Origin of the sequence: Micromonospora sp. NPDC000663, from assembly GCF_042898105.1 — a bacterium.
Taxonomy (GTDB): Bacteria; Actinomycetota; Actinomycetes; order Mycobacteriales; family Micromonosporaceae; genus Micromonospora.
This window is the reverse complement of the sequence record NZ_JBIAYR010000002.1, coordinates 540,716-597,036: the sequence shown is the minus strand read 5'-3', so window position 1 is coordinate 597,036 and position 56,321 is coordinate 540,716. Positions and strand designations below refer to the sequence as shown.

General features: G+C 72.2%; 53 protein-coding genes (2 of these 53 running past the window's edge). 23 read left to right on the top strand and 30 right to left on the bottom strand.

The genetic code is table 11. From position 1 onward, the window contains the following. Nucleotides 1-1,326, bottom strand: the 5' portion of a protein-coding gene (locus tag ACFY1S_RS11500; protein WP_387115636.1) for a M1 family metallopeptidase. 99 nt of this gene lie to the left of the window's left edge; only the first 1,326 of its 1,425 coding nucleotides appear in the window; it begins with the start codon at nt 1,324-1,326; the stop codon falls past the left edge of the window. A gap of 285 nt (nt 1,327-1,611) precedes the next feature. Here ACFY1S_RS11500 and ACFY1S_RS11495 point away from each other — a divergent pair, with 285 nt between their 5' ends. Next, entirely contained in the window at nt 1,612-2,733 is a 1,122-nt protein-coding gene (locus ACFY1S_RS11495; RefSeq protein WP_387115633.1) for a sugar phosphate isomerase/epimerase family protein, read from the top strand. A gap of 60 nt (nt 2,734-2,793) precedes the next feature. Here the strand turns inward: ACFY1S_RS11495 and ACFY1S_RS11490 are convergent, their stop codons facing one another. Together ACFY1S_RS11490 and guaB are read right to left on the bottom strand one after the other, a co-directional pair. Beyond that, nucleotides 2,794-3,912: a GuaB3 family IMP dehydrogenase-related protein gene (locus ACFY1S_RS11490; RefSeq protein WP_364375411.1), complete on the bottom strand. Its 1,119-nt coding sequence runs from the start codon at nt 3,910-3,912 to the stop codon at nt 2,794-2,796. 31 nt (nt 3,913-3,943) lie between these two features. After that, nucleotides 3,944-5,506 carry an IMP dehydrogenase gene (gene guaB, locus ACFY1S_RS11485; RefSeq protein ID WP_387115630.1) on the bottom strand — a complete coding sequence of 521 codons (1,563 nt, stop codon included), beginning with the start codon at nt 5,504-5,506 and terminating at the stop codon, nt 3,944-3,946. Nucleotides 5,507-5,691: 185 nt separating this feature from the next. Between guaB and ACFY1S_RS11480 the strand changes: the two genes are divergently transcribed. Then, entirely contained in the window at nt 5,692-6,111 is a 420-nt protein-coding gene (locus ACFY1S_RS11480; RefSeq protein ID WP_387115627.1) for a DUF5319 domain-containing protein, read from the top strand. A 68-nt stretch (nt 6,112-6,179) separates the two neighbouring features. Here ACFY1S_RS11480 and ACFY1S_RS11475 read toward each other — a convergent pair whose 3' ends face one another. Next, nucleotides 6,180-7,001, bottom strand: coding sequence for a response regulator transcription factor (locus ACFY1S_RS11475; protein ID WP_387115624.1), 822 nt, complete (start codon nt 6,999-7,001; stop codon nt 6,180-6,182). A 252-nt stretch (nt 7,002-7,253) separates the two neighbouring features. On the opposite strand from ACFY1S_RS11475, the gene ACFY1S_RS11470 reads away from it, so the two are divergent. Further along, the gene (locus tag ACFY1S_RS11470) at nt 7,254-7,637 is read left to right on the top strand and encodes a WhiB family transcriptional regulator (protein WP_139583648.1); all 384 of its coding nucleotides are present in this window, start codon (nt 7,254-7,256) and stop codon (nt 7,635-7,637) included. 81 nt (nt 7,638-7,718) lie between these two features. On the opposite strand, the gene ACFY1S_RS11465 is transcribed toward ACFY1S_RS11470, so the two are convergent. From ACFY1S_RS11465 to groES, 3 genes are all read right to left on the bottom strand, one after another. Continuing rightward, nucleotides 7,719-9,401 (bottom strand): molybdopterin-dependent oxidoreductase, encoded by a 1,683-nt coding sequence (locus ACFY1S_RS11465; protein ID WP_387115620.1) that lies wholly within the window; start codon nt 9,399-9,401, stop codon nt 7,719-7,721. Nucleotides 9,402-9,506: 105 nt separating this feature from the next. Next, nucleotides 9,507-11,147, bottom strand: a complete 1,641-nt coding sequence (gene groL, locus ACFY1S_RS11460; protein WP_387115618.1) for a chaperonin GroEL — start codon at nt 11,145-11,147, stop codon at nt 9,507-9,509. A gap of 70 nt (nt 11,148-11,217) precedes the next feature. Then, complete coding sequence (groES, locus tag ACFY1S_RS11455) at nt 11,218-11,532, bottom strand: co-chaperone GroES (protein ID WP_030330046.1); 315 nt, start codon at nt 11,530-11,532, stop codon at nt 11,218-11,220. A 259-nt stretch (nt 11,533-11,791) separates the two neighbouring features. On the opposite strand from groES, the gene ACFY1S_RS11450 reads away from it, so the two are divergent. The 8 genes from ACFY1S_RS11450 to ACFY1S_RS11415 all read left to right on the top strand — a co-directional run bounded on the left by ACFY1S_RS11450 (nt 11,792) and on the right by ACFY1S_RS11415 (nt 19,326). Next, nucleotides 11,792-12,988 (top strand): methyltransferase domain-containing protein, encoded by a 1,197-nt coding sequence (locus ACFY1S_RS11450; RefSeq protein WP_387115615.1) that lies wholly within the window; start codon nt 11,792-11,794, stop codon nt 12,986-12,988. A 9-nt stretch (nt 12,989-12,997) separates the two neighbouring features. Beyond that, the gene (gene ybaK, locus ACFY1S_RS11445; protein ID WP_387115612.1) at nt 12,998-13,477 is read left to right on the top strand and encodes a Cys-tRNA(Pro) deacylase; all 480 of its coding nucleotides are present in this window, start codon (nt 12,998-13,000) and stop codon (nt 13,475-13,477) included. Nucleotides 13,478-13,655: 178 nt separating this feature from the next. Continuing rightward, nucleotides 13,656-14,750, top strand: coding sequence for a sugar ABC transporter substrate-binding protein (locus ACFY1S_RS11440; protein ID WP_387115609.1), 1,095 nt, complete (start codon nt 13,656-13,658; stop codon nt 14,748-14,750). 115 nt (nt 14,751-14,865) lie between these two features. Further along, nucleotides 14,866-15,684 (top strand): ATP-binding cassette domain-containing protein, encoded by an 819-nt coding sequence (locus tag ACFY1S_RS11435; protein ID WP_387115606.1) that lies wholly within the window; start codon nt 14,866-14,868, stop codon nt 15,682-15,684. Then, nucleotides 15,681-16,943 (top strand): sugar ABC transporter permease, encoded by a 1,263-nt coding sequence (locus ACFY1S_RS11430; protein ID WP_387115603.1) that lies wholly within the window; start codon nt 15,681-15,683, stop codon nt 16,941-16,943. The genes ACFY1S_RS11435 and ACFY1S_RS11430 overlap by 4 nt, the downstream gene beginning before the upstream one ends. 22 nt (nt 16,944-16,965) lie before the next feature. After that, nucleotides 16,966-18,147: an ROK family protein gene (locus ACFY1S_RS11425; RefSeq protein ID WP_364375445.1), complete on the top strand. Its 1,182-nt coding sequence runs from the start codon at nt 16,966-16,968 to the stop codon at nt 18,145-18,147. 19 nt (nt 18,148-18,166) lie between these two features. Further along, nucleotides 18,167-18,466, top strand: coding sequence for a DUF1707 domain-containing protein (locus ACFY1S_RS11420; protein WP_387115599.1), 300 nt, complete (start codon nt 18,167-18,169; stop codon nt 18,464-18,466). A 122-nt stretch (nt 18,467-18,588) separates the two neighbouring features. Next, nucleotides 18,589-19,326 (top strand): DUF4142 domain-containing protein, encoded by a 738-nt coding sequence (locus ACFY1S_RS11415; RefSeq protein ID WP_387115596.1) that lies wholly within the window; start codon nt 18,589-18,591, stop codon nt 19,324-19,326. Between the two features lie 27 nt (nt 19,327-19,353). Here the strand turns inward: ACFY1S_RS11415 and ACFY1S_RS11410 are convergent, their stop codons facing one another. From ACFY1S_RS11410 to tsaB, 4 genes are read right to left on the bottom strand one after another with little or no spacing between them, the layout of a single operon-like run. Further along, nucleotides 19,354-19,608, bottom strand: coding sequence for a hypothetical protein (locus ACFY1S_RS11410; protein ID WP_030330028.1), 255 nt, complete (start codon nt 19,606-19,608; stop codon nt 19,354-19,356). A gap of 14 nt (nt 19,609-19,622) precedes the next feature. Continuing rightward, nucleotides 19,623-20,669, bottom strand: a complete 1,047-nt coding sequence (gene tsaD, locus ACFY1S_RS11405; RefSeq protein WP_007465128.1) for a tRNA (adenosine(37)-N6)-threonylcarbamoyltransferase complex transferase subunit TsaD — start codon at nt 20,667-20,669, stop codon at nt 19,623-19,625. After that, a complete protein-coding gene (gene rimI, locus ACFY1S_RS11400) occupies nt 20,662-21,144 on the bottom strand; it encodes a ribosomal protein S18-alanine N-acetyltransferase (RefSeq protein WP_244295232.1) in 483 nt (160 codons plus the stop codon). The genes tsaD and rimI overlap by 8 nt, the downstream gene beginning before the upstream one ends. Continuing rightward, complete coding sequence (gene tsaB, locus ACFY1S_RS11395) at nt 21,141-21,818, bottom strand: tRNA (adenosine(37)-N6)-threonylcarbamoyltransferase complex dimerization subunit type 1 TsaB (RefSeq protein WP_387115592.1); 678 nt, start codon at nt 21,816-21,818, stop codon at nt 21,141-21,143. Before tsaB ends, rimI begins: the two co-directional genes overlap by 4 nt. A gap of 354 nt (nt 21,819-22,172) precedes the next feature. Here tsaB and ACFY1S_RS11390 point away from each other — a divergent pair, with 354 nt between their 5' ends. Next, on the top strand, nt 22,173-22,877 hold the full coding sequence (locus tag ACFY1S_RS11390; RefSeq protein WP_387115589.1) for a helix-turn-helix domain-containing protein: 705 nt from the start codon (nt 22,173-22,175) through the stop codon (nt 22,875-22,877). Between the two features lie 33 nt (nt 22,878-22,910). Here the strand turns inward: ACFY1S_RS11390 and ung are convergent, their stop codons facing one another. From ung to ACFY1S_RS11365, 5 genes are all read right to left on the bottom strand, one after another. Further along, entirely contained in the window at nt 22,911-23,612 is a 702-nt protein-coding gene (gene ung / locus ACFY1S_RS11385) for a uracil-DNA glycosylase (protein ID WP_364375461.1), read from the bottom strand. Continuing rightward, on the bottom strand, nt 23,612-24,100 hold the full coding sequence (gene tsaE / locus ACFY1S_RS11380; RefSeq protein ID WP_387115585.1) for a tRNA (adenosine(37)-N6)-threonylcarbamoyltransferase complex ATPase subunit type 1 TsaE: 489 nt from the start codon (nt 24,098-24,100) through the stop codon (nt 23,612-23,614). The genes ung and tsaE overlap by 1 nt, the downstream gene beginning before the upstream one ends. Further along, nucleotides 24,097-25,203 (bottom strand): alpha/beta fold hydrolase, encoded by a 1,107-nt coding sequence (locus tag ACFY1S_RS11375; RefSeq protein WP_387115582.1) that lies wholly within the window; start codon nt 25,201-25,203, stop codon nt 24,097-24,099. The genes tsaE and ACFY1S_RS11375 overlap by 4 nt, the downstream gene beginning before the upstream one ends. Then, nucleotides 25,200-26,318, bottom strand: a complete 1,119-nt coding sequence (gene alr, locus ACFY1S_RS11370; RefSeq protein ID WP_387115579.1) for an alanine racemase — start codon at nt 26,316-26,318, stop codon at nt 25,200-25,202. The genes ACFY1S_RS11375 and alr overlap by 4 nt, the downstream gene beginning before the upstream one ends. A gap of 79 nt (nt 26,319-26,397) precedes the next feature. Further along, nucleotides 26,398-27,867 carry an NAD(P)H-hydrate dehydratase gene (locus ACFY1S_RS11365; protein ID WP_387115576.1) on the bottom strand — a complete coding sequence of 490 codons (1,470 nt, stop codon included), beginning with the start codon at nt 27,865-27,867 and terminating at the stop codon, nt 26,398-26,400. 243 nt (nt 27,868-28,110) lie between these two features. Between ACFY1S_RS11365 and ACFY1S_RS11360 the strand changes: the two genes are divergently transcribed. Both ACFY1S_RS11360 and ACFY1S_RS11355 read left to right on the top strand, forming a co-directional pair. Next, nucleotides 28,111-28,407, top strand: a complete 297-nt coding sequence (locus ACFY1S_RS11360) for a type VII secretion target (protein WP_387115573.1) — start codon at nt 28,111-28,113, stop codon at nt 28,405-28,407. Next, complete coding sequence (locus ACFY1S_RS11355) at nt 28,404-29,981, top strand: alpha/beta hydrolase (protein ID WP_387115570.1); 1,578 nt, start codon at nt 28,404-28,406, stop codon at nt 29,979-29,981. The genes ACFY1S_RS11360 and ACFY1S_RS11355 overlap by 4 nt, the downstream gene beginning before the upstream one ends. A 58-nt stretch (nt 29,982-30,039) precedes the next feature. Here ACFY1S_RS11355 and glmS read toward each other — a convergent pair whose 3' ends face one another. Further along, complete coding sequence (glmS, locus tag ACFY1S_RS11350; RefSeq protein WP_364375482.1) at nt 30,040-31,953, bottom strand: glutamine--fructose-6-phosphate transaminase (isomerizing); 1,914 nt, start codon at nt 31,951-31,953, stop codon at nt 30,040-30,042. Between the two features lie 232 nt (nt 31,954-32,185). Between glmS and ACFY1S_RS11345 the strand changes: the two genes are divergently transcribed. Next, entirely contained in the window at nt 32,186-33,382 is a 1,197-nt protein-coding gene (locus ACFY1S_RS11345; protein WP_387115566.1) for a pyridoxal phosphate-dependent aminotransferase, read from the top strand. Between the two features lie 146 nt (nt 33,383-33,528). On the opposite strand, the gene ACFY1S_RS11340 is transcribed toward ACFY1S_RS11345, so the two are convergent. Both ACFY1S_RS11340 and ACFY1S_RS11335 read right to left on the bottom strand, forming a co-directional pair. Then, nucleotides 33,529-35,202 (bottom strand): MFS transporter, encoded by a 1,674-nt coding sequence (locus tag ACFY1S_RS11340; RefSeq protein WP_387115563.1) that lies wholly within the window; start codon nt 35,200-35,202, stop codon nt 33,529-33,531. 49 nt (nt 35,203-35,251) lie between these two features. Further along, complete coding sequence (locus ACFY1S_RS11335; RefSeq protein ID WP_387115560.1) at nt 35,252-36,259, bottom strand: NAD(P)/FAD-dependent oxidoreductase; 1,008 nt, start codon at nt 36,257-36,259, stop codon at nt 35,252-35,254. Nucleotides 36,260-36,361: 102 nt separating this feature from the next. On the opposite strand from ACFY1S_RS11335, the gene ACFY1S_RS11330 reads away from it, so the two are divergent. Both ACFY1S_RS11330 and ACFY1S_RS11325 read left to right on the top strand, forming a co-directional pair. Next, nucleotides 36,362-36,952, top strand: a complete 591-nt coding sequence (locus tag ACFY1S_RS11330; protein ID WP_387115557.1) for a helix-turn-helix domain-containing protein — start codon at nt 36,362-36,364, stop codon at nt 36,950-36,952. A 119-nt stretch (nt 36,953-37,071) separates the two neighbouring features. After that, nucleotides 37,072-37,944, top strand: a complete 873-nt coding sequence (locus ACFY1S_RS11325; RefSeq protein ID WP_387115554.1) for a class I SAM-dependent methyltransferase — start codon at nt 37,072-37,074, stop codon at nt 37,942-37,944. A gap of 52 nt (nt 37,945-37,996) precedes the next feature. On the opposite strand, the gene glmM is transcribed toward ACFY1S_RS11325, so the two are convergent. The 7 genes from glmM to ACFY1S_RS11290 all read right to left on the bottom strand — a co-directional run bounded on the left by glmM (nt 37,997) and on the right by ACFY1S_RS11290 (nt 43,449). After that, nucleotides 37,997-39,355, bottom strand: a complete 1,359-nt coding sequence (gene glmM, locus ACFY1S_RS11320) for a phosphoglucosamine mutase (RefSeq protein ID WP_387115551.1) — start codon at nt 39,353-39,355, stop codon at nt 37,997-37,999. A gap of 117 nt (nt 39,356-39,472) precedes the next feature. Next, the gene (gene rpsI, locus ACFY1S_RS11315) at nt 39,473-39,937 is read right to left on the bottom strand and encodes a 30S ribosomal protein S9 (protein WP_139582597.1); all 465 of its coding nucleotides are present in this window, start codon (nt 39,935-39,937) and stop codon (nt 39,473-39,475) included. 20 nt (nt 39,938-39,957) lie between these two features. Next, on the bottom strand, nt 39,958-40,401 hold the full coding sequence (gene rplM / locus ACFY1S_RS11310) for a 50S ribosomal protein L13 (RefSeq protein WP_007465158.1): 444 nt from the start codon (nt 40,399-40,401) through the stop codon (nt 39,958-39,960). Between the two features lie 209 nt (nt 40,402-40,610). Then, the gene (locus ACFY1S_RS11305) at nt 40,611-41,993 is read right to left on the bottom strand and encodes an MFS transporter (protein ID WP_387115547.1); all 1,383 of its coding nucleotides are present in this window, start codon (nt 41,991-41,993) and stop codon (nt 40,611-40,613) included. 129 nt (nt 41,994-42,122) lie between these two features. After that, nucleotides 42,123-42,416 (bottom strand): hypothetical protein, encoded by a 294-nt coding sequence (locus tag ACFY1S_RS11300; RefSeq protein WP_139582594.1) that lies wholly within the window; start codon nt 42,414-42,416, stop codon nt 42,123-42,125. After that, entirely contained in the window at nt 42,406-42,693 is a 288-nt protein-coding gene (locus ACFY1S_RS11295) for a DUF6364 family protein (RefSeq protein WP_364375499.1), read from the bottom strand. The genes ACFY1S_RS11300 and ACFY1S_RS11295 overlap by 11 nt, the downstream gene beginning before the upstream one ends. A gap of 60 nt (nt 42,694-42,753) precedes the next feature. Further along, nucleotides 42,754-43,449: a class I SAM-dependent methyltransferase gene (locus tag ACFY1S_RS11290; protein WP_387115543.1), complete on the bottom strand. Its 696-nt coding sequence runs from the start codon at nt 43,447-43,449 to the stop codon at nt 42,754-42,756. A gap of 238 nt (nt 43,450-43,687) precedes the next feature. Here ACFY1S_RS11290 and ACFY1S_RS11285 point away from each other — a divergent pair, with 238 nt between their 5' ends. The 5 genes from ACFY1S_RS11285 to ACFY1S_RS11265 are packed head-to-tail and all read left to right on the top strand — an operon-like array spanning nt 43,688 to nt 51,189. Next, nucleotides 43,688-45,805: a molybdopterin oxidoreductase family protein gene (locus ACFY1S_RS11285; protein WP_387115540.1), complete on the top strand. Its 2,118-nt coding sequence runs from the start codon at nt 43,688-43,690 to the stop codon at nt 45,803-45,805. After that, nucleotides 45,802-47,241 (top strand): FAD-dependent oxidoreductase, encoded by a 1,440-nt coding sequence (locus ACFY1S_RS11280; protein ID WP_387115537.1) that lies wholly within the window; start codon nt 45,802-45,804, stop codon nt 47,239-47,241. The genes ACFY1S_RS11285 and ACFY1S_RS11280 overlap by 4 nt, the downstream gene beginning before the upstream one ends. Next, entirely contained in the window at nt 47,238-49,757 is a 2,520-nt protein-coding gene (nirB, locus tag ACFY1S_RS11275; RefSeq protein ID WP_387115533.1) for a nitrite reductase large subunit NirB, read from the top strand. The genes ACFY1S_RS11280 and nirB overlap by 4 nt, the downstream gene beginning before the upstream one ends. Next, nucleotides 49,754-50,101 carry a nitrite reductase small subunit NirD gene (gene nirD / locus ACFY1S_RS11270; RefSeq protein ID WP_364375512.1) on the top strand — a complete coding sequence of 116 codons (348 nt, stop codon included), beginning with the start codon at nt 49,754-49,756 and terminating at the stop codon, nt 50,099-50,101. The genes nirB and nirD overlap by 4 nt, the downstream gene beginning before the upstream one ends. Continuing rightward, nucleotides 50,101-51,189 (top strand): uroporphyrinogen-III synthase, encoded by a 1,089-nt coding sequence (locus ACFY1S_RS11265; protein WP_364375515.1) that lies wholly within the window; start codon nt 50,101-50,103, stop codon nt 51,187-51,189. The genes nirD and ACFY1S_RS11265 overlap by 1 nt, the downstream gene beginning before the upstream one ends. A gap of 43 nt (nt 51,190-51,232) precedes the next feature. On the opposite strand, the gene ACFY1S_RS11260 is transcribed toward ACFY1S_RS11265, so the two are convergent. The 4 genes from ACFY1S_RS11260 to ACFY1S_RS11245 form a co-directional block, all read right to left on the bottom strand. Continuing rightward, nucleotides 51,233-51,856 carry an ATP/GTP-binding protein gene (locus ACFY1S_RS11260; RefSeq protein ID WP_364375518.1) on the bottom strand — a complete coding sequence of 208 codons (624 nt, stop codon included), beginning with the start codon at nt 51,854-51,856 and terminating at the stop codon, nt 51,233-51,235. Further along, the gene (locus ACFY1S_RS11255; protein ID WP_088950207.1) at nt 51,837-52,202 is read right to left on the bottom strand and encodes a DUF742 domain-containing protein; all 366 of its coding nucleotides are present in this window, start codon (nt 52,200-52,202) and stop codon (nt 51,837-51,839) included. Before ACFY1S_RS11255 ends, ACFY1S_RS11260 begins: the two co-directional genes overlap by 20 nt. Before the next feature lie 89 nt (nt 52,203-52,291). Continuing rightward, nucleotides 52,292-52,699 carry a roadblock/LC7 domain-containing protein gene (locus tag ACFY1S_RS11250; RefSeq protein ID WP_030329975.1) on the bottom strand — a complete coding sequence of 136 codons (408 nt, stop codon included), beginning with the start codon at nt 52,697-52,699 and terminating at the stop codon, nt 52,292-52,294. Continuing rightward, nucleotides 52,696-55,845 carry a nitrate- and nitrite sensing domain-containing protein gene (locus ACFY1S_RS11245; protein WP_387115527.1) on the bottom strand — a complete coding sequence of 1,050 codons (3,150 nt, stop codon included), beginning with the start codon at nt 55,843-55,845 and terminating at the stop codon, nt 52,696-52,698. The genes ACFY1S_RS11250 and ACFY1S_RS11245 overlap by 4 nt, the downstream gene beginning before the upstream one ends. 468 nt (nt 55,846-56,313) lie before the next feature. On the opposite strand from ACFY1S_RS11245, the gene ACFY1S_RS11240 reads away from it, so the two are divergent. After that, on the top strand, nt 56,314-56,321 hold the 5' end (the start) of the coding sequence (locus ACFY1S_RS11240; protein WP_387116046.1) for an ABC transporter substrate-binding protein. It continues 1,150 nt past the right edge of the window; 8 of the gene's 1,158 nt are visible here — the first part of the coding sequence; the start codon lies at nt 56,314-56,316; the stop codon falls past the right edge of the window.

The following is a 56,321-nucleotide window of genomic DNA, read 5'->3' as shown; positions in this document are numbered from 1 at the left end:
CGTCGTGGCGTTGCCGCCCGCCCGCTCGGCGGTCCAGGTACGCAGGATGCGGAAGAACACGTCGTCGCCGACGGTGCGGCGCAGCGCGTGCACGGTCAGCGCGCCGCGCTTGTAGACGGCGGTGCCGAACATGCGCTCCCGGCCCGGCTCGACCGACGGCTGCGTCCAGTCCGTCGCCGCGTACTGGATCTCGAAGTTGCGCTGCGTGGTACGCCCGCCGTCGTGCTCCTCCCACAGCCACTCGGCGTAGCTGGCGAAGCCCTCGTTCAGCCAGATGTCACCCCAGCGGGTCAGCGACACGCTGTCGCCGAACCACTGGTGGGCCAGCTCGTGCGCGACGACTCCCTGGTCGGGTCGGTCGCCGCTGAAGAAGGCTGGTCCGTAGACCGGCCGGGACTGGGTCTCCAGGGCGTAGCCGATCCGGTCGTCGGCGAGGACGATCCCGCCGTACGAGTCGAAGGGGTACGGGCCGAAGCGGCTGGCCAGGAAGTCGACGATCTCCCCAGTGCGGGCCACCGAGCTGGCGGCGCCGCCGGTCGCCGGCAGGCTCGCCGCCACGGCGGTGACCATCGGCCGGCCGGCGTGGGTGCCTGTCGTCACCCGGTAGTTCCCGATCACCAGGGTGCTCAGGTAGCTGGCCATCGGGGCGCGCTCGGCCCAGCGCCAGGTGGTCCAGCCGTCGGCGCTGTTCGTCGGGCCGGGCACCCCGTTGCTCAGCGCCGACAGTCCGTCCGGGACGGTCACCGCGATGTCGTAGGTGGCCTTGTCGGACGGGTGGTCGTTGACCGGGAACCAGGTCGCGGCGGAGTCGGGTTGGCCGAGCGCGACCGCCCCGTCGGCGGTGTGCAGGAAGCCGCCGCTGCCGAGTTCACCGTCGGCGATGGCGTCGGGAACGCCCGCGTAGTCGACGGTCACCGTGAACTGCCGGCCGCGGGGCAGCCCGTCGCGTGGGGTCACCACCAGTTCGTCGTCTCTCCGGCGGTGGTCGGCGGACGCGTCGGCGACGGTGACCGCGTCGACGGTCAGGCCGTGCAGGTCCAGGTTGAACCGGGACAGGTCCTGGGTGGCGGTGGCGGTGATGACGGCGCGGCCGGTCAGCCTGTCGCTCGCCGGGTCGTAGCGGACGTCGAGGCCGTAGTGCGTGACGTCGTAGCCGCCGTTGCCGCGCCCGGGCACGTACGGGTCGCCGGCATCGGCGGCGCCCGGCCGGAACCCGTCGGTGCCGGCGCCCGTGCAGCCGGACGCCAGAAGTGCCACCGCACCTGTCAACGCGATGACGCCGGCGGCCAGGCGTCGGCCGGTAGGTGTCCGTCCGGTGCGGACCATGCGCACTCCTCCTGCCGTGAACCACGGTCAGGACGAGCGTAGTCAGCGCCACGCGGCGCGCGGCCCGTATCGACGATCATCAGTTACTTTCGTTGAATCAAACAAAAGTTGGTGCTGATCAATACTTTCTTTTGGCTTCGACCGTCGTTAGTGTCTGACTCCAAGATGTAACGCGTTCGGAACAATCGGACGCGGACGGGCGCTCGGCGGCGCCCCGCGACCGGACCCTCGTCGCACCTCTGCTGATCGTCATCGACGGCAACCACCGTCGCGAAAGGTGGAACGATGCCAGACCAGACCGCACCCGACGCCTCCCCCGCCGGCCGGCTCAGCCGCCGGTCCCTGCTCGCCGCCTCCGCCGGCGCCGCCGCCGCGATCGGCGCGGCCGGGCTCCCCGTCCTCGCCACCGGCACCCCCGCACTCGCCCACCCCAAGGACAAGGGCCGCAGCAGGCTGCGGGTCGAGCCGCTGATCCCGGCGAAGAACCGCGGCATCATCCTCTACAGCGTCCGGGACCGGATCACCGCCGCACCCGACGACAGCGGCGTGCCGTACGGCTTCGAACGCGTCCTCGCCCGGCTCGCCGAGATCGGCTACAAGGAGATCGAGTTCGCTGGTTACACCCAGAGCACCGAGATCCTGGGCCGGCAGATCACCCCTCGCGAGATCCGCAAGATCCTCGACGACAACGGACTGGTCGCCAACGGCACGCACGCCTCGATCCAGGCGGCCACCTTCCAGGAGCAGCTCGACATCGCCGAGGAACTCGGCATGAAGAACATCGGCACCGGCAGCGACCCGACCAACAGCGCGTACAAGGCCGACTGGGACGCCGCCGCCGACACCTGGAACGAACTGGGCCGGCAGGCCCGCGCCCGGGGCATGCGCCTCTACACGCACAACCACGACGTCGCGTACAGCTTCCTGCTCGACTCCGGGCCCCTCGACGCCCAGGGCCGCCCCACCCGTTCGTCGGGCATCCGCCGGCTTGAGTACTTCTTCGGCAGGACCGACCCCCGGTACGTCTTCTTCGAGTTCGACATCTACTGGGGTTACGTCGCCCGGTACAAGCACCAGAAGTACGTCGACCCGGCCGGCCGGGAACAGACCGACCTGTTCGACCCGATCCTCAACGTGGCCGACCGGACCACCAGGTTCCCGCTCTTCCACGCCAAGGACGGCGACCGGGACCCCAGCGTGCCCAACGGCCACCAGATGACGCCGCTCGGCGAGGGCGACATCAACTTCCAGCAGTTCTTCCAGACCATCGGCGAGCGGGACTTCCACCACGCCAACTGGGAGATGGACACCGCGCCAGGCGGCACCGCCAACCGGGCACAGTCGCTGGACTTCGCGGCGCTCAGCTACCGCAACATGTCCGACCTGACCATCTACCTCAAGAAGTAAGCGGGAAGGCCGGCCCCGCCACGGGGGCGGGGCCGGCCTTCCGGCGTCTGATGGGGCAGGTCAGCGGTCCAGGACCAGGCCCACCTTCTGGAACTCCTTGAGGTCGCGGTAGCCGCACTTGGCCATCGCCCGGCGCAGCCCACCGAACAGGTTGAGCTGGCCGTCGGCCTCGTCGGCCGGCCCGAAGAGCAACTCCTCCATCGACCCGAGCGGCTCACCGGCCACCTCGAACGTGCCCCGGGGCAGCGACGGGTGACTCGCCGCCGAGTGCCACCACGCGCCACCGGCGGGCGCCTCGTCGCAGAGCGACAACGGCTCGCCGAGCATCACCGCGTCCGCGCCGCAGCCGAGCGCCTTGGCGATGTCACCGGAGGTCTGGATGTCACCGTCGGCGATCAGGTGCACGTACCGGCCGCCGGTCTCGTCCAGGTAGTCCCGACGGGCCGCCGCCGCGTCGGCGATCGCGGTGGCCATCGGCACCCGGATCCCCAGCACCGACTCGGTGGTCGACCACCCGTCGCCGCCGATGCCCACGATCACACCTGCCGCGCCGGTACGCATCAGGTGCAGCGCCGTCTTGTAGTCGGTGCAGCCACCCACGATCACCGGCAGGTCCAGGTCGGCGATGAACTCCTTGAGGTTCAGCGGCTCGTCGGTGGTCGACACGTGCTCGGCCGACACGATGGTGCCCTGGATGACCAGGATGTCCACCCCGGCGTCCAGGATCACCGGCGCCAGCGCGAGGGTGTGCTGCGGGGAGACCCGCACCGCCACCGTGCCGCCACCGGCGCGCAGCTCGCTCACCCGCTCGGCGATCAGGTCGGGGCGGATCGGCTCCGCGTACACCTCCTGGAGCCGCTTGGTGGCGCGGGCGTCCTCGTCGAGGCCGGCCAACTCCTCCAGCACCTTCGCCGGGTTCTCGTAGCGGGTCCACAGCCCCTCGACGTTGAGGACGCCGAGGCCGCCGAGCTGACCGAGCCGCACCGCCGACGACGGGCTCATCGTGGCGTCCGAGGGGTGCCCGACGCAGGGGATGCCGAACGGGTACGCGTCGAGCTGCCAGGCGGTGGAGACGTCGTCGACGTCCCGGGTCCGGCGGCTCGGCACGATGGCGATGTCGTCCAGGTGGTAGCCGCGCTGCGCGGTCTTGCCCAGCCCGATCTCGACCACGTCACGCATGGGGGACTCCAGGTGGTTGGGGGTGGTGGGGTCAGCGGGTGTGGTAGTTGGGCGCCTCGACTGTCATCTGGATGTCGTGCGGGTGGCTCTCCTTGAGACCGGCCGCCGTGATCCGGATGAGCTGGCCCCTGTCGTGCAGGTCGGGGATGTTCTCCGCACCGGCGTACCCCATCGCCAGCCGCAACCCGCCGACCAGTTGGTGGGCCACCCGGGACAGCGGCCCCCGGTAGGGCACCTGACCCTCGACGCCCTCGGGGACCAGCTTGTCGTCGCTGAGCACGTCCTGCTGGAAGTAGCGGTCCTTCGAGTACGACTTGGCCTGGCCCCGGGACTGCATCGCGCCGAGCGACCCCATCCCCCGGTACGCCTTGAACTGCTTGCCGTTGACGAAGATCAGCTCGCCGGGGCTCTCCTCGCAGCCGGCCAGCAGGCTGCCGAGCATCACCGTGTCGGCGCCGGCGACGAGCGCCTTGGCGATGTCGCCGGAATACTGGATGCCGCCGTCGCCGATCACCGGTACGCCGGCCGGACGGGCGGCCCGGGCGGCCTCCATGATCGCGGTGATCTGCGGGACGCCGACCCCTGCGACGATCCGGGTGGTGCAGATCGCACCCGGGCCGACACCCACCTTGACCCCGTCGGCGCCGGCGTCGACAAGCGCCTTCGCACCGGCGTACGTGGCCACGTTGCCGCCCACGATGTCGATGCTCACGTCCTTCTTGAGCCGGCGGACCATGTCCAGCACGGCCCGCTGGTGGCCGTGCGCGGTGTCCACGATCAGCACGTCCACGCCCGCGTCGACGAGCGTGCGGGCCCGCTTGTACGAGTCCTCGCCGACGCCGATCGCGGCGGCCACCCGGAGCCGACCGGCGCCGTCCTTGGTGGCCTCCGGGTACTGCTCGCTCTTGGTGAAGTCCTTGACGGTGATCAGCCCACGCAGCCGACCCGAGTCGTCAACGATCGGCAGCTTCTCGACCTTGTGCTGGCGCAGCAGCGCGAGCGCGTCGTCCTTGCTCACCCCGACCCGGGCGGTGATCAGCGGGGTACGGGTCATGATCTCGCGGACCGGAGTGTCCGGCTCGGAGACGAACCGCATGTCCCGGTTGGTGACGATGCCGACCAGCTGGCCGTCGCCGTCCACCACCGGCACACCGGAGATCCGGTACCTGCCGCACAGCTCGTCGACCTCGCGCAGCGTGTCGCCGGGGCTGGCCGTCACCGGATTGGTGATCATGCCGGACTCGGAGCGCTTGACCAGGTCGACCTGGAGCGCCTGGTCGTCCACCGAGAGGTTGCGGTGCAGCACACCGATGCCACCCTGACGGGCCATGGCGATCGCCATCCGCGCCTCGGTGACGGTGTCCATCGCGCTGGACAGCAGCGGGATGGTCAGTTCGATGTTGCGGGTGAGCTTCGTACGGGTGTTGACCCGGCTGGGCACCACGTCCGACTCGCCCGGCTGCAACAGCACGTCGTCGAAGGTGAGCCCGAGCGGAACGACCCGGGCCGAGCCGGCCGGCAGCTCGGGCAGGTGGCCGCCCAGGTCGGCGCGCTCGGCGCCGGCCGGAAGATCAGTGCTGGGCGAATTTTCCACGATTGCTCCCCTGAGCTGCTCGGATGGGCTTCAGCGAGGTGGCGCGGGCGGGCACCGGAGCACGCCACGGTGCCGGCACGTTGTCCCATCGTACCCAGTGAGCTGGGCGGCTCCTCCGGTGGCGGGCCGGCCCGTCGCGCGCCCGGGGGCGGACGTCCCCGCCGCGTTGGGTCTACGGTTAGGGGGTGCACGACGAGCCCATCGACCCGTTCAACGGCGACCCGGCCGACCCGACTGCGGGGCTGGACGACCCGGGCGACGACGCGACGCCGGATCCGCTCACCGACGTCGAGCGGCAGGATGTGCTGGAGGACCTCGCCGACCTGGAGATCTACCAGGCCCTGCTGGCGCCGATCGGGGTGCGGGGGCTGGTGATCGAATGCGAGGACTGCCGGGAGCCGCACTACTTCGACTGGGACCTGCTGCGGGGCAACCTGCGCCACCTGCTCAACTCGGGCCGGCCGCGCGTGCACGAGCCCGCGTACGACCCGGATCCGGACCACTACGTGACGTGGGACTACGCCCGCGGGTACGCCGACGGGGTGCACGACACCCTGACCGAGGGCACCGAGGACGAGTCGGCCACTCCCACCGCGACGGACTGAGCCCCGCCGCCGCTCTCCGGCGGCCCTGGATGGTCGCCGCTCTCTGACGGCTCCGGGCGCGGGCGGTGTCAGGCGACCAGGCCGGCGCGAAACCCGGCGGCTACCGCGTGCGCGCGGTCCCGGGCACCGAGCTTGCGGAACAGCCTGCGGGCGTGCGTCTTGACGGTGTCCTCCGACACGAACAGCTCCCGGCCGATCTCCGCGTTGCTCTTGCCCTCGGCCATCCCCAGCAGCACCTGGAGTTCCCGTTCGGTGAGCCCGATCGACGCCCGCGCGGGGCGGGCGCCCGGTGCGGGGCGGACCGGCTCGGCCTGCTCGGTCGGCGTCTCGCCGTTCGCCGGCTCGGCTTCGTCGTCACCGCGCTGCACGGGTACCGACGGCACACCCGCCGACCCTTCGCCGGTCGCCGTGGAGGGCCGGCCGGGTTCGCCCGAGCCACGCAGCGACGGCGTGGAACGGCCCGGGCCGCCGACAGCGGCGGTGTCCCGGGCCGGATCGGTGATCCGTTGCCGGTTCGCCCGACCGGGGGCGGTGAGCAGCAGCAGGGCCTTGGCCACCGCGCTTGTCAGATCGTGGTCGGCGTTCTGGATCAGGCCCCGGGCGCCCGCGCTGATGGTGGCCGCCGCGGCCTCCGACTCCTCGGTCCCGAGCAGCACCACCGCGGCCTGCGGCGCGCGGGCCAGCACCCGGCGGACGAACCCCGCGCTGTCCGGCCGGGTGAGGGCCGTGTCGGCGAGCACCACGTCGGCCGGTCGCTCGGCGAGCCGCAGCATCACCTCGGGATCGGAGACGGCGGTACGGACAATCGCGGACAACCCCAGCCGCGCGGCAGCAGATGTCAGATGCTGCGCCGCGAGCGGTGTCCGAACGCACACAAGAACGGTACGCACTGTGGTCTCCTCTCCGCCCACGAGCAGACCATGACGAGGTCGGCTGGGGAGGGGGTTCCCGGCAATCCTTCGAACTTTTCCGACAGATAGGGCAAAAGCCGCAAGTTCCGGGACGTTCTCGATCACACACGTGTGAGTCGGCGGCGACCCGGGTACCGGGAAGTCCAGGCCGGGAACGGTGCGCCTGCGCGGCCCGCCGCCCGGAAGCCGGCCACAAGGACCTCGCGGTGCCGCGCGGGAGGAGGGGTGCTGATGTCGAACGTACGTAGACTGCCCGGACCCATCGTCGATCTCTGGGACTGGCAGCGGCTCGGTGCCTGTCGAGGGCGCGACAGCGCCCAGTTCTTCCACCCCGACGGTGAGCGAGGCTCCTCCCGACTCCGTCGTGAATCCTCCGCCAAGGCCGTCTGCCGGGCCTGCCCGGTCCGCGCCGAGTGCGCCGCGCACGCGCTGTCGGTACGCGAGCCGTACGGCGTGTGGGGCGGCTTCAGCGAGTCGGAGCGGCTGCGGCTGCTCGCCGTCGGCTGGGAGGACCTCGCCGACCGCCGGCACGCCCGGGTGGACGTGGCCCGGCTGGAGGCCCGGCTCGGCCGCCCGCACAAGTCCACGGTCCCGGCCCAGCGCAACGTCGCCTGACCGCACACACCCAACACCCACGAAACCGCGCCCCGATCCCGGGGCGCGGTTTCGCGTCCCCTGCCACCCGGGACGTGGGGGTCAGCGGACCGTGACCGTGACCGTGTGCCACCCGGTGGCGCCGTCCGGGACGACGCCCTGCCTCCGCTCGGTCTGCGTCTCACCAGTCGCGTCGGTCGCCCGGACCTGGAGGCGGTGCTCGCCCGGCGTGGCGTCCCAGCGCCACGACCACTGCACCCAGGTGTCCACCGACACCGTCGGGGCCAGTTCCGCCTCCTGCCAGGGCCCGCCGTCGACGCGTACCTCGACCCGACGGATGCCCCGGTGCTGCGCCCACGCCACCCCGGCCACGGTGACCGGGCCGGTGGTCAGCCTGTTGCGCGCCCGGGGAGCGTCGATCCGCGACTGGGTCTTGATCGGCCCCTCGACGGACCAGCCCCGCGGCACCCAGTACGCGTCGAAGTCGGCGAACCGGGTCAGCTCCAGCTCGGTGACCCACTTGCAGGCCGACACGTAGCCGTAGAGGCCGGGCACCACCATCCGGACCGGGAAGCCGTGCTCGACCGGCAACGGCTCGCCGTTCATGCCGATCGCCAGCAGGGCGTCCCGGCCGTCGCGCAGGGCGGCCGTGGGAGTGCCGCAGGTCCAGCCGTCGACCGACCGGCCGACGACCTGGTCGGCGTCGTCCTCCGGGCCGACCTCGTCGAGCAGCTCCCGCAGGGGTACGCCGAGCCAGAGGGCGTTTCCGATCAGGTCCCCACCCACCTCGTTGGAGACGCAGGCCAGCGTGACGTACCGCTCGACCAGCGGCCGGGCCAGCAGGTCGGCGTAGCTGTAGGTGCGCTCGGTACGGACCCGCCCGTGGATCCGCAACCGCCAGGTGTCCGGGTCCACCTGCGGCACCACCAGGGCGGTGTCGATCCGGTAGAACCCGAAGTTCGGGGTGACGTATGGCGCGAGCTGGGCCAGCGAGAGGTCCGCGCCCGCCGGAACGGCAGGTGCGGGGGCGACCGGAGCGGGCAGCCGGATCGCGTCCCGGGCGGCCGACACGCCGCGCCGCCCGGCCAGCCAACGACCGCCGAGACCGGCCACCGTAGCGGTGCCGAGAAGCACCCCGGCGCCGGTGAGGAACCGCCGACGCGACTCCGGGTCGGCTACCTCGCCCGGCGCCCGCCCGCCCGACACGTGCGGCTCCAAAGGCGCGGCCGGAGTAACCGGCACCGGCAGGTCGTCGGACGTCCCCCGGGCGGCCGGCGACACCGGCGCCTGCGACGTGGTAGGTGCCGGCGGGGACCAGGGCCAGGGGTTCAGCTCCAGCGGGCCGGCGATGAACAGCCAGAGCACCACGGCAGCCAGACCACCGCCGACAAGCGACGGCAGCGCGTCGAAGACGTCCGCGCCGGGACGGGTCACCGCGGCGGCCACGCCGACGGCGGCGAACGCCGCGATCCCGGCCAGGCCGAGAGCCAACCGGCGTACCGCAAGCATCCCGAACAGCGCGGCGAACGCGCCGAGCAGCACCGCCGTACCGACCAGCAGGGCGATCTTGTCGGCGGTGCCGAAGAGGTCGATGGCGAACTGCTTCACCGACTCGGGGACGGCGTCGACGACCACCCCGCCGACCGCGACGAGCGGCGCCGACCGGGGGCCGGTCAGCACCGCCACCGGCTCGGCGATCCCGATCGCGACGGCGGCAGCGGTCACTCCGGCCAGCGCGGCGTACCGCCGTGACGTGGTGCTCATCGGCCCAGTGTGCGCGATCATTCCGCCGCGTCGCCAACCACGTCAGCGCTCGGTAATGACCTCGTACGACGAACCGGGGCACACCGTCGTACGACGGTGTGCCCCGGGACGGGTGTCGCTACCGGGTCAGAAGCCCGGGCCGTGCTGGTGGCCGTGACCGTGGCCGTGCCCGCCGGCGGCGGCCGGCTCGGCCTGCTCCGGCTTCTCCACCACGAGGCTCTCCGTGGTGAGCAGCAGGCCGGCGATCGAGGCGGCGTTGGTGACCGCGTTGCGGGTCACCTTCACCGGGTCGATGATGCCTGCCTTGACCAGGTCGACGTACTCGCCGGTGGCGGCGTCGAGGCCGTTGCCCCACTGCATGTCGGCGACCTTCTGGGTCACGACGTAGCCGTCGTGACCGGCGTTCTGCGCGATCCAGCGCAGCGGCTCGACGAGCGACTTGCGCACGATCGAGACACCGACCTTCTCGTCACCGGTGAAGCCCAGGTCGTCGTCGAGCACCGGGAGGATCTGCACCAGAGCGGCGCCGCCGCCGGGCACGGTGCCCTCCTCGACCGCGGCCTTGGTCGCCGCGATGGCGTCCTCGATGCGGTGCTTACGCTCCTTCATCTCGACCTCGGTCGCCGCACCCACCTTGATCACGGCGATGCCGCCGGAGAGCTTCGCCAGCCGCTCGGCCAGCTTCTCCCGGTCCCAGTCGGAGTCGGAGGCCTCGATCTCCTTGCGGATCTGGGCCACCCGGTCGGCGACGTCGGCCTTCTGGCCACCGCCGTCGACGATCGTGGTGTTCTCCTTGTCGACCACGACGCGCCGGGCGGTGCCGAGCACCTCCAGGCCGACCTGGTCGAGCTTGTAGCCCAGTTCCGGGGCGACCAGCTCGGCGCCCGTGGAGATCGCGATGTCCTGGAGCATGGCCTTGCGGCGGTCACCGAAGCCCGGGGCCTTGACCGCGCAGACCTTGAGGGTCTTGCGCAGCGAGTTGACCACCAGGGTGGACAGCGCCTGGCCGTCCACGTCCTCGGCGATGATCAGCAGCGGCTTGCTGTTCTGCAGGACCTTCTCCAGCAGCGGCAGCAGCTCCTCGATCGCCGAGATCTTCTGGGTGGTGACCAGGATGTACGCGTCCTCCAGGACGGACTCCTGACCCTCCAGGTCGGTGACGAAGTTCGGCGAGATGAAGCCCTTGTCGAACTGGAGACCCTCGGTCACGTCCAGTTCGGTGGTGAGCATCGAGCCCTCCTCGACGGTGATGACACCGTCGCGGCCGACCCGCTCCATCGCCTCGGCGATCAGGTCGCCGATGGTGGCGTCCTGCGCGGAGATCGTCGCCACGTTCGAGATCGAGTCCTTGTCGGCGACCTCGACGGCCCGGCCGAGCAGCGCCTCGGAGACCTTGGTGGCCGCCGCGTCGATGCCCCGCTTGAGGCCAGCCGGGTTGGTCCCGGCGGTCACGTTGCGCAGACCCTCGCGAACCATCGCCTGGGCCAGCACGGTGGCGGTGGTGGTCCCGTCGCCGGCGACGTCGTTGGTCTTGGTCGCCACCTCCTTGACCAGCTGCGCGCCGAGGTTCTCGTAGGGGTTGGTGAGCTCGATCTCCTTGGCGATGGTCACACCATCGTTGGTGATCGTCGGCGCACCGAATTTCTTGTCCAGGACGACGTTGCGCCCGCGCGGGCCGAGGGTGACCTTGACCGCGTCCGCGAGGGCGTTGACACCGTGCTCCAGCAGGTGCCGGGCGTCGTCCGAGAAGCTCAGGATCTTCGCCATGAATGTCCCTTCGAAGCGCCATTGCCCCGGCCCGGCGAGCCGGACCGGGGCAGTGGCACTGATCGGTTGCTTACTTCTCGATGACCGCGAGGACGTCGCGGGCGGAGAGCACCAGGTACTCCTCGCCGGCGTACTTGACCTCGGTGCCGCCGTACTTCGAGTAGAGGACGGTGTCGCCGACCTGGACGTCAACCGGAACCCGGTTGCCGTTGTCGTCGACGCGCCCCGGGCCCACAGCGAGGACGGTGCCCTCCTGCGGCTTCTCCTTGGCGGTGTCGGGAATCACGATGCCCGACGCCGTGGTGGTCTCAGCCTCGTTCGCCTGGACCACGATGCGGTCCTCGAGCGGCTTGATCGCAACCTTGGTCGCGGTAGTCACGGGCATACCCTCCTGGGGTACTGGTTTCGTTGCTGGCCAGCGGGGCTGACCAGCGTCAATCTGCCTCATGCCACCGGGCGGGGCCGTCGTCGCGGGTGCCGGTCCGCCTGGCGTGCGCACCCGGGTCGCGAGACCCGGAAGCTGGCACCCTCAGGGTGAGAGTGCTAATCGCAGGTTATTCCGTGGCTAGCACTCCGTCAAGGAGAGTGCCAGCGAGTCGCGCCCCGCCAGCCCGGATTTTCCCCTCGACCGGGAGAATGTCGAGGTGGATCTCGACCAGCTGGCGGCGCTGCGTACCCCCGAGGGGTCGGCCGCGCTCACGGCGGCGGCCAGGCTGGCCGGCGGCGACCCGCTGGCCGCGGCGTCGGCGCTGCGCGCGGCCGGGGTGCCTCCGGCGCTGGCCGCGGCGGCGCTCACTCAGGCCGAGCTGCGCCACCGGGCGGTAGGCAAGTTCGGTCCCGCCGCCGCGGGGATGTTCCTCACCCGCGCCGGGCTGGAGCAGGCCACCCGCCTGGTGGTCGCCGACCGGCGGGCCGCCCGGCTGGCCGCCGGCGGCGTCCACGCCCTGGCCGACCTCGGCTGCGGCCTCGGCGCGGACGCGCTTGCAGCCGCCCGCGCCGGCATCCGGGTGTACGGGGTGGAGGCCGACCCGGTGACCGCCGCGATGGCCGCCGCGAACGCCGAGGCGGCCGGACTGGCCGACCTGTTCACAGTCGAGTGCGGCGACGCCACCGCGTTCGACGTCTCCCGGGTCGACGGCGTCTTCTGCGACCCGGCCCGGCGCACCACCGGGACCGGCCGTCGGATCTTCGACCCGCGCGCCTACTCGCCGCCGTGGGACTTCGTCACCGGGCTGGCGCAGCGGGTGCCGCGCACCGTGGTGAAGGTGGCTCCGGGCCTGGACCACACGCTCATCCCCGCCGGCGCGGAGGCGGAGTGGGTAGGCGTGGACGGCGACCTGGTCGAGGCCGCGCTCTGGTGCGGTGAACTGGCCGAGGTGCAGCGCCGCGCCACCCTGTACCGCCGGGAGGGTGACGAGATCCGCCGTCACCAGCTCACCGGCTCGGGCGCCACCGAGGCCCCGGTCGGGCCGCCGCGCCGCTACCTGTACGACCCGGACCCGGCGGTGGTCCGCGCGCACCTCGTCGCCGAGTTGGCCGGCGAGCTGGACGCCACGCTGGCCGACCCGAGCATCGCCTACCTCTACGCGGACCACCCGATCCGCACCCCGTACGCCCGCTGCCTGGAGATCACCGACGTGCTGCCGTTCTCGCTCAAGCGACTGCGCGCACTGCTACGGGATCGCCGGGTGGGCCGGGTGGAGATCCTCAAGCGGGGTTCGGCGCTCACCCCGGAGCAGCTGCGGCGGGACCTGCGGCTGGCCGGCGACCAGGCGGCGAGTCTGGTGCTCACCCGCATCGCCGGGGCACCGACGGTGCTGATCGGCCGACCTGTCGATTAGGTTCGGGGTGTGGCGGGACATGGGACTCCGGCAACGGCACTACTGGTCAAGCGTGGGATCACGCACCGCACCCACCCCTACCGGGTGGCCCCTGACGCACCGAACTACGGCGCACTGGTGGCGGCGGCGCTCGACGTTGCACCAGAGCGGGTGTTCAAGTCGCTGGTGACAGACGTGGACGGCGCCCTCACCGTGGCGGTCGTACCGGTCACCGGCGAACTGGACCTCAAGGCGCTCGCCGCGGCGGTCGGCGGCAAGCGCGCGGCGCTGGCCGACCGGACGGTCGCCGAGCGGGCCACCGGCTATGTACGGGGCGGGATCAGCCCGCTCGGGCAGCGGCGGCGACTGCCCACTGTGCTCGACGACTCCGCACTGGACCTGCCGACGATCTACGTCTCCGCAGGCCGGCGCGGTCTTCAACTCGAACTGTCGGCGGCCGATCTGGTGGCGCTGACCGACGCCCGTACCGCGCCGTTGCAGGCCCGCTGACCGCTGCCGTTACATCCGCCTTCCGCGGGATGTTCGGGGAGTAACAGTTGCGTTGCTGAATTGTTATCGCTCCCAACAAACTTGGCACCTACGCGGTCTTGTGGACCCGGTGTGACGCGAAATACGTTGCCGGACACAACAAAACAACACCTCCCCCACCTCCGAAAGGACCCTGCACATGCGTAAGGGGATCCTCACCATCGCCGCCGTGGGCCTGCTCGCGACCGGCGGCCTGACTGCTTGCAACGACGACTCCAGCCCGGAAGCGGGCAGCTCCGCCAAGACCCCCAAGATCGGCGTGATCCTTCCGGACAGCAAGTCCTCGGCCCGCTGGGAGACCGCGGACCGACGCTTCCTTGAGGAGGCGTTCAAGTCCGCCGGTGTGCAGTACGACATCCAGAACGCCCAGAACGACAAGACCGCCTTCCAGACCATCGCCGACCAGATGATCACCAGCGGCGTCACCGCTCTCATGATCGTCAACCTGGACTCCGGCACCGGCAAGGCCGTGCTCGACAAGGCCAAGTCGCAGGGCGTCGCCACCATCGACTACGACCGCCTCACGCTGGGCGGCTCGGCCCAGTACTACGTCAGCTTCGACAACGAGACCGTCGGCAAGCTCCAGGGCGAGGGTCTGTCGAAGTGCCTGACCGAGAAGGGCGTCAAGAACCCGGTCGTGGCGTACCTGAACGGTTCCCCCACCGACAACAACGCCACCCTGTTCAAGGCCGGCTACGACTCGGTGCTCAAGCCGAAGTTCGAGAGCAAGGAATACACCAAGGGCCCTGAGGACTCCGTGCCCGCGTGGGACAACGCGCAGGCCACGACGATCTTCGAGCAGCAGCTCACCACGGCCAAGGGCAAGATCGACGGCGTGCTGGCCGCCAACGACGGCCTCGGCAACGCGGCCATCTCGATCCTGAAGAAGAACAACCTCAACGGCAAGGTGCCGGTGACCGGGCAGGACGCCAGCACCGAGGGCCTGCAGAACATCCTCGCCGGCGACCAGTGCATGACCGTCTACAAGGCCGTGCGGGAAGAGGCGAAGGCCGCCTCCGACCTGGCCGTCGCCCTCGCCAAGGGCGAGCGGAAGGACACCGGCCAGACGGTGAAGGACCCCGAGGGCGGTCGCGACGTCCCCTCGGTGCTGCTCACCCCGAAGGCCATCTACAAGGACAACATCAAGGACGTCATCGCCGACGGCTACGTGACCAAGGAAGCGGTCTGCACCGCAGCGTTCGCCAAGGCCTGCGCCGACGCCGGCATCAGCTGACCGACGCCGCAGTACCCGCCGGGACGACCATCGCCGCCCGGCACGGGAGGATCCCTCCCGTGCCGGGCGGCGCCCGCCGGACGGGCCCCGACACTCCCTTAAGAAGGAGAACCCCGTGTCCGCGACCCCCCTGCTGGAGCTCCGCGGGATCGACAAGAGCTTCGGTCCCGTCCAGGTACTCCGCGACGTCGCCCTGACCGTGCACCCGGGTGAAGTGACCGCACTGGTCGGCGACAACGGCGCCGGCAAGTCGACCCTGGTGAAGTGCATCAGCGGCATCCACCCCACCGACGCCGGCGAGTTCCTGTTCAACGGTGAACAGGTGCACATCGGCAGCCCCCGCGACGCCGCCACGCTCGGCATCGAGGTCGTCTACCAGGACCTCGCGCTCTGCGACAACCTGGACATCGTGCAGAACATGTTCCTCGGTCGGGAGAAGCGCAGCGGCATCGTCCTCGACGAGCCCACAATGGAACAACTCGCCGCCGAGACGCTGGCCGGGCTCTCCATCCGTACCGTCACCTCGCTGCGCCAGCACGTGTCCAGCCTCTCCGGCGGCCAGCGCCAGACCGTGGCCATCGCCAAGGCGGTGCTGTGGAACAGCAAGCTGGTCATCCTCGACGAGCCGACCGCGGCGCTCGGCGTGGCACAGACCGCGCAGGTGCTCGAACTGGTCCGCCGCCTCGCCGACAACGGTCTGGCAGTGGTGCTCATCTCGCACAACATGAACGACGTCTTCGCCGTCTCCGACCGGATCGCCGCCCTGTACCTCGGCCAGATGGTCGCCCAGGTGAAGACCACCGACATCACCCACGCCCAGGTGGTCGAGCTGATCACCGCCGGGCGCTCGGGCGCGCTCGGCCTCACGACCGAGACTGGCAGCAACGGCGACGGCACGCAGCCGGCCGACTCGATCCCAGGAGGCCTCCGATGACCACCACCGCCGTGCGCAAGGACGGCCCGGCGGCCGTCACACCGCCACCGACCGTCGGAAGCCATGCCCGCACCTACCTGAGCCGGGTACGCGGCGGCGACGTCGGCGCGCTACCGGCCGTGCTCGGTCTGATCGTGCTCTGCACCGTCTTCGCGGTCATGCGGCCGTCGTCGTTCCTGTCGGCAGGCAACTTCGCGAACCTCTTCACCCAGGGCGCGGCGGTCACGCTCATCGCGATGGGCCTGGTCTTCGTGCTGCTGCTCGGCGAGATCGACCTCTCCGCCGGCTTCGCCAGCGGCGTCTGCGCCGCGGTACTGGCCAATGTGGTCACCGTGCTCGGGTACCCCTGGTGGGTGGCCGTGCTCGCCGCGATCGCCACCGGCCTGGTCATCGGCACCACCCTCGGACTGCTCGTCGCGAAGATCGGCATCCCGTCCTTCGTGGTCACCCTCGCCGGCTTCCTCGCCTTCCAGGGCATCGTGCTGCTGCTGGTGAAGGAGGGCACCAACATCTCCGTCCGCGACGACGTGCTTGTCGCCATCTCCAACCGCAACCTCAGCCCCGCCCTGGGCTGGGCGCTCGTCGCCCTCGCGGTCGTCGGCTACGCGGCGGTGCAACTGCTGCGCCACCGCAAGCGGGTGGCCCGCGGTCTCATCTCCGACCCGATCGCCGTGGTCGCGCTCCGGATCATCGGGCTCGCCGTCATCCTCGGCACGGCCGTGTACGTCCTCAACCTGGAACGCAGCCGCAACGTCCTGATCAGCTCGCTCAAGGGCGTGCCGATCGTGGTACCGATCATCGCGGTGCTGCTGGTCATCTGGACCTTCGTGCTCCAACGCACCAGCTACGGCCGGCACATCTACGCCGTGGGCGGCAACCGGGAGGCCGCCCGCCGGGCCGGCATCGGGGTCGACAGGATCCGGATCTCGGTCTTCATGATCTGCTCGTCCATGGCCGCCGTCGGCGGCATCGTGGCGGCCAGCCGGGCCAACTCGGTCGACCCGAACACGGGGGGCAGTAACGTACTGCTCTACGCGGTCGGCGCGGCCGTCATCGGTGGCACCAGCCTCTTCGGAGGAAAGGGCCGCGTCCTCGACGCCGTGCTCGGCGGCGCGGTGGTCGCGGTCATCGAAAACGGAATGGGCCTCATGGGGTACAGCGCGGGAGTCAAGTACGTGGTCACCGGCGTCGTACTGCTGCTCGCCGCCAGCGTCGACGCCCTGTCCCGCCGCCGCGCGGCAGCAACCGGCACCCGTTGACCGCGCGGGAGGTAGCACCACCATGCGCGCAGGACCGAGCCAGGACGACGTCCGACGACAGAACCTCGGTGCCCTGCTACGGCACGTACACGTCCACGGTGCGACCACACGTGCCGAACTGACCACCACGCTGGGCCTCAACCGCAGCACCATCGGAGCGCTCACCGCCGACCTGTCCGCGGTGGGACTGGTCAGCGAGGGGGCACCGAAGGAGACCGGGCGGGCCGGACGACCGTCACTCGTCGTCCGGCCCGAGTCCGCCCGGGTCTACGCGTACGCGTACTCCGTCGAGGTGGACCGGCTGCGCGCGGCCCGGATCGGGCTGGGTGGAGCGGTCCTGGACCGCCGGGATCTGGACCGGCCGCGTGGCCTGGTGGCCGCCGAGGCCGCGCCGCTGCTGGCCGGCGCGGTCAAGGAGATGCAGCAGGCGGTACCTGCCGACGCGATCTGTGTGGGCGCCGGCGTCGCGGTGTGCGGCATGGTCCGCCGCGAGGACGGCCTGGTCCGGCTCGGCCCCACCACCGGCTGGGTGGACGAACCGATCGGCGCCGCCCTCGGCGCCGAACTCGGCCTCGACGTGCCGGTCACGGTCGGCAACGTGGCCGACATGGCCGCTTTCGCCGAACACGCCCGAGGGGTGGCCGCCGGCTGCGACAACGTCATCTACCTGTACGGCGATGTCGGTGTCGGTGCCGGCATCATCGCCGGTGGCCGCCGGCTCACCGGGCACGGCGGGTACGGCGGCGAGGTCGGCCACATGAAGGTGGTCCGCGACGGTATGCCCTGCGAGTGCGGCGCACGGGGCTGCTGGGAGACCGAGATCGGCGAGCACGGACTGCTCCGCGCGGCGGGGCGCTCCGACGCGCGGGGACGCGACGCGCTGCTCGCCGTCTTCGACGCCGCCGACCGGGGTGACGCCCGAGCCCAGACGGCGGTGCGTCAGGCCGGTGACTGGCTCGGTTTCGGGGTGGCCAACCTGGTGAACGTCTTCAACCCGGAGATGGTCATCTTCGGCGGCACCATGCGCGACCTCTACCTGGCCGCCGCCGCCCAGATCCGCAGCCGGCTCAACTCCAACGCGCTCGGCGCCTGCCTGGAACACGTCCGGCTGCGTACCCCCCAACTGGGTGGGGACGCGCCCCTGATCGGCGCCGCCGAACTGGCCTTCGAACGGCTCCTCGCCGACCCCCTCGACGTGGGCTGATCCGCGTACCCTGTCCGGCGTGGATGTCGAGCTGCGCGCCTCCGACGACGACCGTCACCGGGTGGTCGCCGATCTGCACCGGCACACCACCGCCGGCCGGCTCACCCTCGACGAGTTCTCCGAGCGCGTCGGTGCGGTGTGGACGGCCCGTACCCTCGTTGACCTGGCCGCGCTGACCCGTGACCTGCCGGCCCTGCCCGACGACCAGGCAACCGCGGCGACAGGCGTGGGGCACGCCCGCCGGGAGCTGCTGGTGCTCTTCGCCGTCGCCGCGCTCACGCTGCTGCTGCTCGGCGGGTTCCTCGCCGTCACCCGCTGATCCGCGTCGCCGCCGGGTGAACTGATCGCACGATCAGTCCGTATCAGTGGGCGGGCGGGCAGCCGGCACGTACGGCTGCCCGGTCCACGCGTTTCGGTCCGGACCGAGGAGGCACCACAGACATGGCACCGCTCAGATCCGCCCGTCGCTGGCTGGGCAACCGGACCCACCGGACGGCGATGCTGCTCATCGCGATCATCGCCGGGGTCGGCGTCCTGCCCGGCGTGGCTGTCGCCGCCCCCGCCGGGCAGCAGCTCAACGCCGCCGACATGACCCTGCTCAACGGTGTGCGGCTGGCTGGGCTGTGGGAGATGCCAGCCGGTCAGATGGCCGCCGAGAAGGGGCAGTCGGCGAAGGTCCGGGAGATCGGTGCCGGCATCGCCAACGAGCACCAGAAGCTCGACGAGCTCGTCGTGGCGGCGGCCAACAAGCTCGGCGCGACCATTCCCACCGAACCCACGGCCGAGCAGAAGGGCTGGCTGGCGGAGATGCAGAACGCCTCCGGCGCCCGGTTCGACCAGATCTTCGTGACCCGGCTGCGGGTCGCCCACGGCAAGATCTTCCCGGTGATCGGCGCGGTGCGGGCCAGCACCCGGGATGCGACAGTGCGCAAGCTCTGCGACGACGCCAACGGCTTCGTGATGCACCACATGCAGATGCTGGAGAGCACCGGGCTGGTCCGCTGGCCGGAACTGCCGCCTGCGGCGCTGCCCGCCCCCGGCAAGGACGGCCTGCTCGCCGCCGCCGGGGCGAACGCCGGTCCCCAGGTCGGGGTCAGCAGCACCGTCGTCTGGCTGGTGTTCCTCGCCGCGCTGGGCACCGGTGGGATCGCCACCTACCGGATGCTGCGCCGCCACTGACCGTCGCGGCGGTGTCGGTGGCCCGGGTCAGCGGTCGACCTGGGTGAAGTCCCAGGAGTGCGGGGCGCGGGCCACCAGCAGGGCGGGCGGATCGGGCAGCGGGCGCGGGTTGCTGCGCCACTTGGAGATGACCACTACCCGGTGGTCGGTGGAGGAGAAGACCTCACTGGACACGTGCAGCGGGTCGTGTTCCACCTCGGGCAGCGCAGTGTCGCACACCCAGGTGATCAGGTCGGCAACCCCGTACGCCTCGGCCCGCGCCTCCCACATCCGCACGATCATGTCCGTCGCCCCCGTCACACGCTTACCGTTGTCAGCGGCAGCGCCGAGTCGGCCGGCAGATCCAGCCGGCTCGGCGCGACGCCCGCGGCGACCAGGTGCGAACCGAGCGCGGCGACCATCGCCCCGTTGTCGGTGCACAGCTTCGGCCGGGGCACCCGGACCCGGATGCCGTACTTCTCGGCCCGCTGCTCGGCCAGCGCCCGCAGCCGTGAGTTCGCGGCCACTCCCCCGCCGATCACCAGGGTCTCGATGCCCTGCGCACGGCAGGCGGCGAGCGCCTTGCTGGTCAGGACGTCACAGACCGCCTCCTGAAAGGACGCGGCCACGTCGGCCACCGGGACCGGCTCGCCGGCGCGCTGTCGCGCCTCGACCCAGCGGGCCACCGCCGTCTTGAGCCCGGAGAACGAGAAGTCGTACCGGTGCGCCGCGAGGTCCTTGGCGGCGGTCAGACCGCGCGGGAAGGCGATCGAGGCGGCGTCGCCGGCGCGGGCCTCCCGGTCGATGGGCGGGCCACCGGGGAACGGCAGCCCGAGCAGCCGGGCGACCTTGTCGAACGCCTCACCGGCCGCGTCGTCGATGGTGGCGCCCAGCGGGGTGACGCCCCGGGCCAGGTCGTCGACGAGCAGGAGCGACGAGTGGCCGCCGGAGACCAGCAACGCGATGGCGGGCTCCGGCAGCGGGCCGTGTTCCAGGGTGTCCACGGCGACGTGCGCGGCCAGGTGGTTGACGCCGTACACGGGCTTCTCGGCGGCGAGCGCGTACCCCTTGGCGGCGGCGACACCCACCAGCAGCGCGCCGGCCAACCCCGGCCCGGAGGTGACCGCGATCGCGTCGATGTCGGCCAGGGTGACGCCTGCCTCGGTAAGCGCCCGCTGCATGGTCGGCACGATGGCTTCCAGGTGGGCGCGGCTGGCCACCTCGGGCACCACGCCCCCGAACCGGGCGTGCTCCTCGACGCTGGAGGCGAGAGCGTCGGCCAGCAGGGTGTGCCCCCGCACGATGCCGACGCCGGTCTCGTCGCAGGAGGTCTCGATGCCCAGGATCAGCGGTTCGTCAGCCATGGTCGTGTGGTCCGTCCCCGGTCGGCTCGGCGTCGCGCTGCATGACCAGCGCGTCGGTGTTTGTCGCTTGGTAGTAGCCGCGTCGTACCCCGATCGGCTCGAACCCGTAGGTCGCGTAGAGCCGTTGGGCGGCGACGTTGTCCACGGCGACCTCCAGCAGGGTCCTGCGGGCGCCGCGTCGGTCCGCCTCGGCGAGCAGGTCCTCCAGCAGGACGCGCCCGATGCCGCGCCGCTGGACGTCCCGGCGGACGGCGATGACCTGTACCCACACCTCGTCCGGTGGGGCTCCGGCCAGCCCGGCGTAACCGAGGACAGTGCCGTCGTCGTCGGTGGCGACCCGGTAGTGATGCCCGTTGGCCAGCTCGTTCCAGAACATGGCCGGGGACCACTTCCCGGGCCCGAACAGGTCCGCCTCGGTCGGCATCACCTCGTCGATGTGCCACCAGCGGAACGGTTCGAGTCGCACCGCCGTCACGGGAGTACCGGTTTGCGGCCGGTGGCCGCCACGGCGTCCGGACGGCGCAGGTAGAGCGGGGTGAGCCGCTCGCCGGGGGCGCCGGCCCGGATCCGCTCGGCGGCGAGCGACGCCAGGACGGTGGCGTCCGGGTAGCGCGGCTCGACCCGGACCGGAAGATCCAGAACCTCGGCGTACCGGTGCGCGCCGTCGCCGACCGCGACAAGCGCGCCCAGCTCGCGGGCCCGGGCGGCGGCCACGGCGGGCGTGGAGACCTCGGGTCCGACGACGCGCTGGCCAGCACCGTCGTAGACGGCCCAGTAGAGCTCCTTGCGGCGGGCGTCGCTGGCGGCCAGCACCGGCTCGCCGGCCGCCGCCGGGTAGCCGATGGCGTCAAGCGAGCAGACACCGTACGTGGGGATGCTGAGCACCTGACCCATCGTGGCGGCGGTGACCAGGCCGACCCGCAGCCCGGTGAACGGCCCCGGGCCGAGCCCGGCGACGATCGCGGTCAGGTCACGAGGACGCACACCGGCGTCGGCGAGGACCGCGTCGACCTGGGGCGCCAGCAGTTCGCCGTGCGCGCGGGCATCGACAGTGCACCGGTGCGCGCGGGACGCGACACCGTCCGCCGAAACCTCCACGAGCGCCGCGGTCACCGCAGGAGTCGAGCTGTCCACCACGAGTACGAGCACGGTAAGCCAGCCTAGCGGCCCCGCCGGGAACCTCCGGCCACGCCCCGCCCCGCTCCCACGCCCGCCCACGCCGCTCCGCCCGCTGTCGCACTGGTGGGCTCGACCGCCGCCCACGACGACCTTCGGCTGCCTCCCGTCCTCCGTCGCGCCTCGCCGCAGGCAACTCCACGGCCGTCGCTGCGCGAGCGCCCACCCGCCGGACGAATCACGATCCGCCGGCCACCCGGTCGACGCCCGGCCGAGCCGCGAGCGGCACGGCCGCGTTGACCCGAGGCGAGCCCTGCGCCCGACCGTCGAGTCGTACATCCGGCTCAGCGGTGTCCTCCCCGCTCGGGTGTGGGCCATCATGCCGGGATGCCGTCCACGCGCCTCGTCACCCTGCTCGGCAATACCGTTCGACACCAACGGCACCTGCGCCAGCTGACCCAGTGCGAGCTTGCCGAAGCGGCAAAGGTCAGCCAGGCGGCGGTGGCCCGCATCGAGAGCGGCAGCCGCGCGCCGAGCGTCGCCGTCCTCGAGGCGCTGCTCGCCGCCATGGACGTGCAGTTGGTTGTCGACGTGGAGCCGCTGGACGCGCACCTCGACGCCCGGATCGCCGAGCTGGCCGCCCGACCCATCGTCGAGCGGATCGCCGGGCTGGACCTGGATCGGGTGCTGGACCAGCTGCCCGACGTTCCGCAGGTGCTCACCGGCTGCACCGCGGCGCTGCTCCAGGGTGCGCCGGTGCCTGTCGACGCGCCGGAGATCGCCCTGCGGTGGCAGGACTCGAAAGAGTTCACCCGCTGGCTGGAGGCGAACTACGGGCAGCGGTGGAACGCCCGTTGGGGCGAGTTCGGCGGGATCTGGTTGGAGCCCGAGGAGCCGGGCGAGCACAGGTGGTCGACCCGTCACGGGGAGATCAGGGCCGTGATGTGCGACGAGCTTCCCGAAACCATCCAGGTACGCCATGGCGGGCGCGACTACCGGGTGGTGCCCCTGGCCGAGCTGGAACTGACCGAACCGCGCGCCGCCGAACTGCTGCGCCGCCAGCGGGCCCGGCTACCGACCACCGAGGGTTGACCCGCCGGTCGGTAGCCGGGATGGACCTGCCGGTCAGCCGGCGGTGCGTTCCCAGTCGACGGTGGGCAGACCGGCGTCGGCGAGAGCCTTGTTGGCGGCGCTGAACGGGCGGCTGCCCAAAAAGCCGCGCGGATTCATCGGGCTGGGGTGCCCAGCCTCCAACACCACGTGCTGCGGGTTCGTGACCAGGGCGGCCTTCTTGCGGGCGTACCCGCCCCAGAGCAGGAAGACCACCCGCTGCGGCGACGCGTCCAACGCCCGGATGGTGGCGTCGGTGAACTCCTCCCAGCCCGCGTTCGCGTGCGAACCCGGCGTGGCCTGGCGGACGGTCAGCACGGCGTTGAGCAGCAACACGCCCTGAGCGGCCCAACCATCGAGGTTGCCGCTTCGCGGCTTGGGCACGCCCACGTCCTCGCCCAGCTCCTTGAAGACGTTGCGCAACGACGGCGGCACGGCCACCCCGTCGCGGACGCTGAAGCTCAACCCGTGCGCCTGCCCGGCCCGGTGGTACGGATCCTGCCCGAGGATCAGCACCCGGGTGCCCTGCGGCGGGCAGAGCCGGTACGCCGAGAACAGGTCGTCCAGCGGCGGGAAGACGGTCTGTGTCGCGTACTCCCGGGCGACGAACTCGCCGAGCGCGGCCGTGCGCGCCGGGTCGAGGTGCGGGGTGAGCACGGCACGCCACGGCTCCGGCAACAGGGCCAGCAGATCCAGGGCGGGGACGTCGTCGGACATCACAAACCTTTCAGGTCGGCCAATCGCCGCGCCCAGTCTCCACCCACCGGATCCAGCTCCACGACCCGGGTGTCGTCGTCACGGCGGTCGATACGGACCCGCAGATGCGCGTCGACCAACTGCTCCACCAGACCCTCGCCCCACTCCACGACGGTCACCGAATCGTCCACCGAGGCGTCCAGGTCCAGGTCGTCGATCTCGGCGCGCGGGTCGGTGGCGTCCCCCAGCCGGTACGCGTCGGCGTGCACCAACGCCACCCGGCCGCCCCGGGCCGGATCGGGCCGGTGCACCCGGGCGATCACGAACGTCGGCGAGGTGATGTCCCCGACGACAGCGAGCCCGGCGCCGATGCCCTGCGTGAGCGCTGTCTTTCCGGCACCCAGCGGGCCCGTCAGCAGCACGAGATCACCGGCGCGCAGCAGCCCGGCCAGCCGCCGCCCGAAGCCCCGGGTGTCCTCGACGGTCGGCAGCTTGACGACGTGACTCACCGTTCCTCCACGTTCCGCAACGACTCCAGAAACCGCGCCAACGCGGCGTTCACCTCGTCCGCGTGCTCCAACATCACCACGTGGCCGCTGTCCTCGATCTTGACGAACTCGGCGTGCGGCAACCGCCGGACGATCTCCTCGGAGTGGGTCACCGGAGTGATCATGTCCTTGTCGCCGACCACCACCAGCACCGGAGTCGCGGCCAGCGCCGCGAGTGCCGGGAAACGCGAGTGGGTGGCGAGGGTCCGCAGATAGCGGGTCACCGTGTCGGCGGACGTCCGGGAGTTCATCGTCTCCACGTAGGACACCAGCGCCGGGCTCGGTTTGCGGGTGCCGAAGCCGTACTTGCGGGTCAACAGCCAGGCGACGTTCGACGTCGACCTGCGGGCCCTGTCGATCACCGGCCCGCCGTACCGGGTGGCGTTGTTGACCATGTACAGAACCGGGCCGCCGACCCGGCCGAGCAGCGCCGGCGCGACAAGCTTGGTCTCCGCGATCAGACCGCCCGACGTGGCCATCAGGACGGTGCCCACCACCCGGTCACCGAACAGTTCCGGGAACAGCTCGGCGAATGCCATGATCGTCATGCCGCCCATCGAGTGCCCGACCAACACCAACGGCCCCTCAGGGGCGGTCCGGTCGATGACCCGGCGCAGCGTCCGGCCGAGCACCGCGAGGTCGTACTCCCCGGTCTCCAACCGGCCCGAGCGACCGTGCCCGGGCTGGTCGTATGCCACGACCCGGTAGTCGCCCCGCTCGGCCAACATCTGGCGCTGGAAGTGGAACGTGCCCATGTCCAGGCAGAAGCCGTGCACCAGCACCACTGTCGGGTGCCCCGGCACCGGCCGACTCGGCTCGACCACCTCGACGTGGATGTCCGTGCCGTCCGGCAACTCCAGCCGGAACGCCTCGTCGTACCGCTGCTGCCCGAACATCTCGTGCGCGTAGCGGTCGGTCGGGTCGGCCTTGAGACGGCGGACCAGGGTGCGCTCGGTCGCGACACCGGCGGCCAGGCCGGCCGCCGCCACCCCGACGGCCGCGCCGACGATCCCGGCGACCCGGCCGACAGCCGTGCGCGGGCGCGGAACGCGGAACGCGGTCACGGCGTCTCGCCGTCGTAGACGCGCGGCACCCGCGTCCCACCGAACCGGGTGACGATCTCGTAGTTGATCGTGCCGACCGCGTCGGCCCAGTCGTCGGCCGTCGGCTCCCCGTCCGCGCCGCTGCCGAAGAGTGTCGCCACGTCGCCGTCGGCCACCGGGTCGTCGCCGCAGTCGAGCACGAACTGGTCCATGCAGACCCGCCCGGAGATCGTCCGCCGCTTGCCGGCGAGCTGCACCGGACCGCTGTTGGACGCGTGCCGGGGCACCCCGTCGGCGTACCCGAGCGGCACCACGGCCAGGTTCGCGTCCGCCGGGGTGGTGTAGGTGTGACCGTACGACACCCCGGTGCCGGCGGGCACCCGCTTGGTGAGCATCACCCGGGCGCGGGCGGTCATCGCCGGCTTCAGCCCGTACGTCTCGCCTGCCACCGGGGACAGCCCGTAGATGGCCAGCCCGGGACGGACCAGGTCGAAGTGGGTGTCCGGGCGGGTCAGGGTGGCCGCCGAGTTCGCCAGGTGACGCCAGCGGGGGCGCAGGCCGGCCCGCTCGACCATGGCCAGCCCCTCGTGGAAGACGGCCAACTGGCGGTCGGTGGTCGGGTGACCCGGCATGTCCGCGTACACGAAGTGGCTCCACACGCCTACCACCTCGATGACGCCCTCGGCCTGCGCCTTGGCGGCAGCGTCCAGCAGGGCCGGCCAGTCCGCGACCGTCGCCCCACCCCTGGAGAGCCCGGTGTCGATCTTCAGGTGTAGTCGGGCCGGACGCCCGGCCAGCCGACTCGCCTCGATCATCTCGTCCAACTGCGGAAGGCTCGCCGCCGCGAGGTCCACCCCGGCGGTGACCCCCTCGTGCAGCGGCAGCCCGGGGGCGAGCAGCCAGGCGAGCACCGGCGCGGTCACACCGGCCCGTCGCAGCGTGAGCGCCTCCTCGAGGGTGCAGACCCCGAGCCAGTCCGCCCCCGCGTCGAGCGCGGCCCGGGCGGCCGGGAGCATGCCGTGGCCGTACCCGTCGGCCTTCACCACCGCCATCAACTCGGCGTTCGTGCCGGAGCGGAGTCGGCTCACGTTCGCACGGATCGCGTCAAGATCGACACGTACCTCGGCCTGCCACATGCGCCAAGCCTACTTTCCGCTGTGATCACTGTGGGCGGCAGCGCCGTCCCGCCACGCCGCCCCGCCCACGGCGGGACGATCAGCCCAGCCGGGCGAGGACCGGGCGCAGCGCCGTCGCCACGTCGGGCGCGGTCACCGGCCCACTCCGGGCCGCCTCCCGCCCGGCCAGCCCGTGCAGGTACGCGGCCGAGGCCGCCGCCTGATCGGCGGGCAACCCGGACGCCAGCAGCGAGCCGAGCAGGCCGGCCAGCACGTCACCGGTGCCGCCGGTAGCCAGCGCCGGGGTGCCTGTCGGGTTGACGTACGCCCGGCCGTCAGGCGTGCCGATCACCGTGCGGTCGCCCTTGAGCAGCACCACCGCGTTCATCCAGGCGGCCAGCCGCAGCGCCGAGCCGACCCGGTCGGCGCCCGGCTCCTCGCCGCAGAGCCGGGTGAACTCCCGGTCGTGCGGGGTGACGACGATCGGGGCGTCCCGGCCGCGCAGCCGGTCGGCGAGCGACCCGTCCACCAGCAGGGTCAGCGCGTCGGCGTCGAGCACCACCGGCACCGGGGCGGCCAGGACGGCCCGCAGCTCGGCGGCGGCGTCCTCGCCAGTGCCCAGCCCGGAGCCGCACACCCAGGCCTGCACCCGGCCCGCGTCGGCGACCCGGCCGGTGGCGATCACCGACGGGTGCTGGTGCAGCACCTCGGCCCGGGCGCCACCGGCGTAGCGGACCAGGCCGGTCGGCCCGGCGAGCGCCCCGCCGACGGAGAGCACTGCCGCGCCCGGATACGTGGCCGAGCCGGTCGCGACGCCGACCACACCCCTTGTGTACTTCTCCGACGAGGCACCCAGCCGGGGCCACCAGTCGACCAGGTCGGACCACTCGGTGACCCGCAGCGCGGGGGTGCCCCGCAGCCAGGGCCGCAGCCCGATGTCGACAAGCTCCACCTGCCCGGCGAGGGCGGCGGCCGGCCCCACCACAAGTGCGGGTTTCAACGCACCGAAGGCCACCGTCACGTCGGCGCGGACCGCGGTGGGCCGGCCGGACGCGGACAGCGGCACGTGACCGGTGTCCACCGCGACGCCGCTCGGTACGTCCACAGCCAGCACGGTCGCCCGACCGCCGTCGCGTCCGCGCAGGTCGCCGAGGTGCTGGACCAGCTCGTCGGCGCTCGCTCGCAGCCCGCCGGTGCCGCCGATCCCCACGATGCCGTCGACGACCAGGTCGACCAGGCCGGTCGGGCGGTCCACCAGCCGGCCACCGGCAGCGCGTAGCGCCGCCAACCCGGCCGCGTGCGCCCGCCCGGGGGTGAGCAGCAGGGCGGACACCCGCACGCCCCGACGGGCCAGCCGCTCCCCCGCGTACAGCGCGTCGCCGCCGTTGTCGCCGGAGCCGACCAGCAGCAGCACGTGGGCGCCGTACACGCCGCCCCGCTCGGCGAGCAGCAGCGCGGCCCGGCGGGCCAGCCCGGCGGCGGCCCGCTGCATCAGCGTGCCCTGCGGCAGCGTGCCCATCAGCCCTGCCTCGGCCGCCCGCACGTCGGCCACCCGCCACACCGGTCTCATGTCACCGTGCCCCGTTCCGCTCGCGGGTGTGCTGGTCGGCCGGGACGACGTCGCCGCCGACCGTGACGATCACCGCTTCACCCTACCGGCGGGAACGGCCGCAGATTAGCCGTCGGGTCCGCTGTGGGCAACGCCTGTGGACAGCCCCGGCGTACGACAGTCGCCGCTGTCCACAGGGCACGACCGGGGACGGGGAGCGCACCTAGCGTCGGGGCGTCGATGCCGATCTGTGGGGGTGGGTCCATGGCCGAGGAACCGTTGACTGTCCAGCCGGAGGCGCTGCGCTCGGTGGCCGCCGCGCTCGACGGCGCGGCGCACGGGTTGGCGTTGGGCCTGGCCGGGTTGTCCGGGCTGCTGGTGCCGGCGCCCGGCTGGCGGGCCGCCGCGTCCCTGGTGGAGCTGGAGGCCGCCGGGCACGCCTGGTTCTGCCGGCTGGGCGCCCAGGTGGCCGCGACGGCAGGCGGGGTCAGGTCGGCGGCGGAGGCGTACGAGTCGGTGGACGACCGCGCCGCCGGCCGGTTCGCGGCCCTGCCCCGGTGACCGCCGTCGGCTACCGGCTGCTCTGGGCGGCCGACCCGGGCGGCTGGCGGGTGGCCGGGGCGGCCTGGGCGGGGTTGACCGGGTCCGTCGACAGGCGCGCCGGTGAGCTGGCCGGGGCGGCCGGGCGCCTGCGGGGCGACTGGTCCGGCGCGGCGGCCACGGCGGCCGACGTACGGCTGGGCGGCCTGCGCGGTGAGTTGCAATCGGTGGCGCCCGCGCTGATCGAGGCGGATCAGGTGCTTGCCGAGCTGGCCGGGCGCCTCGTGGTGGCGAAGGCGCAGCTCACCGAGGCGGTCGCCCGGGCGGACGCGGCAGGTGTGGTGGTGGACCGGTCCGGCGCTGTGCGGGTCGGTCCGGCGCGACCCGGGTCGGCGGAGGCGGTGGCCGGGGTGGCGGCGGCGCTGCGCGCGGCGCTCGACGGCGCCGACGTGGCGGACCGGGCGGCCGCCGGCCGGTTGGACGAGTTGGCCCGTGCCGCCCGTTCGGGCTGGGTGTCGCCGCCGCCGCCCGGCCGGCCGGCGTCCGGTGCCGCGCCGGCGCTGGTCCGTGCCTGGTGGTCCGGGTTGACCCCGGCACAGCGACGGTGGCTGGTCGGGCACGAACCGGCACTGGTCGGCGTGCTGGACGGGGTGCCGGTGGCCGCCCGTGACCAGGCCAACCGTCTGTTGCTCGGTGCCCGGCGCGGGGAGTTGGTGGCCGAACGCCAGCGGTTGCTGGCCAAGGTGCCGCCGGGGCCTGTCGCGTCGCTGCGGCTGCGGGCGGTTGCGGCGAAGTTGGCCGGCCTGGACGCGCTCACGGAGCGGCTGGCGGCCGGGGAGCCCCGGGCGTACCTGCTGGGGTTGGACCCGGCCGGTGAGGGCCGGGTGGTGGTGGCGCTCGGCGACCCGGACCACGCCGATCGGGTGCTGACCTACGTGCCGGGAATGACCGCCGGCCTGGACGACGCCCCCGGTGAGCTGGGCCGGGCGGCCCGGGTGCTGGAGCGGTGCGCCGCGCTCGCGCCGCAGGAGCGCGGCGCGGCGGTGCTGTGGTTGGACTACGACGCACCGGATTTCCTGACCGAGGCCGCCTCGGCGGGTCAGGCCCGGGACGCGGGCGGGGCGTTGCACCGGTTCCAGGAGGGTCTGCGGGCCAGCCATGAGGGTCCGCCCGCCCGGCAGACGGTGCTCGGGCACAGCTACGGGTCGCTTGTGGTGGGCGTGGCGGCCCGGGAGCACGGTCTGGCCGCCGACGCGCTGATGTTCGTCGGCTCCCCCGGGGTCGGCGCGACGCACGCCGCCGAGTTGGGAGTCCCGCCCGGGCAGGTCTGGGCGAGCAGCGCCCCCGACGACGTGATCCGGCTGGCCCGGCCCGTCGACGAGATGGGCAGGCGTGTCCTGCTCGGCGCGGCCCCACTCGCGGCGGTGCTGGGCTGGCCCGACCGGACGGGGCACGAGCTGTGGTTCGGCCACGACCCGGCCGACCCCGGCTTCGGCGGGCGGGTGTTCCCCAGTGGTCCCGGCGGACACGCCGGCTACTGGGATCCGGGCAATCCGGCGCTGGACGGGATGGCCCGTGTGGTGCTGGGCCGCTGACGGCGGAGCCCCGGCCACCGATGGGTGCGGTGACCGGGGCTCCGGATGCGGGTGGCAGTTACTCGACGGTGACCGACTTGGCCAGGTTGCGGGGCTGGTCCACGTCGTGCCCCCGGGCAGCGGCGATCTCGGCGGCCAGGACCTGCAACGGCACTGTGGTGACCAGCGGGGCCAGCAGGGTGGGCGTACGCGGCACGTAGATCAGGTGGTCGGCGTACCGGACGACTGCCTCGTCGCCCTCCTCGGCGATCACGATGGTGCGTGCGCCGCGCGCCCGTACCTCCTGGATGTTGGAGACGACCTTGTCGTGCAGCATCCCGCGACCCACCGGGGAGGGCACCACGCAGATCACCGGGGTGCCCTTGTCGATCAGAGCGATCGGGCCGTGCTTCAGCTCGCCGGCGGCGAAGCCCTCGGCGTGCATGTACGCCAGTTCCTTGAGCTTGAGCGCGCCCTCCAGGGCCACCGGGTAGCCGACGTGCCGGCCGATGAACAGCACTGTGGGCTCTGACTTCAGCTCCCGGGCCAGCTCACGGACGGGTTCGATGCGGTCCAGCAGCTCGCGCAGCTTGCCCGGCATCTCCTGGAGCTGGGCGACGACCGCGCCGACCTCGTCGGCGAACTTGATGCCGCGGACCTGGGCCAGGTGCAGGCCGATCAGGTAGCAGGCGACGAGCTGGGTGAGGAACGCCTTGGTGGAGGCGACGGCGATCTCGGGACCGCCGTGGGTGTAGAGCACGGCGTCGGACTCACGCGGGATCGTGGAGCCGTTGGTGTTGCAGATGGCAAGCACGCGGGCCTTCTGCTCCTTGGCGTGGCGCAGCGCCATCAGGGTGTCCATCGTCTCGCCGGACTGCGAGATGACCACGATCAGCGTGGACCGGTCGAGGACCGGGTCGCGGTAGCGGAACTCGCTTGCCAGTTCCACCTCGCAGGGGATCCGGGTCCAGTGCTCGATGGCGTACTTGGCGACCATGCCTGAGTGGTACGCCGTGCCGCAGGCCACGATGAAGATCTTGTCGACGTCGCGCAGGTCCTGGTCGCTGAGGCGGACCTCGTCGAGGGCGATCTCACCGGTGTCGGTGAGCCGGCCGAGCAGGGTGTCGGCGATGGCCTGCGGCTGCTCCTCGATCTCCTTGAGCATGAACCAGTCGTAGCCGCCCTTCTCGGCGGCCGAGGAGTCCCAGTCGATGTGGAAGTCCTTGCCGGTGGCGGGCTGGCCGTCGAAGTCGGTGATCTCGATGCTGTCGCCGGTGATGAGGACGATCTGGTCCTGGCCCAGCTCCACCGCGTCGCGGGTGTGCTCGATGAACGCGGCCACGTCGCTGGCCAGGTAGTTCTCCCCGTCGCCGCGCCCGACCACGAGCGGCGAGTTGCGCCGGGCGCCGACGACCGCGCCGGGCACCGCGGCGTCCACGGCGAGGAGGGTGAACGCGCCCTCCAGTCGCTGGCAGACCACCCGCATGCCGGCGGCGAGCAGTTGCGGGCCGTCCGGCTGGCCGGCGGCGCGCAGGTCGGCGAGCGCGGCGGAGAGCAGGTGCGCGGCGCACTCGGTGTCGGTGTCGCTGGTGAACTGGACGCCGTCGGCCTCCAGCTCGGCGCGGAGCTTGGCGAAGTTCTCGATGATGCCGTTGTGGATCACCGCGACCCGGCCGTCGGGGGCGACGTGCGGGTGGGCGTTGCGGTCGGTCGGGCCGCCGTGGGTGGCCCAGCGGGTGTGCCCGATGCCTGTGGTGCCGTCACCGATGCCGAGCGGGCTGGCGGCGCAGTCGGCGGGGTCGTTGGCGGCCCGCTCGGAGAGCACCTTCTCCAGGTTGGCAAGCTTGCCGGCCTTCTTCTCGGTCAGCAGCTGGTCTTCGCAGACGATCGCCACGCCCGCCGAGTCGTAGCCGCGGTACTCCAGTCGCCGCAGCCCGTCGAGCACGATGCCGAGTGCGGGGCGCGCGCCCGCGTATCCCACGATTCCACACATGGCCCGCAGCCTAACCCAGTTTCGCTCATGGTGGGTGCTCGAAAGTCGGCTAATCAATCACCGAATCTGAGCGATCACCTCACAACGGGAGCATCGTCCACCACCTTCCCCGCGATCTTGCGGTTCTGGTGGTCGATTCGAACCAGTGTGCGACTTTGTCGGGACAGCTACCGCACGATCGGCCGCACCTGGGGAGGGGGCGGCGGGCGGCCGGGGTCGTAGGCTGGCACAGGTGACGACGAGCACCGATGTCGACCCGCTGGTGGCCCGCATGCGGCCCTTCGGCACGACGATCTTCGCCGAGATGTCCGCCCTCGCCGTACGCACCGGCGCGGTGAACCTCGGCCAGGGCTTCCCCGACACCGACGGCCCGCCGGAGATGCTCGCCGCCGCCGCCGAGGCACTTCGCGGCGGGCAGAACCAGTACCCGCCCGGCCCGGGGATCCCCGCCCTGCGCGCAGCGGTCGCGGCCCACCAGCGGCGGTTCCACGGTCTGGCGTACGACCCCGACGGCGAGATCGTCATCACCGCGGGCGCGACGGAGGCTGTGGCGGCGAGCATCCTGGCCCTCTGCGAGCCGGGCGACGAGGTGGTCTGCTTCGAGCCGTACTACGACTCGTACGCCGCCTCGATCGCGCTGGCCGGCGCGGTCCGAAGGCCGGTGACGCTGCGTCCCGCGCCCGACGGCAGGTACGCCTTCGACCCGGACGAGTTGCGCTCGGCGTTCGGGCCGCGTACCCGGTTGGTGCTGCTCAACTCGCCGCACAATCCGACAGGCAAGGTGTTCAGCCGGGCCGAGCTGACCCTGGTGGCCGAGTTGTGCCAGGAGTTCGGCGCGTACGCGGTCACCGACGAGGTGTACGAGCACCTGGTCTTCACGGACGCGGCGAGCCCGCACGTGCCGCTGGCCGGCCTGCCCGGGATGCGGGAGCGGACGCTGCGCATCTCGTCGGCGGGCAAGACGTTCTCCTGCACGGGCTGGAAGATCGGCTGGGTGAGTGGCCCGGCGGCGCTGGTGTCGGCGGTACTGCGGGTGAAGCAGTTCCTGACCTACGTCAACGCGGCGCCGCTGCAACCGGCTGTCGCGGTGGCACTGGCCCTGCCGGACGACTACTACACAGGTTTCCGCGACGGCCTCCAGCAGCGCCGCGACCAGCTCGTCGGCGGCCTCACCGACGCCGGGTTCGACGTGCTCACCCCGGAGGGGACGTACTTCGTCACCGCCGACATCACGCCCCTCGGCGGCCGGGACGGCATGGAGTTCTGCCGGGCGCTGCCGGAGCGGTGCGGCGTGGTGGCGGTGCCCACCCAGGTCTTCTACGACGACGTCGACGCGGGCCGGCGGCTTGTCCGGTTCGCCTTCTGTAAGCGCCCGGAGGTGCTGACCGAGGCGGTCAACCGGGTGCGCAACCTGGCTCCGGCGCGCTGACCCGGCACGGGCGCCGTGGAGCTGAGCTGATGTCGTAAACAGCTCAGCCCCACAGAACCCGTCGTGAACGCCCGCCACCAGTGACGCAGCCAGCCAGGCCGTGTCTCGAAAGGTGCACAGCCATTGCACGCCCGGCTCATGCGTGGTCAGCGGACGGCGACGGCCTCGGTGGCTGCTGTCTCGTCCTCGGCGGCGTGGGTCGTGTTTTTCGGGCCGCGGAGGGCGATGTAGAGGAAGAGTGCCCCCATGACGGCGACGCCTGCCCACATGGCCTGCTGCCAGCCGTCGACGAAGGACTGCTGCGCGGCGTGGATCAGGTCCTGCGCGTGGGTGCCCGTGCCGCCTGCCGCCGCCACGGCGTTGGCGATGCCCTCCCGGGCGGTGTCCGCGGCCCCCTGGGGGATGCCGTGGAGCCTGTCGTCGATGGCGCTGCGATAGCCGGCGGACACGAGCGCTCCGAGCAGGGCGACGCCGAGCGCGGTGCCGAACTCGCGGGTGACGTCGTTGAGCGCGGAGGCAACGCCCTGCTTCTCCCGCGACAGGGAGCCGGTGATGGCCTCGGTGGATGGGGTCATCGACAGGCCCATGCCGAGGCCCATGGCGAGCAGGCCGGGCAGGATGGACAGGTATCCGCCATCGACGGAGACGAACAGGGCCATCAGCGCCAAGGCGACGCCGGCCAGTGCGATGCCGGTGGCCATCGTCGAGCGGGCGCCGATTTGGGCGGTGAGCCTGGGGGCCAGGCCGGAGGCAATCATCATCGTGACGGCCATCGGCATCAGCGCGGCCGTGGACAGCAGGCCCGACCAGCCGAGCACGGCCTGGAAGAACGGAAAGAGGACCACCCCGATGCCCGCCTGGACACCGAAGACCACCAGCAGCGTGACCGAGCCGCCGGCCAGGCCGCGCTCACGGAACAGCCGCACGTCCAGCAGCGAGGCGTCGCGGCGGTGCCGCTCCCAGGCCACGAAGCCGACGGTGGCGATGAGGCCGACGGCGAGGCTGGTCAGGGTGGCGGGGGCGGTCCAGCCGCGGTCGGGGCCTTCCTGTAGGACGGAGATGAGGCCGACCACGGCGACGGTGGAGACCAGCGCGCCGACGGTGTCGAAGCGATGGGCCGACTTCTCACGGGAGTTGGGGACCGACTTCAGCGTCATGACCAGGGCCACGAGGACCAGGGCCACCGGCAGGGCGAACAGCCAGCGCCAGTCGGCGACGTCGACGAGGAGGGCGGAGAGGAACATGCCCAGGACGCCGCCGCCCCCGGCGACGCCGGTCCACACGCCGATCGCCTTGCCACGCTGGTCCTCGGGGAAGGTGGAGGTGATGACGGCCAGGGTGATCGGCATGATCATTGCCGCGCCGATACCGCTGGCCACACGCGCGGCGAGCATGACCTCCGCCGTCGGGGCCAGGCCCGCAACGACGTGCGCGGCGCCGAAGACACCGAGCCCGGCGATCAGCATGGGCTTACGGCCCAGGCGGTCGCCGATCGCACCGAGCGGCAACAGGAGCGCGGCCAGGGCGAGGGTGTAGATGTTGATGATCCACAGGATCGTGCTCTGCGAGGCGCCGAATTCCACGGCCATGTGAGTCTGGGCGACGTTCAGCCCGGACACCGATGCGATGACGGCCATGAGCGCGATGGAAACGGCGATCAGGATGGTGCGCAGCTGACGTGCATCAGGCACACCTGCGCCGCCGGCTTCAGCGGCTGGTGCGAGCTGGTTCGTACTCATGGTTGCCTTTCGAAAGAGGACATGTTGAAGGAGCGCCGCAGCAGGGGCTGGTCGCGGAGTCATGGGGGTGGGTCCGGCCACCGCCCGCATCGCTGAGTGCGGTCGATCGGTGGCCAGGGCCGCGGCGATATCAGGGGGCGGGGAACCGCCCCTGGGCTGCGGTGAGGGCCGCGTCGGTGTCCGCGGTGGCCAGCAGGGCGTTGATGTGGGAGCCGGCCAGGGCGCCTGCCGCTGCGGAGGCGCCGACCTGGGCGCTCAGGTCGGTGGCGTTGCCGGCCACCCACACACCCGGCACCTCAGTGGTGCCGGCCATGCCGGAGGCGAAGCGTCGGCCCATGTTGTCGGGCAGGTCCTCCGTCGGGAGCTTGAGATCCTCCAGGCCCTCGGTGCGGGCCTGCATCTGCGTGGTGACCGCGAGCACACGGCGGGCCACGACCTGGCCGTCGGTCAGGCGCACCCCGGCGAGGGTGCCGTCCTCATTTTTGGTGACTTCCCGGACGGGGGTGTCGACGATGCGGATGTCGCGGGCGGCGAAGCGCGCGCGGGCGTTTTCATCCAGGTCAGTGCCGTGGGTGAAGTAGGTAAGGTCCTCGGTCAGTTGGCGGAAGAGAAGTGCGTGGTGGACCGAGGCGGGACCGGTGGCGAGGATGCCGATGGGCTCATCGCGCACCTCCCAGCCATGGCAGTACGGGCAATGCACCACGCCGTGTCCCCAGTGCTCGGCGAGCCCGGGAACCTCGGGCAGCACATCCCGCAGACCGGTTGCCACCAGCACGCGGCGCGCGGTTACGCTCCGGTCGTCGGCCAGGGTGACGGTGAAGCGCAGATCCCCGTCGGCCGCCGGGGCGGCGGGCTCGGTCGAGGCCACGTCGCCGAGGACGATACGGCCGCCATACTGGCGCACCTGCTCCCGGCCTCGCCGATAGATCTCGGAGGGCGGGGTGCCGTCCAGAACGATGAAGCCGTGCATGGCCTCGGCAGGTGCGTTGCGCGGAGTGCCGCTGTCGATCACGAGGACCGAGCGGCGGGAGCGGGCGAGCATCAGCGCACCGTTCAGCCCCGCGGCGCCGCCGCCGATCACCACAATGTCGACGGTCCCGCTGGGCAGTACGTCACTCGCGTACGAAGACGTCGTCACAGCCGTGTCCTCCTATCCTTGGCCTGTGCGTGGTCCCAGACGATGCGGACCAGCTACACCGACGCTAACCTCACCTTGCATCAAGGGCATACCATGTTGCTCATGACGCAAGAAGATGGCGAGCTGGACAGCCTCGTACGCAAACGCCTCCGCGCCCTGCGGGTGGCGCAGGGCTGGTCACTGGAGGAACTGGCCACCCGCGCCCACCTCAGCCAGTCCTCATTGAGCCGCATCGAGAACGGCCAGCGCCGCCTCGCACTGGATCAGCTGGTCACTCTCGCCCGCGCCCTGGACACCACGCTGGACCAGCTCGTGGAGACCGCCACTGACGACGTCGTCACCAGCCCGGTGATCGAGGGCACCCACGGCGGGTTGCGCTGGCCCGTGAAGGGCGACCCCGGCATGAGCGTGGTGCGCCAGCGCATGACCGAACCACCGCCCGAGAACCCGGCTCGCATGCGTGCCCATTCGGGGCGCGAATGGCTTGTCGTCCTGTCCGGCACCGCGATCCTCATGCTGGGCCACCGCCGCTTTCGCCTGGAGACCAACCAGGCCGCCGAGTTCCCCACGATGATGCCGCACGCGATCGGCACTGCGGGTGGCCCCTGCGACATCCTGGGCATCTTCGACCGCGACGCCCGCCGCAGCCACCAGCGCGACGACAGCGGCGACGTGCAGGGCAGTCCCGATTGATGACGCGGAACGCTCCCGAAGTGGTCACCTCTTGCGCGTCAGGCAGCAGAACCGACGATCTTCTTGCGCTAACAGGAAGACGACGTGCCGCATACGCATAACCGTCCTAGTGTGGAGGCATGACCCATGCGCACCCGCACACCTCCCATCACGGCGCTCCACACGGACGCCAGCAGGAACACGGAACCGACCGCCAGGCGGAGATCCTCGACCTGGAGGCCGAGGTCCTCGCCGAGCACATAGCCTCGATCACCGCATGGCTGCCACTGGAGACAAACCCACGGCAGATTGTGGATCTGGGCTGCGGCACGGGTGCGGGCACCCTCGCCCTCCTCGACCGCTTCCCCGACTCGCACGTCACCGCCGTCGACGCGTCCGCCGAACACCTTCGGCGCCTGCGCACAAAGGCTTGCGCCCGCGGCGTGGAGGAACGCGTGAGCAGGGTGCAGGCCAACCTCAATGACGCCGTCTGGCCCGATCTCGGCTCACCGGACCTGGTGTGGGCGTCCGCATCGTTGCACCACATGGCACACCCCGCTCGCGTACTGCGCGCCGTCCACGACCTGCTCACTCCCGGCGGCCTGTTCGCCGTCGTCGAACTGGCCGGCCTCCCCCGGTTCCTCCCGGAAAGCGCCCCCGAGAACCGGCCCGGACTGGAGGAGCGTTGCCACGCCGCAACCGACCGCCTCACTGCCGAGCACCTGCCCCACCGTGGCGCCGACTGGCGCCCGATGCTGACCGCCGCCGGATTCACGATCGAGGGCGAACAGGCGATCGCCATGAACATCGAGGGCTCCCGCAGCGAAGCGATCGGCCGATACGCCCTCGGCGGCCTGCAGGGCATCCGCAGCGCTGTCGCCGACACGCTCGCCCCCGAGGACCTCACCGCCCTCGATCAGCTGCTCGACACCAGCAGCCCGCACAGCATCCTGCGCCGCGACGACCTCACGATGCGAGCCGAGCGCACCGTCTGGGCCGCCCGCCGCACCTGACGCCGAACACCACCCATAACCCCAGGTCGACCAATGTCCCCGGACAACACCCCTAGGACGTGGCGGGGCTCGCGGTGCGGACCAGCTCGGCGATCCGCTCGGCGACCTCGCGGGCCGTGGCCTCGGTGGCCGCCTCGACCATCACCCGGACCAGCGGCTCGGTACCCGAAGGGCGCAGCAGCACCCGCCCGGTCTCCCCCAGCTCCGCCTCGGCCCGCTCGACCTCCGCGCGGACAGCAGGCGCGGCGGCACCGACGGTGCGGTCCCCGACCGGCACGTTGATCAGCACCTGCGGCAGCTTGGTGACCACCGAGGCCAGCTCGGCGAGAGTCCGGCCGGTGGCCGCCATCCGGGCCATCAGGTGCAGGCCGGTGAGCACGCCGTCGCCTGTGGTGGCGTGGGCGGGCATGACGATGTGGCCGCTCTGCTCGCCGCCGAGCGCCAGGCCGGACGCGCGAAGCTCCTCCAGCACGTACCGGTCGCCGACCTTCGTCTCGATCAGCCGGATGCCCTGCGCGGACATGGCCAGACGCAGGCCGAGGTTGCTCATGACCGTGGCGACCAGCGTGTCCTGGGTGAGCGTGCCGGCGTCACGCATGGCGAGCGCGAGGATCGCCATGACCTGGTCGCCGTCCACCTCGTCGCCGTCGGCGGTGACCGCCACGCAGCGGTCGGCGTCGCCGTCGTGGGCGATGCCCAGGTGGGCGCCGTGCTCGACGACGGCCTCGCGCAGCGCGTCGATGTGGTTGGAGCCGCAGTCGTCGTTGATGTTCAGGCCGTCGGGCTCGGCGTGGATCGCGATGACCTCCGCGCCTGCCTCCCGGTACGCGACCGGGGCGACCTCGGCGGCGGCGCCGTTTGCGCAGTCGACCACGATCTTGATCCCGTCGAGCCGGTGCGGAAGGGTCCCGACCAGGTGCTGGACGTAGTGGTCGGCACCGTCGAGCAGGTCGTGCACCCGGCCCACGCCGGCACCTGTCGGCCGGTCCCAGGCGGTGGTGGCGTTCGCCTCGACGGCCGCCTCGATCCGCATTTCGATCTCGTCGGGCAGCTTGTGCCCGCCGGCGGCGAAGAGCTTGATGCCGTTGTCCGGCATCGGGTTGTGCGACGCGGAGAGCATCACCCCGAGGTCGGCCTTCGCCTCGGCGGTGAGGAACGCCACCGCCGGCGTGGGCAGCACGCCGACCCGCACGACGTTCGCGCCAGCGCTTGTCAGGCCGGCCACCACTGCCGCCTCCAGCATCTCGCCGCTGGCGCGGGTGTCCCGGCCGACGACCGCGAGCGGCGGATGACTGCGGTCCGTCTCGGCGAGCGTGTGCGCGGCGGCCACGGCGAGCGCGAGCGCCAATTCGGGTGTGAGATCCGCGTTCGCGCGCCCGCGTACGCCGTCCGTGCCGAACAACCGACCCATACCCGCGAACCTCCGATGAGCACTGCCGATGAGGAGAAAGCGGAACGGCCGGTCCACCTCCCCGGTCGAGGGGAGGCGGACCGGCCGTCCGTCAGAAGTACAACGCGCTGGGAAAGATCAGCGCTTCGAGTACTGGGGAGCCTTACGGGCCTTCTTGAGGCCGTACTTCTTGCTCTCCTTGACCCGGGCGTCCCGGGTGAGGAAGCCGGCCTTCTTGAGGGCCGGGCGGTCGTCCGGCTCGCTGACGATCAGCGCACGGGCGATGGCCAGCCGCAGCGCACCGGCCTGGCCGGTGGTGCCGCCGCCACGCAGGTTGGCGATGACGTCGAACGCCTCGGGCTTCTCGGCGGTGACCAGCGGGTCCTTGATGAGCTGCTGGTGCACCTTGCTCGGGAAGTAGGCCTCGAGGTCGCGGCCGTTGCAGGTGATCTTGCCGGTGCCCGGGACGATACGGACCCGGACGATGGCCTCCTTGCGCCGACCCACGGTCTGGATCGGGCGGTCACCACGCGGCGCGCGGGCGACGGGCGCCGGCGCCTCGGTGGCCTCGGGGGCAACCTCGGTCTCGGTGATGTCGGTCATGCTGCTTCCTTCGCCCGCGCTCACTGCGCGATCTGCTTGATCTCGAACGGCACCGGCTGCTGCGCGAGGTGCGGGTGCTCGGCACCGGCGTAGACCTTCAGCTTCTTGATCAGCTGACGGCCGAGCTTGTTGTGCGGGAGCATCCCCTTCACAGCCAGCTCGATGGCCCGCTCGGGGCGCTTGGTCAGCAGCTCGTCGTAGCCGACCTGCTTCAGACCACCCGGGTAACCCGAGTGGCGGTAAGCGACCTTGGTCTGGCGCTTGTTGCCGGTCAGCGCAACCTTGCCCGCGTTCACGATGACGACGAAGTCGCCCGTGTCGACGTGCGGCGCGAAAGTCGGCTTGTGCTTACCACGCAGCAACGTGGCGGCGTGGGTGGCCAGGCGGCCCAGCACGACATCAGAGGCGTCGATGACGTGCCACTGACGCTCGATCTCACCCGGCTTCGGGCTGTACGTACGCACAGGTCTACCTTGTCTCGTCGTCGGTCTGGGGTCGCGCGCCGAGGTGACCAGATCTTGCAGGCCGGACCAGCGCGCACGAACGACCAAGCGTACCTGATGGGGCACGCCTCTGGATGTCGTACAACAGCAGGCAACGATACCCGGCGCCCCGTCCGCAGGTCAAAACGGGGTCCGCCCCCGCGCGCCTGCGCCCGCCGGGATGGCCCAGCTCACACGCCGGCGAGCCGGCCGGCCCTCGGACGACGGTAGACGACCCAGGTGGCCGCGAAGCACAGCGCGTACCAGCCGATGAACGCCAGGTAGGCGGCGTCGGCGTTGCCGGAGCCGAGGAACGACTGCCGGAACGCGATGTTGACGAGCACCCCGCCCGAGGCTCCCACCGCGCCGGCGATGCCGATCAACGCGCCGGTCATCCGTCGGGCCCACCGTGCCGCCGCCTCCGGGTCGCGCCGGCCGCTGGCCACCGCGTCCGCCGCCCGGGCCCGGAAGATGGCCGGGATCATCTTGTACGTGGAGCCGTTGCCGACGCCGGAGAAGACGAAGAGGGCGAGGAAACCGGTCAGGTAGAGCCCGAAGGAGCGTTCCCGGGCGGCGTGGAGCACGACTGTGGCGCCAGCGGCCATCGCCACGAAGTTCCAGAAGGTGACCCGGGCTCCGCCGAGCCGGTCGGCGAGGTGCCCGCCCAGCGGCCGGATCAGCGAGCCGATCAGCGGACCGAGGAAGGTCAACCAGGCCGCGTCGACGGGGGTGGGGAACCGCTCGGCGAACTGGAGCTGGAGCACCTGACCGAACGCGAACCCGAACCCGATGAACGAGCCGAAGGTGCCGATGTAGAGCAGCGACATGATCCAGGTGTGCGGGTCGCGGGCCGCCTCGCGCAGCGCGCCCGGCTCGTTGCGCGCCCCGGGCACGGTGTCCAGCCAGCGGGCCGCCGCCAGCGCGGCCAGCACGATGAGCGGCAGGTAGACCGCCGGGACCAGTCGGGGGTACGCGGCCCCGGCGGTGGCCAGCACCGCCAGCCCGACCAGTTGCACAGCCGGTACGCCCAGGTTGCCGCCGCCTGCGTTGAGGCCGAGGGCGCGACCCTTGAGTCGCTGTGGGTAGAAGAGGTTGATGTTCGCCATCGAGGAGGCGAAGTTGCCGCCGCCGACGCCGGTGAGGCAGGCGAGCACCATGAGCGTGGAGTAGGACACGCCGGGCTCCAGCAGCACCGTCATCGGGACTGCGGGCACCAGCAGCAGCAGTGCGCTCACGATCGTCCAGCGGCGGCCACCGAAGCGGGCCACGGCAAGCGTGTACGGCAGTCGCAGCACCGCGCCCAGGGCGGCCGGCACGGCGGTGAGCAGGAACTTCCCGGCCGGGTCGATGCCGTACGCGGGGCCGAGGAACAGCACGGTGACCGACCAGAGGCTCCACACCGAGAATCCGACGTGCTCGGCGAAGATCGACACCCAGAGGTTGCGCCTGGCGATCGGCGCTCCAGTCGTCCGCCAGAAGTCGGGGTCCTCGGGACGCCAGTCGTCGAGCGTGTGCCGGCCGCCGGCGACGGTCGGGGGTCCGGCGGTGACTGCGGTGCTGGTGAGCGTGCTCACGGCGGCTCCTCCTCGTCGATGTGACGAGGTGAGACGCTAGGAACGCCCGGTTACCTGGCAGTGCCCGTCGCGGGTCGGGCCGGAAACGGGCAGCGCACCAGGGGCCGGCGGCGATGGTGAGGTCGGCGGTCAGAGCTGCTGGAGGATGCGCAGGGCTCGGCCGACCCGGAGCATGGTGTCGGTGTCGGCGACGTCCACGCAGTCGGTGAACCACTTCTTCATCGGCGACGAGATCCGGTCGGGCATCACCACGTACCGGCCCATCGGGACGGCGAGCGGGGAGTCGCGCAGCAGTGATTCCTCGACGACCTCGACCACGATCACGATGGGTACGTCTGTGGAGTTGTAGACATCCGAGCTGATCACGAGGCCGAGGCGTTCGCGGGCGCCCTCGATGCGCCAGACCTCACCTCTACGCAGCACGCGGCCGTCCGCCGGAGAGCAGGTCGTTGACCATGCCCGCCTCGCGGGCGTCGGCGAGGGCGGCGGACTCCAGGTCGAGGCTGGCGCGGCCCACGGCTGCGGCGTGCGCGGTGAAGACCTCGCGCAGCGCCTTCTCCCGGGCGGCCTGGTCCATCCACGCGGAGAGCGACAGCCCTTCGCGCTTGGCGAACCGCCGCGCCTCCTCGATCGTCTCGTCGGTGAACGAGAGAGTCACCTTGGCAGTCATGTCGAGCAGACTACCCACCGGTATGACCATCAGTCATCCACGTGCGGGCCGGCTCGTCTCCCGCCGTCGAAACGCACATTCCCGTCGACGTCACCGGGCACGACCGCCGAACACCGCGAAACGCCACTCCTTGAAGTAGCAGTCGACATCGACCAGACCGGCCTCGGCGAGCCAGTCGCACTGGTCGGCCACGGTCGAGGGCCGGTCGTGGCGCATCCGCTCCTGGGAGGCCGCGATCTCGGCGGGGGACGCGCCCAGCTCGGTGATCCGCTCCAGCCACATCTCGTCGTAACGCCGGTCCAGCTCCGGCGTCGGGCCGGCGACCTGCTCGGCGTTGACGAACACCCCGCCCGGTGCCAGCACGTCGGCTGCCCGCTGGTAGAGCGCGCGCTTGCCTGCGTCGTCCAGGTGGTGGATCGCGAGTGCGCTGACCACGGCGTCGTACCGGCCCGGCGGCAGTTCGTCGGCCAGGTCGGCCAGGACCGTCCGGTGTGGCACGGACCGCGCGGCCAGCTGGTCGGTGGCCCGGGCGAGCATCGCCGGCGCTCCGTCCACCAGGGTCAGCCGAACTCCGGGCACCGCGGCGGACAGCAGCAGCGAGAGCAGCCCGGTGCCCGCGCCCAGGTCCAGCACCTCGGGGGTACGCCCGGCGGCGAGCGCGGCCCGCAGCGGAGGCGCGGCCACCTGGACGGCGGTGCCGTAGAAGGCGTCGAAGCAGGGCACCAACCGCCGACGGGCCTCGTCGTAGGTGCCGGCCACCGCGTCGAAGACGTCCGTCACGCTCATCGCGATCTCCCATTTAATGAGACATATTTCCCATATGATAGACGCCGTGCCGCATGCGGGCACGTGGTCGACCAGTGACCGGGACGGGCGTGGCGATGACGCCGTCGACGATTCGGCTCGACAGCATCCACCCGACCCTCCACACGCCCGCTGCCCCGGTGCGGTGTGAGCCCCACTTGACAGGACCGAAACAGAAGGGACCCGGACCGGAAACCGCCCGCCGGCACGCTTTCCCGACATGACAGACGGTGCACGGTCGGCGACTCGACCGGGGCGGGCGCCCCGGGAGGTCGCGACGCACTGCCCGTACTGCGCCCTCCAGTGCGGCATGACCCTGCGCACCGACGACGGCGGGGTGACTGTGCTTCCCCGGCAGTTCCCCACCAACCGTGGCGGGCTCTGCCAGAAGGGCTGGACCGCCGCCGACCTGCTCGACCACCCGGACCGGCTGACCACTCCCCTGCTGCGCGACGCCGCCACCGGCGAGCTGCGCCGGGCGAGCTGGGACGCCGCGCTGGACCGGATCGTCTCCGGCATCCGCACCGTCCAGGACACCGCCGGCCGGGACGCCGTCGCCGTGTTCGGCGGCGGCGGCCTGACCAACGAGAAGGCGTACGCGCTGGGGAAGTTCGCCCGGATCGGGCTGCGTACCCGGCACATCGACTACAACGGACGGTTCTGCATGTCCTCGGCGGCGGCGGCCGGGATGCGCGCCTTCGGCATCGACAGAGGGCTGCCGTTCCCGCTCTCCGACCTGGGTCGCGCCGACACCCTGCTGCTGGTCGGCGCCAACCCGGCGGAGACCATGCCGCCGCTGGTGCGCTGGCTCACCGAGCAACGCCAGGCCGGCGGCCGGCTGATCGTCGTCGACCCCCGGGTCACCGCCACCGCCCGCCAGGCCGACCTGTACCTGCAACCGCTGCCCGGCACCGACCTCGCGGTGGCCAACGCGCTGCTGCACATCGCGCTCACCGAGGGTTGGGTCGACCAGGCGTACGTGGCCGGGCGGACCACCGGCTTCGAGGCGGTCCGCCGCAGCGTCGCCGCCTGGTGGCCGGCCCGCGCCGAGCAGCTCTCCGGGGTGCCGGTGGCCGACCTGGAGGCGACCGCCCGGGCGCTGGGCACCGGCGGACGGGTGATCATCCTGACCGCGCGTGGTGCCGAGCAACACGCCAAGGGCGTGGACACCGTCACCGCGTACGTCAATCTGGCCCTGGCCCTCGGGCTGCCCGGCCGGGACGGGTCGGGGTACGGCTGCCTCACCGGCCAGGGCAACGGCCAGGGCGGGCGCGAGCACGGGCAGAAGGCCGACCAGCTCCCCGGGTACCGGCGCATCGACGACCCGGCGGCCCGGGAGCACGTCGCCGGGGTCTGGGGCGTTCCGGCCGACGAGCTGCCCGGCCCGGGTGTGCCGGCGTACCAACTGCTCGACTCGCTCGGCACCCCGGACGGCCCGCGCGCGTTGCTGGTGTTCGGCTCGAACCCGGTGGTCTCCGCGCCCCGGGCGGCCCGGATCGAACGCCGGCTGCGCGACCTCGACCTGCTTGTCGTCGCCGACCTGCTGCTCTCCGAGACGGCGGCGCTCGCCGACGTGGTGCTGCCCACCGCGCAGTGGGCCGAGGAGGACGGCACGATGACCAACCTGGAGGGACGGGTGCTGCGCCGGCGCGCGCTGCGCCCACCCCCGCCCGGCGTCCGGACCGACCTGGCCATCATTTCCGCCCTGGCGGAGAGGCTGACCGTCGACGACGCGGCGACGCGGTTCCCGGCCGACCCGGCTGCCGTCTTCGCCGAGTTGCGTCGTGCCTCCGCCGGCGGCGCCGCCGACTACGCAGGTATCAGCTGGGACCGGATCGACACCGCCGACGGCGTGCACTGGCCCTGCCCCAGCGAGGACGGACCGGACACGCCGCGACTCTTCGCCGACCGCTTCGCCACCCCCGACGGCCGGGCCCGCTTCCACCCCGTCGACCACCGGCCGGCCGCCGAGGAGGTGTGCGCCACGTACCCACTGCACTTCACCACCGGCCGGGTGCTGGCCCAGTACCAGTCGGGCACCCAGACCCGCCGGGTGGCCGCGCTGCGCCGCGCCGCGCCCGAGGCGTTCGTCGAGCTGCATCCCGACCTGGCGGCCCGGCTGGGCATCGACGACGGCGACCAGGTGCTTGTCACGTCCCGTCGGGGTGAACTGCGCGCGCCGGCCCGACTCAGCGCGGGCATCCGACCGGACACCGTCTTCGCTCCGTTCCACTGGGCCGGGGCGGCCCGGGCCAACTCGGTGACCAACGACGCCGTGGACCCGATCTCCGGGATGCCCGAATTCAAGATCTGCGCGGTCCGGGTGGAGAAGGCATGACCACCCGCATCGTGATCGTCGGCAACGGGATGGCGGGCGCCCGCCTCGCCGGCGAGCTGCACGCCCGCGAGGGGGACCGGAAGGTCACGGTCCTCGGCGCCGAACCGCACCGCGCGTACAACCGGATCATGCTGTCCACCCTGCTGGCCGGCCGGATCGGCGAGCCGGACGTGGAGCTGACCGAGGCCGCCGGTCACGGCATCGACGTGCGCACCGGCGTACCGGTGACCACTGTGGACCGGTCCGCCCGCGAGGTTCGCACCGCCGACGGCGAACGCATCGGGTACGACCACCTGGTGCTCGCCACCGGCGCCCGGGCCGTGGTGCCGCCCCTGCCCGGCCTGGACCCCGCCGACCTGCCGCCACGGGTCGTGCCGTTCCGAACCCTTGACGACTGCCGACGGATCATCGCGGCGGCGGACGGCGCCCGCAGCGCGCTCGTGCTCGGCGGCGGACTGCTCGGCCTGGAGGCCGCCCGGGGGCTGACCAACCGGGGGCTGACCACGACAGTGGTGCACCACACCGGGCACCTGATGGAGCGCCAGCTCGACCCGGCGGCCGGCGCCGTGCTCGCCGGTACGCTCGCCGCCCTCGGCGTCACCAGCCAACTCGCCGTACCGGCCACCGGCGTGGTCGCTGACGACGCCGGCGTACGCCTCGACCTGGCCGACGGCCGGTCGCTGCGCGCCGATCTGCTGGTGCTCTCCTGCGGGGTACGCCCGGACACCGCCCTCGCGCGGGCCGCCGGGCTTACCGTGCGACGCGGCGTGGTGGTGGACGACCGGCTGCGCACCGACGACAGGTCCATCTCGGCGATCGGCGACTGCGCCGAACACGACGGGACGCTCACCGGCCTGGTGGCGCCCGCCTGGGCGCAGGCCCGGGTGCTCGCCGACGTGCTGACCGGCACCGACCCGCTGGCCCGCTACCGGCCACGACCGGTGGTGACCCGGCTGAAGGCGGCCGGAATCGACCTGGCCGCCATGGGTGAGGCGGTGGGCGGCGAACCGGGCGAGGAGCTGACGTTCGCCGACCCGGCCCGGGGCACGTACGCCAGGTTGCGGATCCGCGACGAGCGTCTGGTCGGCGCGATCCTGCTCGGCGACAACCCGGCGGTCGGCACGGTGATCCAGCTGTTCGACCGTGGCCATCCGGTGCCGGCCGACCGGCGGGCGTTGCTGCTGGGTCGGGCAGTGGGCACGACCGCCGCCGCGCCGGCCGCCTCACCGGCGCTGATGCCGGACGCGGTCACCGTCTGCCAGTGCAACACGGTGACCAAGGGCACGCTGGTGCGCTGCTGGCGCTCAGGTGCCCGGACGGTCGACGCGGTGGTGGCGGCCACCCGCGCCGGTACGGGCTGCGGCGGCTGCCGCGACGCGGTCGCCGGCATCGTCGACTGGCTGTCCGAAGCGGAATCGGTGGAGGTGACGCGATGAGCGGCGACCTGGTGGTCATCGGCAACGGAATGGTCGGGCAGCGTTTCGTCGACGCGCTGCGCGCCCGGGACCCGCGGGGACGCTGGCGGGTCACAGTGCTGGGCGAGGAGCGGCGGGCGGCGTACGACCGGGTGCGGCTGTCGGCGTTCTTCGACGGGGTGAGCGAGGACGACCTCAACCTGCACACCCCGCACGACGGGGTCCGGCTGCGTCTCGGCGAGCCGGCCACCGCCATCGACAGGGACCGGCGGGTGGTGACCACCGCCGTCGGCGAGTACCCGTACGACGCGCTGGTGCTGGCCACCGGCTCGTACGCGTTCGTGCCGCCGGTGCCCGGCACGGAGCTGCCCGGGGTCTTCGTCTACCGGACCCTTGACGACCTCACGGCCATCCGGGCGTACGCGCGGGGCCGGCGGGCCGGCGCGGTGATCGGCGGCGGGCTGCTCGGGTTGGAGGCGGCGAACGCCCTGCGGCTGCTGGGTCTGCGCACCGAGGTGGTCGAGTTCGCGCCCCGGCTGATGCCTGTGCAGGTGGACCAGGCCGGTGGGGCGATGTTGCGGCGCTACGTCGAGGAGCTGGGCGTCCGTACCCACCTCGGGGTGGCCACCACCGCGATCCGGCCCGGCCCGGACGGCGCGGTCGCCGCCCTGGAACTCTCCGACGGCGGCACAGTCGACGCCGAGCTGGTGGTGGTGGCCGCCGGCATCCGCCCGCGCGACGAGCTGGCGCGTACCGCCGGTCTGCCGGTGGGGCCGCGCGGCGGGGTGCTCGTCGACGAGGCGTGCCGCAGCGCCGACGAGCGGATCTGGGCGGTAGGCGAGTGCGCGGCGGTCGACGGCACCTGCCACGGCCTGGTCGCGCCGGGGTACGCGACGGCCGAGGTGGTGGCCGACCGGCTGGTCGGTGGCGCGGCGACCTTCCCGGGCGCGGACACCGCCACCAAGCTCAAGCTGCTCGGCGTGGACGTGGCCTCGTTCGGTGACGCGCACGGCACCACCGAGGGCTGCTTCGACGTCACGTTCACCGACCCGGCCACCCGGGTGTACGCGAAGCTGGTCCTCTCCGACGACGCGCACACCCTGCTCGGCGGGGTGCTGGTAGGTGACGCCAGCGCGTACCCGACGTTGCGGGCCAGCGTGGGCGGTCCGTTGCCGGCGGCGCCGCTGGCGCTGCTCGCGCCCGACGGCGGCGGCGCGGACGCCGGCGCGCTTCCCGCCACCGCGCAGGTCTGCTCCTGCAACGCGGTGACCCGTGGCGATGTGGACGCCGCGATCGCCGACGGCTGCTCGGATGTGCCGGCGTTGAAGGCATGCACCAGGGCCGGCACGAGCTGCGGGTCCTGTGTGCCGATGCTCAAGCAACTGCTGGACGCGGCAGGGGTGACACAGTCCAGCGCGCTTTGCGAGCACTTCGACGTCAGCCGGCGGGAGCTGTTCGAGATCGTCCGGGTACGCGGCATCCGCACCTTCTCCCGGCTGGTCGCCGAGCACGGCCGGGGGCGCGGCTGCGACATCTGCAAGCCTGTGGTGGCGTCGATCCTCGCCTCGCTGGGCAGCGGGCACGTGCTCGACGGGGAGCAGGCGTCGTTGCAGGACACCAACGACCACTTCCTGGCCAACCTGCAACGCGACGGCAGCTACTCGGTGGTGCCCCGGATCCCCGGCGGCGAGATCACGCCGGAGAAGCTCATCGTGATCGGTGAGGTCGCCAGGGACTTCCAGCTCTACACGAAGATCACCGGTGGGCAGCGGATCGACCTGTTCGGGGCGCGGGTGGAGCAGTTGCCGCAGATCTGGCGGCGGCTCGTGGACGCCGGCTTCGAGTCCGGCCACGCGTACGGCAAGGCGCTGCGCACCGTGAAGTCCTGCGTCGGCGAGACCTGGTGCCGGTACGGCGTACAGGATTCGGTGGGGTTGGCCGTGGCGCTGGAGCTGCGCTACCGGGGGCTACGCGCGCCGCACAAGCTCAAGTCGGCGGTCTCGGGCTGCGCCCGGGAGTGCGCCGAGGCCCGCAGCAAGGACTTCGGCATCATCGCCACGGACAACGGCTGGAACCTGTACGTCGGCGGCAACGGCGGTTTCCGGCCACGGCACGCGGACCTGTTCGCCACCGACCTGACCACCGAGAAGCTGATCACCCTCATCGACAGGTTCCTGATCTACTACATCCGCACCGCGGACCGGCTGCAACGCACCGCCGGCTGGATCGAGGCGCTGGACGGCGGCCTGGACCACCTGCGCGCGGTGATCGTGGACGACTCCCTGGGCCTCTGCGCCGACCTCGACGCGGCGATGGCCCGGCACGTGGAGTCGTACTCCGACGAGTGGCGTGACGTGCTGGAGGACCCGGACCGGCTGCGCCGCTACACCTCGTTCGTCAACGCTCCCGACGTGCCCGACCCGTCGATCACCTTCGCGCTGGAGCGCGGCCAGCGGGTGCCCGCCCGTGGCGGCACCCCGGCCGAAGGTCACCGTCGGCAGCCGGTCGCGCTGGGTCTACCGGAGGTACGGCGATGAACCCCACCATCACAGTGGACTGGACCGCGATCTGCCCCGTCGACCGGCTCGAACCCGATCGGGGGGTCGCTGCCCTGGTCGACGGCGTGCAGGTCGCCCTCTTCCGGACCGTGGACGGGCTGTTCGCGATCGACAACCGCGATCCCGTCTCCGGGGCGTACGTCCTGTCCCGGGGCATCGTGGGCAGTCGAGGCGGTGTCCCCACGGTCGCCTCACCCCTGCACAAGCAGGTGTACGACCTGCGCACCGGGCACTGCCTCGACCTGCCCGGTGTCGCCGTGGCCCGACACGAGGCGCGTTGCCGCGACGGGCTGGTCGAAGTGCGGCTGCGACAGGAGGGTTGATGCGGGACGAACTGGCCGGCTTCACCATCGGGGTGACCGCCGACCGTCGGCGCGACGAACTGGCCGCGCTGCTGGAACGCCGTGGCGCGCGGGTGGTCCTCGCCCCTGCCCTGCGGATCGTGCCGCTCTCCGACGACACCGAGCTGCGCGAGGCGACCCGCGCCTGCCTGGACCAACCGCCCGACATCCTGATGGCCAACACCGGCATCGGTATGCGCGGATGGTTGGAGGCGGCCGAGGGCTGGGGGCTCGCCGAGCCGCTGCGCTCGGTGCTGGCCGGGTCGTACGTGGTGGCCCGGGGTCCCAAGGCACGCGGCGCGATCCGGGCGGCGGGGCTGCACGACCAGTGGTCGCCGGCCTCGGAGAGCTGCGACGAGGTGGTCGACCACCTGCGTCGACGCGGCGTGGCCGGACAGGTGATCGCCATGCAGCTGCACGGTGAACGGCAACCGGAGTGCACACTCGCGCTGGAGGCGGCCGGCGCCACGGTGATCGAGGTGCCGGTCTACAGGTGGGCGCCGCCCACCGACCCGGCGCCGCTGCATCGGCTGATCGACCTGATCGCCGGCCGGCTGGTGGACGCGGTGACGTTCACCTCGGCGCCGGCGGCCGAGGCCCTGCTGAGGGCGGCCGGGGACCGCAGTGAGGCGGTGCTGTCCGCGTTCCGCACCGACGTGCTCGCCAGCTGCGTGGGCGCGGTCACCGCCGAACCGCTGCTGCGGCACGGCGTACCGGTGAGCGCGCCCGGCCGGGCCCGGCTCGGAGCGCTCGTACGCACCATCGTCGACGAACTGCCCCGCCGGACCGTGACGTTGAAGGCCGCCGGGCACCTGCTGACCCTGCGCGGGCACGCCGCCGTGATCGACGGCGAGCTGCGGCCGCTCGCCCCCGCGCCGATGGCGGTGCTGCGGGCGCTGGCCCAGTCCCCCGGCCGGGTGCTGTCGCGTACCGCCCTGCTGCGGACGCTGCCCAGGGGCGCGGACGAGCACGCTGTGGAGATGGCCGTCGCCCGGCTGCGGGCCGGCCTGCGCGCCCCACGTGTGGTGCAGACAGTGGTCAAACGCGGCTACCGGCTCCGGGTGGACTGACGCGTCGCGGTCGGCCGGTACGCACCGACCGACCGCGACGGGCTCAGCCGACGGGCGTGGGGAAACCCCTGCCGTGCTCGGCCTGGAGCCGGAGCATGGCGTGCTCGACCACCGTCACCAGCACCTGCTTGACCGACTCCCGGTGCCGGGCGTCGGTCATCACCAGCGGCACCTGCGGCGAGATGGCCAGCGCCTCGCGGATCTCCTCCGCCTCGTACTGCGGGGCGCCGTCGAAACGGTTGAGCGCCACCACGTACGGCAGGTTGCGGTTCTCGAAGTAGTCCAGGGGGGCGAACGCGTCGGTGATCCGTCGGGTGTCCACCAGCACCGCGGCACCCACCGCACCCCGGATGATCTCGTCCCACATGAACCAGAACCGGGTCTGACCGGGCGTACCGAAGAGGTACAGGATCAGGTCCTGGGCCATCGTGATACGGCCGAAGTCCATGGCGACCGTGGTGGTCTCCTTGCCCGGCACCTTGGACGGATCGTCGATGCCGACACCGGCAGCGGTCATCACCGCCTCGGTGGTCAGCGGCGTGATCTCGGAGATCGAGCCGACAAGCGTCGTCTTACCGACGCCGAAACCGCCCGCGACGACGATCTTCGCGGAGACGATTCCCCGGCTCTGCCGCCCCCCAGCGGGGTCATAGCCTGCGAAGTCCACTTAGCACCCTTCCAAGCAGTTCCATCCGCTCCTCGAACCCCTCGGCGGGAGCAGCAGTGTGTAACGTCAGCAGGCTCTCGGCCACCATGTCGGCGACCAACACCCGGGCAACGCCCAGCGGCATCCGGGTGTACGCGGCGATCTCCGCCAGCGACTGTGCCCGGCCCTCGCAGACCGTGGCGATTCGGTGCTTGTCGTGCCCGGCGAAACGGGACTCGGCGACCTGGGTGAGCGAAGCCGTCAGGACCGCCTCGAGAGCGATGTCCTGCCGGGGCTCCGTACGCCCACGGGTGACCGCGTACGGACGCACCAGCGCACCACGCGGGTCAACGCGCCGTTGGTCCATCCCCGATCACCTCCTCGTCCCCCGCGGAGTCGGCGTACGCCGCCTCCCGTCCCCGACCCGGAACGCGGTTCGCGCGCCGGGTCCCGGTGCTACGAACGCACCGCGTCCCGCGGCAGCGGCACCAGCGCGGCACCGACCCGCTCGACCAGCAACGCCATCTCGTACCCGACCTGGCCCACGTCACAGCTGCGGGCGGCCAGCACGGCCATCGACGAGCCGTCGCTGATCGACATGAGGAAGAGGTATCCGCTGTCCATCTCGATGACTGTCTGCAACACCCCGCCCGCGCTGAACATCCGGGCCGCGCCCTCGGTCAGGCTCACCACGCCGGAGGTGATCGCGGCGAGCTGGTCCGCCCGGTCCGCCGGAAGGTCCCGGGAGGACGCGAGCAGCAGCCCGTCGGCGGACACCGCCACCACGTGGGCGATACCCGCCACGCTGTCGGCGAAGTTGGTGAGCAGCCAACCCATGTCCTGCATGGCAGCTGGCCTGTTCATCGGCTCTCCTTGGTCGAGGTGCTGTTCTGGTCCGTCCCGGCCGTCCGGCCGCGCTGCACGCCGCGGTGGTAGGCCGACAACAGGCCGCGTACTTCATCGGGGGTGCGCCGGCTACGGTCCCGGCCACCCTTCGGTTCGATGCCGCCCGGCACGAGCTGCGCCTGGGGCACCCGCTTGGGCAGCCCCGAGCGGGTCGTACCGGCGGCGGCCGGCTCGGCGGCCCGGCTGGCCCGCGACCAGCCTTCGTCCGCCGCGGTCCGCCAGGCACTGGAATCCGCGGCCGGCGCGCTGGGCGCGGCAGGCGCCGTGCTGCGGGGTACCGGCGGCGGGGTGTACGACGGCGGCGGCGTGGGCGCCGAGGCACCCCGGGTGCCGCCACCTCCGTTGCTGAATCCGTCCATGCTCCCCTTGTTCAGTCCTCCGCTGCCGTCGCCGGAACTGCCCGGCGTGCGGGTCGGCAGCGGCGGTCGGGCCGGCGCGGCGGCCGGCGCGGACGTCGCGGCCGGCTGTGCCCCGACGCCCGTACGCAGGCCGGCGTCGGCCGTGGCGGTGGCCTCCGGTGGCGTGTCGAACTGCGGCCGGGTGAAGATCGCGGTGGCGTCGTCGCCGTGCGACCGGAACCAGACCGCCTCCATCTCCCGGAAGATCGGCGCCTCGGCGGGGAAGTCGGGGCGGGTGCTGACCGGGGTGGCGGGCACCGGCGGCGCGGCCGGCGGGGCCACAGGTGGCGCGACCGGCGGAGCTACCGGCGGTGCGACCGCCCCGGGTCCGGCGACCGGTCCGACCGGCAGCACCGGCGCGGTACGTCCGTCGGCGCTGTCCGCCCCGGAACCGCGCCTGGGCAGCGGGTCGACTGTCGGGTACGCCACCGTCGGGCTGCCCACCGAGGCGCCCACACCGTTGCTGTACGCGGGCCGGGCGGCCGGGGCCGGCGGCGCCGCCTGCTGTGCTCCGGTGAAACCGCCGGCCTGCACGGCAGGTGTGGTGTCGCGCGAGTCCAACGGCGACTGCCACTGGGCCGGCGCGGGCGGGCTGCTGCGCCACTGGTCGGGCAACGTCGCCGCGGCGGTGCCGGCGCCCGCGTACGACTCGGCGTGACCGGCCGGCGTGAGCGGCGTCTGCTCGACAGCCATCGGCTGACGCGGCCGGGTGAGCACCTGCTCGCGACCCCTGTTGCTGGGCAGCACCACTGTCGTGGCGGGCAGCGTCACCTGGGCGACGGTGCCGCCTTCCACGTTGCGGCGCAACTCGACCCGGATGCCGTAGCGCGAGGCGAGCCGGCTCACCACGGCCAGACCCATCAGGCGGAACGCGGCCACGTCCACGCTCGGCGGCGCGGCCAGGCGCCGGTTGAGCGAGTCGAGCTGGTCGTCGGTGAGGCCCAGCCCGCGGTCCTCGATCTGGATCAGCACGTAGTCCCGGATCCGTCGACCGTCGGCGACGACTGTGGTGTTCGGCGGCGAGAACCGGGTCGCGTTGTCGAGCAGCTCGGCGACGAGGCGTACCACGTCGTTCACCGCGTGCGCGGCCACCGAGATGTCGGTGTCCACGGTGCCGAACTCGATGCGGTTGTACAGCTCAACCTCGGACTGCGCGGCGCGCAGGACGTCCACCACGAGCGCGTCGTCGCGACGCGGTACGGCGGAGTCGGCGCCGGCCAGGACCAGCAGGTTTTCGTCGTTGCGGCGCATCCGGGTGGCCAGGTGGTCAAGCTCGAAGAGCTGCGCGAGCCGCTTCGGGTCCTCCTCGCCACGCTCGATCGCGTCCAGCTCGCCGATCATCCGGTCGACCAGGGTCTGACTGCGGCGGGCCAGGTTGAGGAACATCGCGGAGACGCTTGTCCGAAGCGCGGCCTGCTCGGCCGCGACGCGTACCGCCTCGCGGTGGACGACGTTGAAGGCCAGGGCCACCTGACCGACCTCGTCGCGGCTGTTGAGCTGGATCGGGTCGCGCACCTGCCGGACGATCTCGTCCACGCCGCCGTCGCCGACACTGCCCATGTTCTGGAGGCGCTGCACGGCGTCGGGCAGGTCGTGGTTGGCCACCGACAGGGCGCCCTCACGCAGCCGGCGCAGCGAGTGGTTCAACGAGCGGGCCAGAACCACTGCCAGCGTCACGGCGATGATCAGGGTGAGCAGCACCAGCACCGACTCGACAACTGCCTGCCGGATGACTGCCGACCGCGCCTCGTCGGCCTGCGCGAACAGGCGGTTCTGGAGTTGGACCTCGGCCCAGCGCATCAGGTCGTTCACCGCGCCGATGGCGGCGGTGGCGTCCTGCGCGCTGACAAGTGGACGCTGCCCGACGGAGCGGACGAGGTCGGTGGCGACCCGGTCGGCCAGGCCTACCGCGTCACCGGAGACGGTGCTGTCGACGAGCGCCCGCTGCACCGGGTCGGCGGCGAGCGAGAAGGCGACAAGGGCCTCCTGCTGGCTGGTCAGGGTGGCCACGAACGAGGAGAACTGCTCCTCGTCGAGCTGTCCGGCGGTCAGCGCGGTGAAGGCCACCGCCTGCTCCTCGGCCACCGCCGCCTTGGCGCGGGCGAACGCGGCGACGGCCCGACGGCTGTCCGAGAGGCTCTCGTCGCCGGGCAGCTGGGCGAGCCCGTCCCCGTAGGCGACCAGGTCGGTCAGGATGACGCCGTACCGCAGCACCGCCTCGGCGACCGCCATCTGACGGCGGTCGAGCACCTCCTGCCGGGTACCGTCCAAAGTGGACAGATGGTCGTCGATCGCGGCCAACCGGTCCCGCAGCGCCGCCGGCACCTCGCCGATCCGGCCCCGCTCGGCGCGGTACTCGTCGATCCGCTGCTGCGTCTGCCGGACCCGCAGGTTGAACGCGTCGGCGGGCTGCTGCGGGGTGGCCAGGTAGGTCGCCGCGGCCATCCGTTCGGACTGGAGGTCCTGCGTGAGCGCGCTGACGTCGATGGAGAGCGCGGTCAGCGACCGTGCCCGGGTGGCGTCGAAGGCGCCCTCGCCGACCGAGATCAGCCGGACCGTGGCCAGCGCGATCACCGCCGCCACGGGGACGACCAGGATCAGCGCCAGCTTGGACCGGATCCGGGCGTCACGCAGCCGCGGCAACCCCCGGCGCGGACGCCGGGTGGAGTCGCCGAGCGCGGGCAGGGTCGTCGGTCCGGTGCTCACGACATCGCCTCCGTCGTTTCTTCCCCGCCTGACCCGCCGAACCGTGCCGTGAGCGGAGGGGACCACGCGCGGCACGGCCGCGATTTCATCAGAGAAGATCCTGTTTGGGAAGCCGCAGTGCGGTAGGAAACGGTCGGACGGCGCGGAACCCGTGATCCGGTCAACTGATACCTTCATTTCCGCAAGCCCCTGATCAGGGCATGTAACTCCAGAGTGGTCACGCGTGTATGCAAAGTGAGCTTTTGCAAACATTGCGTTACCCCAGCATGTGGGATGGCCGTCCCGAAAATGCAACCGGGGTCCGCGCTTGACCACAGCGCCGGCCATTGGCAAGGTTTTGCAGGCTTCGCGCACACCGTACGGCAGAGGAGATCCCGTCCTCCACTGAGGACGGATTAGCGGCGGTGACCGGGCAGCGCCCGCGCCCGCACCTGGAGGACTGAGTTGAGCCCCATCCGCTCCGCGACCATCGCGGC

Bases quoted from the DNA above. Each gene is read 5' to 3' on its own strand.
- ACFY1S_RS11495 (WP_387115633.1), top strand. From the start codon at position 1,612: ATGCCAGACCAGACCGCACCCGACGCCTCCCCCGCCGGCCGGCTCAGC.
- ACFY1S_RS11490 (WP_364375411.1), bottom strand. From the start codon at position 3,912: ATGCGTGACGTGGTCGAGATCGGGCTGGGCAAGACCGCGCAGCGCGGC.
- ACFY1S_RS11470 (WP_139583648.1), top strand. From the start codon at position 7,254: ATGTCGAACGTACGTAGACTGCCCGGACCCATCGTCGATCTCTGGGAC.
- ACFY1S_RS11465 (WP_387115620.1), bottom strand. From the start codon at position 9,401: ATGATCGCGCACACTGGGCCGATGAGCACCACGTCACGGCGGTACGCC.
- groL (WP_387115618.1), bottom strand. From the start codon at position 11,147: ATGGCGAAGATCCTGAGCTTCTCGGACGACGCCCGGCACCTGCTGGAG.
- groES (WP_030330046.1), bottom strand. From the start codon at position 11,532: ATGCCCGTGACTACCGCGACCAAGGTTGCGATCAAGCCGCTCGAGGAC.
- ACFY1S_RS11440 (WP_387115609.1), top strand. From the start codon at position 13,656: ATGCGTAAGGGGATCCTCACCATCGCCGCCGTGGGCCTGCTCGCGACC.
- ACFY1S_RS11430 (WP_387115603.1), top strand. From the start codon at position 15,681: ATGACCACCACCGCCGTGCGCAAGGACGGCCCGGCGGCCGTCACACCG.
- ACFY1S_RS11425 (WP_364375445.1), top strand. From the start codon at position 16,966: ATGCGCGCAGGACCGAGCCAGGACGACGTCCGACGACAGAACCTCGGT.
- ACFY1S_RS11415 (WP_387115596.1), top strand. From the start codon at position 18,589: ATGGCACCGCTCAGATCCGCCCGTCGCTGGCTGGGCAACCGGACCCAC.
- ACFY1S_RS11410 (WP_030330028.1), bottom strand. From the start codon at position 19,608: ATGATCGTGCGGATGTGGGAGGCGCGGGCCGAGGCGTACGGGGTTGCC.
- tsaD (WP_007465128.1), bottom strand. From the start codon at position 20,669: ATGGCTGACGAACCGCTGATCCTGGGCATCGAGACCTCCTGCGACGAG.
- ACFY1S_RS11390 (WP_387115589.1), top strand. From the start codon at position 22,173: ATGCCGTCCACGCGCCTCGTCACCCTGCTCGGCAATACCGTTCGACAC.
- ung (WP_364375461.1), bottom strand. From the start codon at position 23,612: ATGTCCGACGACGTCCCCGCCCTGGATCTGCTGGCCCTGTTGCCGGAG.
- alr (WP_387115579.1), bottom strand. From the start codon at position 26,318: ATGTGGCAGGCCGAGGTACGTGTCGATCTTGACGCGATCCGTGCGAAC.
- ACFY1S_RS11365 (WP_387115576.1), bottom strand. From the start codon at position 27,867: ATGAGACCGGTGTGGCGGGTGGCCGACGTGCGGGCGGCCGAGGCAGGG.
- ACFY1S_RS11360 (WP_387115573.1), top strand. From the start codon at position 28,111: ATGGCCGAGGAACCGTTGACTGTCCAGCCGGAGGCGCTGCGCTCGGTG.
- glmS (WP_364375482.1), bottom strand. From the start codon at position 31,953: ATGTGTGGAATCGTGGGATACGCGGGCGCGCGCCCCGCACTCGGCATC.
- ACFY1S_RS11330 (WP_387115557.1), top strand. From the start codon at position 36,362: ATGACGCAAGAAGATGGCGAGCTGGACAGCCTCGTACGCAAACGCCTC.
- ACFY1S_RS11325 (WP_387115554.1), top strand. From the start codon at position 37,072: ATGACCCATGCGCACCCGCACACCTCCCATCACGGCGCTCCACACGGA.
- glmM (WP_387115551.1), bottom strand. From the start codon at position 39,355: ATGGGTCGGTTGTTCGGCACGGACGGCGTACGCGGGCGCGCGAACGCG.
- rpsI (WP_139582597.1), bottom strand. From the start codon at position 39,937: ATGACCGACATCACCGAGACCGAGGTTGCCCCCGAGGCCACCGAGGCG.
- ACFY1S_RS11295 (WP_364375499.1), bottom strand. From the start codon at position 42,693: ATGGTCATACCGGTGGGTAGTCTGCTCGACATGACTGCCAAGGTGACT.
- ACFY1S_RS11290 (WP_387115543.1), bottom strand. From the start codon at position 43,449: ATGAGCGTGACGGACGTCTTCGACGCGGTGGCCGGCACCTACGACGAG.
- ACFY1S_RS11285 (WP_387115540.1), top strand. From the start codon at position 43,688: ATGACAGACGGTGCACGGTCGGCGACTCGACCGGGGCGGGCGCCCCGG.
- ACFY1S_RS11280 (WP_387115537.1), top strand. From the start codon at position 45,802: ATGACCACCCGCATCGTGATCGTCGGCAACGGGATGGCGGGCGCCCGC.
- nirB (WP_387115533.1), top strand. From the start codon at position 47,238: ATGAGCGGCGACCTGGTGGTCATCGGCAACGGAATGGTCGGGCAGCGT.
- nirD (WP_364375512.1), top strand. From the start codon at position 49,754: ATGAACCCCACCATCACAGTGGACTGGACCGCGATCTGCCCCGTCGAC.
- ACFY1S_RS11265 (WP_364375515.1), top strand. From the start codon at position 50,101: ATGCGGGACGAACTGGCCGGCTTCACCATCGGGGTGACCGCCGACCGT.
- ACFY1S_RS11255 (WP_088950207.1), bottom strand. From the start codon at position 52,202: ATGGACCAACGGCGCGTTGACCCGCGTGGTGCGCTGGTGCGTCCGTAC.
- ACFY1S_RS11250 (WP_030329975.1), bottom strand. From the start codon at position 52,699: ATGAACAGGCCAGCTGCCATGCAGGACATGGGTTGGCTGCTCACCAAC.